Here is a 57,671-nt window from a genome sequence, read left to right as displayed (position 1 = left end):
CGCATGTTATTTAAAAATAATATAACATTTTCGAAATATTTTGTAAACTTTCATTTCCTATGGACACTGATTTTTCACAAATCGTATTGCCGTCTGAAGAATAAAAAATCCTCTGCATGCTGCACCATACAGCATAAGCAGAGGATTCTGAAATTTCAATATTCTATCAAACCAATCCCTGTTATCTTTCCTCTCGGAAGTAGGAAAGTCCCAGACTTTCCGGAGGCTGATTTTCTTTTTTCTTTCGGAAGCTTACTACAACCAGAACGATAATGGTAACCACATAAGGAACCATCTGGATCAGGTCTGTGACATAGCTTGCAACCTTGATTCCAAGAATACTTGGAAGGAACTGATACAGCCAGTAGAGCATACCGAAAAGATACGCGCCCCAGATACAGTTCAGAGGTTTCCATGTGGTAAATATAACCAGTGCAACTGCCAGCCAGCCAAGAGCCTCGATCTGTCCCGTTGTCGCCCAGATGCCCTGATTATAATCCAGAACGTAATATAATCCGCCGATTCCGGAAAGACCGGCACCAATACAGGTTGCCAGATATTTATATTTGGTTACATTGATTCCGGCTGCGTCTGCAGTTCCCGGATTTTCACCTACAGCCCGAAGATTCAGACCTACTCTTGTTTTGTTCAGCACGTAATGCAGCACAACAGCAATGATGATTGCCGCATATACCAGAAAACCATAGGCAAAAACAGTTTTACTTACAATTCCCAGCTTACTGGACAGGAGTGGAATCTTCTTTGAAAAAGAAGCGTATGCCAGCGGTGCTGCAGTGTAGCTTGCACCATTTAAAATAAATACACCAAAGAAATTAGCAACGCCCATACCGAATGTGGTAAGTGCAAGACCGGTTACATTCTGGTTTGCACGAAGGGTAATGGTAAGGAAGCTGAAAATCAGCCCTCCCAGCATGGAGGCTGCAATTGCTGCCACAAGCGCCAGGATCACACATATCCAACCCTTTGGATCTGCTGAATTTTTCTCGTAAAAATAGGAGCTGGCGAAGCCAGCAAAGCCGCCAAGATACATAATTCCCGGAACACCAAGATTCAGGTTTCCGGATTTCTCAGTGGTAATCTCACCCATGGAACCAAACATGATAATTGTTCCAAATGGAATTGCCCTGATGATCCACGCAATCAGATTACTCATTTAGTGCACCTCCTTTTTGGAACCACGGAAAATCATCTTATAGTTGATAAAGAATTCACTTCCAAGGATAAAGAACAGGATCACACCTTCAATAATACTTGCTGCATAATCGTTCAGGCTGTATGCTGAAGCAATCTCTGCTGCACCTTTGGAAAGGAAGATCAGCAGGAAGGAGATCAAAGCCATATAAAAAGTATTAAACTTTGCAAGCCAGGCTACGATAATGGCGGTAAATCCGTTTCCACCTGCAGATGTGGTGGAAATGGTCTGGTCTCTTCCTGCTACGATCAGGAAACCAACCAGACCGCAGATAGCACCGGAAATGATCATGGTACGGATGGTTACCCATTTTACATTGATACCAGCATATCTTGCAGTGTTCTCAGATTCTCCGACAACGGTAATCTCATATCCCTGTTTGGAATATTTCAAATAGAAGAACATGACAAACATCAGGATCACAACAATCAGAATGTTAATATTATATCTCTGTCCCAAAAACTGCGGAAACCATCCAACCTGTGTAGACATGTTCAGTTTACCAAGGCTGGAGGCTTTTCCACGAAGAATATTAGTCATGCATGCCACAATGCTGGTTGCCACATAGTTCATCATCAGGGTAAACAGTGTTTCGTTTGTGTTCCAGTATGCCTTAAACACAGCCGGGATAAAGCCCCACAGACCGCCTGCGATCACGCTGGTAAGGAACATTACCAAGAAAAGCACCGGTGTAGGAAGGCTGGCTCCGCATTTTACCATAACCATGGCAGTGGCAAGACCACCCACCAATACCTGTCCCTCTGCACCAATGTTCCAGAAATGCATTTTAAACGCAGGGGCAAGAGCAATACCGATGCAGAGCAGGGTTACCAGATCTCGCATTGCCCAGGAAAAACGGATGCTTGTCATAAAGGTACCATTTAACATAACACCATATACAGATAATGGATTCAGGCCTGTTACACTATAAATAAAAATCGCGTCTACTACAAGCGCCAGAATAATGGCAGCCGCACGAACCCATACCTTGTACCCGAAGCTGCTTCTGTCACGCTTAATAATTCGGATCAAGGGTTCTTTAGTTTTTGTGTCACTCATTTATTTTCCCTCCTTCCGAAGATTTGTCATAAGAAGTCCAACTTCTTCTTTCGTAGTCGTTCTGGCATCCAGAATACCATTCTCTTTACCGCCGCAAAGTACCAGAATACGGTCACACAGATCAATGAGAACGTCCAGATCCTCACCTACATAGACTACGGCAACCCCCTCTTTCTTCTCTTCATCCAGAAGATTATAGATGGTATAAGAGGTATTGATATCAAGGCCTCGCACTGCATAGGCAGTCATCAGTACAGTAGGTGCTTCTGCAATCTCACGGCCTACCAGAACCTTCTGTACATTTCCTCCGGAAAGACGGGATACCGGAGTATTCAGGCTTGGAGTCACAACTTCAAGCTCTTCCTTAACCTTCTCTGCCATTTTCTTCGGGGTACGCATATCTGTAAGCGGGGATGCACCTTTTCCATAGCTTTTCAGAAGCATATTTCCGGTCATACCCATAGAACCTACAAGGCCCATTCCCAGACGGTCTTCCGGCACAAATGCAAGGTGAACACCTGCATCACGGATTTTCTTCGGTGTTTTTCCAACCAACTGAAGGGGCTGATTTTCTTTTCCTCTTTCGTAAAACTCAATACTGCTGCCCTGGCCTGTAATCTGAAGTCCTGCAATGGCTTCCAGAAGCTCTTTCTGTCCATTTCCGGAAATTCCGGCAATTCCCAGGATTTCACCTCCATAAACGTCAAAGCTTACATCATCCAGCACCTTAATGTCCTCCCGGTTATAGACGGTCAGATGGGAAACAGAAAGTCGTTTCACCGGATTTACAGGTGCGGAACGGGCAATATTCAGTTCCACCTTCTTGCCTACCATCATCTCTGTGAGAGAATTTTCAGTGGCCTCGCAGGTATCTACGGTACCTATGTACTCTCCTTTTCTCAGAATGGCAACGCGGTCGGAAATCTCCAGAACCTCGTGAAGCTTATGGGTAATAATGATAACGGATTTATTATCTGCCTTCATATTTCGGATAACCTCAAACAGACGGGCTGTCTCCTGAGGTGTCAGTACTGCTGTCGGCTCATCCAGGATCAGAATGTTTGCACCTCTGTAAAGAACCTTTACAATTTCCAGAGTCTGTTTCTGGGATACGCTCATCTCGTAAACCTTCTGATTCAGGTCCAGATCAAAGTGGTACCTGTCACAGATAGCCTGTGCTTTTTTACGAACCTCTTTCAGATCAAATTTCTGTTTTTTATCAAGACCAAGCGCAATATTCTCAGTGGCACTGAAGACGTCGATCAGTTTAAAGTGCTGGTGAATCATACCGATTCCCAGATCGTAGGCATCTTTTGGAGAGCGGATTTCCACTTTCCTGCCGTCTATCATGATCTCGCCGGAATCTGGAAAATAAATACCGGAGATCATATTCATAAGAGTGGTCTTACCACTTCCGTTTTCTCCCAGAAGGGAGAGGATCTCACCTTTTTTTACATCAAGGTTGACATTTTTGTTGGCAACAACTTTTCCAAATGTTTTGGTAACATTTTTTAATTGAATGGCATATTCCAAAGTGTTGTGCCTCCCTTCCCGTTTTATAATCAAGGCAAAACAAGCTCTTCTGGTTTTGCCTATCTTTGAAGCGTTCGCCAAAATCCCACATCCGCGTGGATTTTAACTTTCCCGCTTACGAAACAAAAGGGAAGCCTTTTTACAGCTCCCCTTTTGGATTTCATGTAATTCGATAACTGTTCAGGTTTCTTCCCAGCTACCTGCTCCGCGATGCACAGAAATCATGCTTCGCAGGATTTCGCATTACTGCTTATTCAACAGCGTCTGCGTCCTCTGTGATTCCATCAATACGAAGTGTAAAGTATGGAGCGCTTCTGAATGTGGACTCTGCAAAGTGTCCATCCTCGATAGCCTCAACAGTCTCGCCCTGATATACAACAGTTGCAGGATCAGTTGTGTAATCCATGAAGGAAAGGTCAACCGGTGCAGAAGTAACTTCCTCGCCGCCTACAGTAAATGTAGAGGTATCAAACACCTGAAGAGAACCGTCTTTCAGTTTGCCCTCGATGTCAGCAACGTAATCTGCAGTTCCTTCTGCACAGGACTCACCAAGTTCTGTGATTCCTACTGCATCGTCATTATATCCTGCGGACCAGTCCTGCTCAAGGTCACCACCGCCCATTACGGTTGCAATTGCATGTTTGTAGTATACTGCCCAGTTATTGGTAGCAGAGGTAAGTGCTGCTGTAGGAGCAGTCTCAAGCATATCAATATTGTAGCCTACAGAGTAGCAGATCTTGCCATCATCGTGAAGCTTCTGTGTAGCTGCAGGAGCACCTGTAGAGTCTGCATGCTGTCCGATGATCACACAGCCGTTTGCAATAAGTGCCTCAGCTGCTGCACCCTCTTTGTCAATATCAAACCAGGAGTTTGTGTACTTAACTTCCATTACAGCGTTCGGAACAACGCTCTTAATACCAAGGTAGAATGCAGTATAACCAGAAACAACCTCAGCGTAGCTGAATGCTCCAACATAGCCAACCTTTACATTACCGTCTGCATCAAAGCTGTCTGGCTGTGTTTCTGTAGTAAGAGTACCATCCTCAAGAATCTCTTTCAGCTTCAGACCAGCTACAACACCGGATACATAGCGGGATTCATAGATGTTGGTGAATGCATTCTTGAAATTCTCGCATCCGCTGATTGCTGCAAAATCACCTGTCATGGAAACGAATGTTACATCCGGGTATTCCTGAGCAGCCTGTACCAGATAAGTCTGATGTCCATAGCTGTTACCGATTACCAGGGAGCATCCCTGTCCAACAAGGTCGATTGCTGCATCGTAGCAGCTGGAGTCTTCCGGAACTTTGTATTTCCAGATGATCTGGCTGTCGTCAAGGCCCAGCTCTTTAGCTGCTTCCTTAACACCGGCGATATGAGCTGCAGAATATCCTTCTGTCTCATCACCTACAAGAATAACTCCCATCTTGAAGTTCGGATCAGCTTCAACGCTGTCCTCGTCAGCGGCATAAACAACAGAAGCGAAGGCGGTCATTGTAAGCACCATCACTGCTGCAAGAAGAAGGCTGACTACTTTTCTACACATTTTTTTCATTTTACTTCCTCCTTGATATTTTTATTTGCCTGAGACTTTCCCCCTCTATGTAAGAAAAATCTTAAACGTTACAATTATTTTATTTTTTTTCTAATTAAATGTCAACCATTTATATATAATTCAAAAAATATTTTTGAACAAATGATAATTTTTTTGTAAAAATATTTTTACGCGTTCTTCATAATCTTACTTTATCATTTTTCTTATTAGCCACGCGGAAAGCTCTTGGCGTTACCCCATATCTTTCCTTGAATACACGGTGAAAATAACTGTTGTTCTCATATCCCACTGCTGCAATGATATCGCTGATGGGAAGGTCTGTATCACACATCAGTTCCACAGCTTTACTAAGACGTTTCCGCTGAAGCAGCTCCTTAAAATTAAAGCATGTTGTTTTTTTTATCATTTTGCTTAATACATGCATGGGAAGGTGAAGCATGTCGCATAGCTCAGTCAAGGTGGCCGTACGGTATTTCTGCTCAATATAATCCAGAGTCGTCATGGATATCATGTTCTCGTACTGATTTGGAAGGCGCATTTCCACATACTGTACAGAGTCCATAAGGTAAAGAAAAATAAGTCCCATGGTAGTCTGATTGATTTTATTCTGGTTGCCCCTTCCTGTTACAAGGGAATAAATAATATTTTCCAGAAGATTCTGAATCTGCAGCACCTCAGATACCTTAAAATGAAGATATTCTCCCTGCTGGTTATCCCGGCGCAGTACATTCACCAGAAAATCTGCCAGAACATTATTATTTCCTGCCATTGAATATGCCACATCAAAAAACTCCGGCAATACCATAAAATTTATGGCAATGTCACTCCTGCCAGCTGCAAGAATCTCATGATGGGTAAACTGATTCAGAAAAAGCAGTTCCCCTTTTCGCACAATAACCTGTTTGCCATCTATAATATTCGTAAGAGTTCCCTCGCATACGTAGAGTACTTCCACATAATTATGGCGGTGAAGGGGAAAATGAACAAACCTGGTATGGGTGCGGATTGCGATCAGCTTTCCTTCCTCCAGCATCTTATTGCTGTCAATGGTAAAATCGCTTCCAGACGTGTAAAGATCCCTGTCCACTTCTGCTTCTCCGTTCAGGATCCTTCTCTCTTCTTCTGTAATTTCACGAAGCTGCTCCAAGAGTTCTCTCTGCACTGCACATACCTCCTGCTGCATGATTTCTGTTTTTCTAATTATATACACAAAAAGAAGTTAGTGTCAAAACCTCTTTTCACACTAACTTCTTCCGCTATTTTTAATCTCTATTTTTTCTTTTTCAGGACCCTTGTTGCCAGCGGCTGCATAATCTCATCCGCCGCGCCGTAGATCACTTCATATTCTGCTGGAACCGGAACTGCCTTGGTTTCTCTTGCATAGTTCTGGATAAACAGATATTCATTTTCCTGATTTTCACGTAAGGTGACAGAAACCTCTGCCGGTACGAATCCCAGCGGTGCCTGAATGCCAGCTTCCTTTGCTGCCTTTCCGTAGAAATCACTGTAGAAAGCCTGTTCCATATCTGCGCCAACGTAATATACGTGACCTTTTCCATATGCTTTATGTGTCACTACAGGAGCTCCCGCATAGAAGTCATCGCCATAGCGCATAAGCACTTCTGCATCAGAAACCTTTACCAGCTCACAAAGGTTCTTGCAAGTGTAGGTGCCGCTGATTCCCAGATGATTGCCCGGTTCTGAAATTCCATGGTTCTCTTCCCAGTCATAAAGAGCATCGATCTCCGTAGTACGAAGACCGGCTGCCTCCATAAGCCCGTATGGTGTTCCTCCAAGGAAGCACTTGTCTGTACCATCCACAAGGCCGGTCCAGTAAGTGATCACCAGGGTTCCGCCATTTTCTGCATATGCTCTTAATTTTTCTTCGTAACCATCTTTGAACATATAAGCCATTGGCGCTGCCACGATCTTATAGCTGGAAAGCTCATGCTCCATAGAGATCACATCCACATTCAGTCCCTGTTCCCGCAGGGCGCGGTACTGCTTCTGTACCGCTTCTGTGTAGAACATGTTCTCATTCCGCGGTCCCTGTGCATCCTGGATTGCCCAGTTATTTTCTCTGTCATAAAGGACTGCTGCCGGAGACTTCATCTGGCTGCCGCAGACTTCCTTCAGTGTCTCCAGAGCCTCTCCAACCTCTGTCACTTCTTTAAACACGCGGGTATCCTCTCCGCCATAGTGGTCGATCACTGCGCCGTGGAATTTTTCAGAAGCCCCCTGGCTCTGATGCAGCTGGAAGTATAAAACGCTGTCGGAGCCGTGAGCTACTGCCTGAAGAGAGGCAGCCAGCATCATTCCCGGCTTTTTCAGCTTATTGATGGGCTTCCAGTTTGTGGCAGATGGGCAGGACTCCATGAGAAGAAATGGCTGATTCTTAATGCTCCTCATCAGATCATGCTGCATACCTGCATCAATGGCAGTGAAAAATTCCTCTTTCTTATGCCAGCTTGGATAGTTGTCCCAGGATACCACATCCAGAACATCGCGGAACTTCTTGTAATCAAGACCGTTGTAATCATACATCAGATTGGCTGTTACCGGCAGTTCAGAACCACCTTCACGGATTGCAGCAACCTCTCCTTTGATGAAATCAATGGTGCGGTCTGTAACGAACCGGTTCCAGTCAAGCTTCAATGCATGAAGCTCGTTCTCCCCCTTTGGGGAAGGGGCTTCAATCTGATCGAAGCTATTGTAAATATGGCTCCAGAATGTGGTGCACCAGCTGGAATTCAGCTTCTCAATGGTTCCATATTTTTCTTTCAGCCATTCCCGGAATTTCTGCTGACAAAAAGGGCAATAGCATTCTCCGCCAAACTCATTGGAAATGTGCCACAGAATCACACCAGGATGACTGCCCAGTCTCTGGGAAAGCAGCTTGTCCATATCGTGAACTTTCTGACGATATACCGGAGATGTATAGCAATGATTATGTCTGCCTCCGAAAAATCTTCTGGTGCGGTCCGGATCCATGCGAAGGACCTCCGGATACTTATCGGCCATCCACTTTGGCCTTGCGCCTGACGGTGTTGCCAGGATCGTGGAAATTCCCTCTTTATATAAGTTGTCAATAATCTCTTCCAGCCAGCCCAGATTGTACTTTCCTTCTTCTGGTTCCAGTACTGCCCAGGAAAAGATTCCTACAGATACTGTATTAATGTGTGCTTTTTTGAAATATTCAATGTCTTTTTTCAGAATGTCCGGGCGGTCAAGCCACTGCTCCGGATTGTAATCACCACCATGCAGCATACGGCCATATTCTATTTTTTTTGCCATCTCAATCTCCTTTTTGTTGCCATGATAAGAATATTTTTGTTACTGGTCACGGAGTGAACAGTAATGTATTTTTTCTCAAACTCCCTTAAATGCAAATGAAAATTCCATCGGCTTACTTGTATCCAGCAGGTATTCTTCCTGGGTTCTTGCTCCCCAGCTGTCGTCTCCGGCAATTCCCATCTGGCCTTTTGCCACGCGCACTACTGTGTAATGAATCTGGGGCAGCTCATATGGATGCATTGCATTTTCCATCTCATGAGGTGTGTATGGCAGGGCAGAGAACATCATTGGACCGTTTTCTTTATCCATCTCAAAAAGCATTCCTCTGCCTTTCCGATCTGTGATCTTCGCCCATCTGACCTCTTCCTTGGCACCGCATTCCTGTGGAACCATATATCTTGCCACATTATCTTTTACCATATTGTCGTAGATTCCGAGCTTTGCACCTTTCTTACGGTCTGCATAGGTCTCAGATTCTCCAAGTCCATACCAGGATACATGGTCATAATCTGCATTAAACTTGAAAATCACACCAAATTCCGGCATATCGCCAAGCTCCTTCACCGGATCATAGGAAAGTGTGGTACGAACTCTTCCATCTCCGAAAACTTCATAAGCAAGTGTACACTCAGCTGCCGGAATAGTGGGAAGAAAATAGGTATAGGATACCTTTACGGAATGCTCTTTTTCCTCTACCTTTGGTGCATTTCCAGGTCCATATGCCGCTCCGCGGTAATCCTTATGGTTTACATACATGCTGGCAAGCTTCCACTGTCCGTAGCGCATTGCCATCAGATTTCCACAGTCATTGTCTGTTGGTGCACGCCAGAAATTAGGCTTCGGAATTGCCTCGATCATTTCTTTTCCTGCGTATTTATAGGAAGCAAGACCACCGTTCAATACGGAGAAAAGCACCTCAAATTCCGCTCCGCGCACGCCAATATTATGGGTACTGTGAATTACCTCCAGATGCTCTGTGCAAGGTTTCACAGCTGCTTCCACCTGGTAAACATACTGTCCAAAGGCAACCTCATGACCTGCTTTCGCCCATGGCATATCCTCTTTCAAATGGAAAGAAACAGTTACCGTGTACTCGCCGGCTTTTTCCTCCTTCTTAAATGGAAGAGCATATTCCACCTGGCTCAAAGGAGCCACTGCTGTATCCAGTACTTCTGTACGAATTACGTTTCCATCCTTCTGAAGGGTTACTCTGCATTCAAATGTGTCCGTATTTACAAACAGATTTTTGTTGATCACATTCACGGAATCAGCACTTACCTGTGCGGTAATATTCTGATAATTAAATTTCACTTCCTGCATCTTCGGAGACGCATCACGATTTCCGCCATATGCAATACCATTTCCACTGAAATTATAATCAGTAGGACGCTCGCCAAAATCTCCGCCATATGCCTGGAACTCTTTTCCATAACGGTCTTTTTTGTAAATAGACTGATCGATATAATCCCAGATAAAACCACCCTGATATTTCGGCTCTGTATCTGTCAGATCTGTATATTTATGCATGGCACCGCAGGAATTTCCCATGGCATGGGTATACTCACAGCAGATAAAGGGCTTGGAATCATCTTTTGCAAGAAACTCTTTAATTGCTTCCACGGATGGATACATCTGGCTTTCCATATCGCTGGTAGCGTTATATCTGCGGTCATGGCAGACACCTTCATAATGTACCAGACGGGTAGGATCTGCATTTCTAAAGAGCTGGGACATTTCAAAAATATCCTTACCACCGAAGGACTCATTTCCACAGGACCAGATCAGGATTGCCGGATGGTTCTTATCTCTCTGATACATGGAATTGGCGCGGTCTAACATCATAGACTGCCATTCCGGCTTATCATGGGGAACCACATAAGTATAGTCCTTCGTAAATTCCGCTGTATCCCAGGAGCCGTGACTTTCCAGGTTGGTCTCATCGATCATGTAAATTCCAAACTCATCACAAAGCTGGTAGATCAGAGAAGCATCCGGATAATGACAGGTGCGGATGGCATTGATGTTATTCTGCTTCATGATGGTCAGATCCTTGCGTAGCTCTGCTTCGGATACACATCTTCCTGTTATGGAACTGAATTCATGACGGTTCACACCTTTAAATACAATTCGTTTTCCATTTAAAGTCATAATTCCGTCTTTCATTTCAAATCGGCGGAAGCCGACTTTCTGAGGGATCACTTCCTGAAGAATACCATTCTCATCGAAAACCTCCATGATCAAATCGTAGAGCTGAGGATCTTCTGCACTCCAGAGAATCGGATTCTCCACTGTCCAGCTAAATGTATCAGCAACACCTTTCTGAACGGTTCTGCCAGCAGCTTCAGTGGCTGCATCTTTTCCGTTCCGGTCACTTCCTGTACTTGCTGCATTTTCGCCTAAGCTCTTATTTTCCTCCAATATGGTCTGTCCTTTTTGGGACAGAACAATATGTACGTTTCCCTTTCCCCAGGTGCTGGTCTTGACTTCAAACCGGGCTTTGTTAAGGCTCTCATCCGGGATTGCGCGGATCTGGAGATCATACACATGCACATCCGGTACTGTATAAAGATAAACCTCCCGGTAAATTCCGGAGAAGCGATAGAAATCCTGATCCTCGCACCAGCTGCTGGCTGTCCACTTGAACACCTGAGCTGCCAGCTTATTTTCCCCTTCTTTCACATAATCGGTGAGTTCAAATTCTGACGGGGTAAAAGAATCTTCACTATATCCTACAAACTGGCCATTCAGCCAGAGAGCGATTCCACTTTCTGCACCCTGGAAGGAAATAAAAAGACGTTTTCCTTTCATCTGTTCCGGCACTGTGAAATATTTCACATAGCTTGCCACAGGATTAAAATGCTCCGGAATCTCCCCTGGGTGAATATCCTCGTGTCCTTCCCATGGATACTGCACATTGGCATACTGAGGTGCATCGTAGCCCTCCATCTGGATATGGGCCGGCACACGGATGTCATCCCAGTCTTTGCAGGAATAATCTTCTCTCTCGAAGCCTTTTATGGTATTTCCGTAATTGCGGGCATAATGGAATTTCCAGATTCCATTTAAACTGTGGCGGTAAGAAGTCTCACCTGCGGAAGCCTCTTCCACGTTTGCATAAGTGATATGATCGGAGTGAGCCTCCATTCTTCCGTCTTTAAAATACTCGGGATTCTTAACTAATGAATAATCAAATTCCTTCATATGTAGTCCTTTCTCGATACTGTTCACTAGTAACAACAGTAACCCTCTCTCTAAACGTTGCGGGCAATATTTTCCAGATGCCCTGTACTGGTTTTACTATAGTAATATAAACTTTCTATTTCCATGGAATTTTTACAGAACAATATATAAAAATCGTCCATAGATTGCGTATCCATGTTCAGAAAAAAGGGCGCCGCAAATAAATCGCAGCACCCTTAGATTTTCAAACTTATTTCACCGCACCGGTGATACCTTCTGCAAACTGCTTCTGCAGAACGAAGAATACAACCATGGTCGGAATGGAACAGAATAATACGCCGCACATTAGCATACCGTAATCGGTTACATAGCCTGTGATCAGGTTGGCGATCAGCATTGGCATTGTGATGGCTTTGTTATCTGTCATAATTACCTTCGGCCACAGGTATGCATTCCAGGCATTCATAAAGGTAATAACAGCGGCTGCCGCGTAGGTGGATTTCATGGTTGGAATAAACATCTGGAAAAAGATTCTCACTTCGCTTAAGCCGTCAATTCGTGCTGCTTCGATAATGTCTACTGGAAAAGCTCTTGCATTCTGTCGGAACATCATGATCATAAATGGTGTGGAAATGATCGGAAGGATAAATCCGATGGATGTATTCAGAAGCTTCGCTTTTGAGAACATCTTAAACAACGGAACCATAGTAGCAACCTGAGGAACCATCATGGCAAGAAGGAGAATGGAAAACAATTTGTCTTTTCCTTTGTCATGATATACTTCGAATCCGTATCCGGCGATGGAACAGATCAGAAGGCAGATCACTGTAGTCAGGATTGCATAGAAGAAGGAGTTTCCAAGTGCTCTCCAAAGTGGCTGCTGGGATGTCAGGTTCTTAAAGTTCTCCATGAAATAGCTTCCCGGAATAATACGTCCGCGTGATACATCCGTGGAAGTATTCGTAGCTGCTGAAATCATCCAGTATAGCGGAAAAACGGAGAAAAATGATACAATGATCAGAAAAATGTATGTAGGAATCAATCTTCTCTGGATTGCGGATTTGTTTTTCTTAGTCACGAGTATCACCTACTTTCAAGTTGATAAATGCCAGAACCGCTACCATAATAAAGATAATAAAGGACATTGCTGCTGCATATCCGAAGTTCGGCACGTTGACAAAACAGGTATTATAAACATAATGTGACATTGTGATGGTTGAGTTTGCAGGACCACCCTTTGTCAGGTTCATGGACTCATCAAACAGCTGTAAGGTACCGTTGATGGACATGATGAAGGTCATGATAATAGTGGGCTTCAGAAGCGGTACTGTGATCTTCCAGAAGGTTTTCCATCCGTTTGCACCATCGATCTTCGCTGCCTCATAAACAGAATATTCGATGTTCTGAAGTCCTGCCAGATAGAATACCATGTTGTATCCGGTCCATCTCCAGATCAGGGCGATGATAATAACAATCTTTGCGCTGGTGGAGTTTCCAAGGAAATTATATCCTGTGGAGAGAATTCCCATTTTCATCAGAACACTGTTGATCAGACCGTCTGTTGCAAACATGGAACGGAAGATCAGTGAATAGGAAACCAGGGAAGTTGCACATGGAAGAAATACACATGTACGGAAAAAGCCTTTGAACTTCAGGTCTTTGTTGTTCAGAAGCTGTGCAAGCAGAATCGCAAGAATCAGCATGATCGGAACCTGAATGATCAGATACAGGAATGTGTTGCCAATGGACTGCTGGAACACTTTATCTGCAAGGATACGTTTGTAGTTACTGAAGATTGGATCTGCAAAACGCATATTTGCGCCGGCACCTGTCTGCAGGGAAATGATAAATGCCCGAATCATTGGATAAAAGCTCATGATGGCGATCATGATAGAAGCTGGTGCCAGGAATATCCATCCGGCAGCTTTCTGCTTCGTAGCCAGTGTCATACCTTTTTTCTTGGAATTCACAGGAACTCCTCCTTTCAAGCCTATATATACTGCAACTTTTCCATCCAACAGCTGTACCAGTGAGCAAAATATTTTTATGTGACTTCCTTTTGCTCAGCCGTACAACTGTTAGATAGGCGCCTGTATGGAGTAACAGGCATTTTCTTTGAACAGAAAACGGAGGACTACTTAGCAGTCCCCCGCCTCCTAATAATTAATTCCTATTTAATTTCAATTACTTGCCCCGGAAAGGATTACTCAGTCATCTTGAATGCCAGTGTATCCTGTGCTTCCTGAAGAGCGTCTTCCTTAGCTGTTCCGTTTACGATATTAACAACAGCTGTGTTTACGCACTCTCTTGCCTCATAGTGATATGGAGTCTTTGTGAACTCCGGAATATGAGAAGAGTACTCTACGATTGTTGAGAAAATCGGCTGTCCGCCAAAGAACTCGTTTGGCTCGTTGTAAACATCAGACTCACCAGCTGGCAGATAGCAGGAAATAGCACCTGTCTCAGGAAGAATTGCATCATAGAAGTCTGTGCTGGAGCCAAATGTGCTTGCAAGGAAGTCCTCAGCAAGCTCTACGTTCTTGCAGTTAGAGGTAATATACCAGGAAGATCCACCGTTGTTTGCATAATTTGTAGCTGTGTCAACACCGTCAACCTTAGGCATTGTGGTGATTCCCCATAAGCCTTTCTGATCCTCAGTGGACATCAGAGTAGCTGTGATCCAGTTACCATTTACAATACCAACAGCCTCACCGCTTGTGATGGTTGCAATGTACTCATCCCAGTTGTTTACAAGCTTCACAACGTCGTTCTGAACCAGCTCTGTGTAAAGATCGATACATTTCTCAGCGGTCTCATTGCCAACAATGTAAGCTTCGCCGTCTTCGTTAACGAAGTTCGCACCACAGGACTGGATCATCATCATAAGGGTATCTCCGCCTGTTGCTTCGCTTGTAAGAAGGTATTTGCCGGTCTTCTCGTGAATATCTTTACCGATTTCTTCGAATTTGGACCATGTGATGTCTGTAAGGTCATCCAGTGTATATCCTGCTTCTTCAAGGATATCGGTACGGTAGCAGGCGATAACAGCACCGTTATCAAATGGAACACCGTAATGTGTATCATCTACCATGGAATAGGACTGTTTCAGAGCTCCGAAATCATCCCAGTTAATATTCATATCTTTCAGATCTGTGAAAGCATCCGGATAAGCTTTCAGGAATTTCTGATAGCTGTTATCCTGCATAAGAACGATATCCGGAAGTGTGCTGTAATCACCAGCATTAGCTGCTGTAGTAAGCTTGGTCTGGCAGTCATCAGAAGATGTCTCGATGATATCTACTGAAAAGCCTTCATGATCTGCTGCATACTGGTCAGCTGCGATCTGCATGGACTTGATATTGAAGTTCTGGTCCCATGCCCATACGGTTAATGTGTTGTCGTTGTCCTCTGCTGATACAACTGTTGCTCCTGCTGCCATGGAAGCTACCATTGCACCTGTAAGTAATACGGTAAGTACTTTTTTCTTCATAGAAATATCCTCCCTTAAAATTGTTTCTCTGTATTTCTTATGAATGTATTATACCATCCGCATATGGGGTGATGTATGCAATACCGCCCATATAATGTGCATTTTCAACCATTATGCTCGTTTTTTTCTTTTTCATGTTTCGTTCATTTTTTCACAATTTTTCGTCATGTTCACGAAGCGTGTGTTTTTTTTCACTAATGTACACATGTTTTATTTGATTTTCTGTACTTTTTCACAAACTTTATATGTATATTTTGTGAACTATTCACATTCTTTTATTTTACTTCTATGCAAAAAAGACTTTCTGAGGATACCTGGTTTTCAGGGTATGTAGCATTTCTTCTGTAAGATCCAGAAGTAATTTGATCTTACGTCCGTCTTCCTTAATGATCATTGTGTAATAGGGAGTATCTTCTTCATAGGAAGTATAATCGTACTTCTTTAAGTGCTCTGTTCCACCGTTCTTTTTGTACTTGGCCACTGAATCATGCCAGTGAGGGGCTACCACCTCCAGCTGCCGGAGATCCAGCTCATGGGCTGTCTTACGGTATTTGTTTCCATAAATCACATCTATGGTAAGCTGTTCATTTTCCATTATGTATTCATAATCCCGCTGGCAAAAGATCCCGTAAATAAAATAAAGACCTGCCAGGCAAAAACCAGCCAGCATAAAGGCCTGGGATATGGTAATTCCCATAACCACAAACACTACGGCAAAAAATACCATGGTCTTTTTTAATGCTCCGGAAAGCTTTTTTTTCTTTCTGGTCACCTGTTCTACTATTTTATAATCGTACATTCTACCATCCCTCCTCTGAATGAATATCAAATTTCAAGAGCTGCTGTTCGTAATTTTCCGGGCGTTTCCGCCACTCTGCCGGCGACATTCCCATCAGCTGGCGAAAGTTCCGGTTAAATGTGGAATTGGTTGTAAAACCGCATTTGTAGGCAATATCTGCGATAGACTCATCTGTCTTTTTCAGGATCTCGCAGGCAGTCTGAATCCTTACTTTGTTAATATATTCCAGAGGGCTCATGTGCATATAGGAGGTAAACACCCTGCGAAAATGAGTCTCACTGATATGACAGGCTTTTGCCAGATCACCAATTCGGATATCCTCCATATAACATTGTGAAATATAGTCGATGGCCCTGGAGATCATATTGGTGATCTTTCCTTTTTCCTCAATATTTTCTTCAGCAGAGGAACGGTTCATTCTTGCCACTTCCGCAAGCAGTGCCAATAATATCCCATTTGCTTCTTCCAGGTAAAACTCATCACTGGCACGCATGATTTCCAGTATCTTGATTATTTTGTTGGAAAGGCTTTTATATTCTGATTCTTTCAGGCAAAGTGCTTTTGAATAAATACGCTGGATCATTTTTTCTGCCCTGAGGGGCGTTCCTGCTGCCACCTGGAGAAAACCTTCCACATCGATAAACAGATATTCCCATTTGCTGATATTTCCCACATCGCTGGTGGTCGTATGGGGAAAGTTTGGTGGAATAATGGTAAATTCCCGCCCTGCAAAACGTACAGGCTCTTCTCCTAACACCAGCTCTCCTTCGCCACTGTAGCAGAAACCGATCTCCAGATAGTTATGAAAGTGAAGGTAATCCACATCCCTTCCATAATTCTGCACCCACTTTTCACCAAGAAGTGCCAGAATGGGGATTCCATCCTGCATCTGGTAATAGCGGAATTCCATTTTCATTTTTCGTTTTTTCGCCATGTAGTCTCCTATAACAAAATTAAAAATATAGTTTTTTTTATCATACCACACTTTCCTTGTAAAAAGGGAATTTTTCTGCTATTCTCTTTTTAGATAAACGCAAAAAGGAGGATACTTATGTCCCAAACCCAGATTTTATTATATAATTTTAAAGATGAGGATCGTCTTCACCAGATCCGTAGATATTTGAACCGACACAGAATCTCTGTCCGCATGGTACAGCAGCCAGAGTACCTGGAAAGTCTCGGATTTCTCTTCGAGATTCCTGGGTTTTCTAAGAATCCGGTATTTAACCTTGGAAAAAATTTTCAGGAAGAAATGATGGTGCTGAAGGATTTTTCCAGTGAGCAGCTGGATGAATTTCTGGCTTTCTTTAAGGAAAATGGCCTGCTGCCAGTGAACTTAAAAGCTATGCTTACACCGGTTACGGTTCACTGGGATTCTTTGAAGCTGCATGATGAGCTTATGAAAGAACATACGGAGATGTATTCACACAAATAAGCCAAATCAAGATCTGCTTCCTTGTCTGGATGAAGGCGCCGCAGCGGGCTACGGCAACCGAATTCGGGCAAAATGTACCGCAAAGTGTGCGTGCAGATTGTGGGAATAATTTTTCAGACACACTTTAGAGCGTATCTGAAAATCCAGGACGCGAAAAGGCCCTGCACTCGGCAGGGCCTTTTCTTTATTAACATCTAATCTTAAACGGTCTGATTAGTACAGTTTAGCCATCTCTTCGATGTTGTCTGGGTTGAACTCAAGCGGAGCGCCAAGAACTACTTCTGTACCACCGTCATCAGCTGCTGTGATTGTGTAGTCACCAAGGTCACCAGCTGTGAAGGTTTCATCAACAGCACCTGTGATCTCGTCGTTGATCAGAGCGATTGTTGTCAGAGCGGAAAGTTTTCCAAGGCCCTGCATATCCCACAGATAGAAGTATGGGCAGGAATGCTCATCATCAGCACCTGTGTACTCAAGCATCTCAGATGGAAGTCCAAGACCTGTCAGTTTGCAAGCAGATCCGTTGTCCTGAAGGTATTTAGCAGCTGCAGCGATACCAACTGTTGTAGGTGCGCAGATAACTTTCAGATCCGGATATTTCTCAAGAAGAGCTGCTGTCTGGTCTGTGGATTTCTGTGGCTCGTCATCGCCATATGCAACTTCTACAAGCTCAAGCTTGGAATATTTGTCATCCTCTTCCATAATCTTCTTCATAGCGTCGATCCATGCGTTCTGGTTTGCAGCCTGAGAAGTAGCGGAAAGAATTGCGAACTGTCCCTCTCCACCGGAGATATCAAGGCAAGCATCAAGAAGAGCCTGTCCTACAGCAACAGTACCAGCCTGGTTGACGAAGATCTGACGGCTGTCTGGGTTTGTAGCAGAGTCGAAGCAGGAGATCTTGATTCCTTCATCCATAGCTTCCTGTAATTTAGCCTGAAGAGCGTTTACGTCGTTTGCGGAGATGCAAATTGCATCGTAGTCCTGAGAGATCAGGTTGTCAAGAACTTTGATCTGAGCATCTGCTGTAGCTGCCTCTGGGTAAACAGTATCAACGGTAGCGCCCTCTGCCTCAGCTGTCTCTACGAAAGATTTTGCAGCGATTTCGAAGAATGCGTTACCAGCGGATTTACCAACCAGTGCGATTTTCTTTCCGTCAGCGGAACCAGCCATAGCCGGAACTGCGGATCCAAGGATCATTGCTCCACAAAGAAGTGCGCTTACGATTTTTTTGTTCATGTTTTTTTCCTCCCATGGAATAATATAGTTTTTGGTAACGGTTCAGCATTCCACCATCAGTGAAACAGCCGACAGTTACAGTTTTTATTTGCAACTGCTCCGCCTTCTGCGAAGCAGTTTACAAGCTTATAAAAAATATGAGTTAGTTGTTAAGGAATTTTATTTTGCTGTTTTTGCTTTTTTCTGAATTTCTTTAATGATATTTGGAAGTGCAACTGCACCGATCAGAAGAACACCAATGATCAGCAGGATAACCTGCGGATGGATATTTCTCTGTCCAAGACCAACACGAAGGCAGACGATGATAAATGCGGAAATCAGACCGCCTGCGATATTACCTTTACCACCTGTGGAGGAGATTCCTCCGAATACTGCCATTGCAATGGCATCCATCTCAAATCCGTTACCAGTTGTGGTATTTGCACCGAATGAGGAAGACATCAGGAACAGTGCACACAGTCCAGAGATGGTTCCCATCAGAGTGTAGATCACGAAACGGATCTTCTGTACATGGATTCCGGAGTAGTAAGCTGCAAGACGGTTGGTACCGATTGCATATACTCTGCGTCCGAAGGTACATTTTCCAAGGATAACTGCTGCGATGATTCCAAGGATCAGAACCAGGAAAAGAATGTAAGGAACACGTCCTACTTTTCCGCCAAGTGCAGCAAAGCCTTCTGTGTTTGTTACGGAAATACTTCCACCACTTCCAAGAACGATCTCTGCAATACCTCTGAAAATGATCTGTGTTGCAAGTGTTACGATCATTGGAGGCAGTTCTTCAAATCTGGTAAGGACAAATGCGTTTACAGCGCCGCAAAGGGATCCAACCAGAAGTGTGGCAAGGATTACCACGATGAATGGAGCTCCTGTGTTTGCCACGATACAAGCCATTGTTGCGGAGAGACACACGATAGATCCAACGGAAATATCAATCTCACCAAGTACCAGAATGTATGCCATCGGCAGCATTAAGAAGATTTCTGCCAGATAAACAGGCATCTGACGGAGCAGACTCTTCAGATTATAGAACTCGGAAAAGTTTGCACAGAAAATATTTACTGCAATAAACAGGAGTACCAGAATGCCTTCCCAGCTGAAGATCATCTGTTTCACAGGGCTTTTCGGCACGTTGTTAATACTTCTTCCAGATTTTCCAGCCATGATTACATCTCCCTTCCCTTTAATGCATTTTTGTCAGCTGTACGCTGTAAAACAATGTTTACAACAACTACTACAAGAATGATAACACCCTTGATGGTATTCAGCCACAGCTGATCGAAGAATGGGATCAGCGGAAGTGCTTTTGCGATGGTTGCAAGGATCAGAGATCCTAGAAGAGCACCAAGTACTGTACCACGTCCACCACTCATGCTTACACCACCGATAACGCAGGCCGCGATAACGTCCATCTCACCGCCCTGCTGCATATCAGGCATTGCAGAAGCGTAAATAGAAACCTGAAGGGCTCCGCCAAGACCGGCAAGAAGACCCATGATAGTGTAAACAAGAAGCTTAATATTCTTTACATTAATACCGGAAACTTCAGCAGCACTTGGGTTACTTCCTACTGCATAGATTCTTCTTCCGATGGTAGTCCATTTCATGAATACGAAGAAGATCACATAGCAAAGGATGATCACCCAGATTACAAGGCTCATTCCCAGGAATTTTGTTGTTGCAAAATTTTTAAATTCACCAAGGGCTGCTGCACTTGCCCACTCACCATTGTGGGAAACCAGATATCCCATTGCACGGTAGATGTACATGAAGCCCATTGTTGCAATGATCGGAGGTACATCTGCTCTGGAGATTACAAGACCTACCAGGAAACCACATGCGATTCCGATTGCCAGCGCGATCACAAATGCCAGGAAAGTACTGGAAATGTGTTCATATTTCAGAAGCATACCAATTGACATACCAGTCAGTGCCAGAGTAGACATGATGGAAATATCAATTCCACCTACCAGCATAACACACAGCATACCAAGTGACATTACCATTGTTACAGCATTGTTTTTCAGCATATCCGTCAGAGACTTGAATGTAAGGAATGACGGGCTGATGATTGTGATTACTACGAAAAGCAAAACCAGGATCACTGCAAGCAGTGCTTCACGGGAACCTGTCAGCTTTTTCATGAAAGATTTCTTTTCCATTATTTAGCTGCCCCCTTTCCGGTTGTACCTTTCTCCATTGCCAGCTCAAGGATCATCTCCTGAGTTGCTTCGCCTCTTCCCAGCTCACCAGTCTTACGTCCGTTGCACATTACAACGATTCGGTCAGACATTCCAAGGATTTCAGGCATTTCAGAGGAAATCAGGATAATTGCGTAACCCTTCTTTGCGAGATCACCCATGATCGCATAAATCTCAGCCTTGGCACCAACGTCAACACCTTTCGTCGGCTCATCCATGATAACAACCTTCATCTCCTGGCTAAGAGCCTTGGCAACTACAACCTTCTGCTGGTTACCACCGGACAGAGAGCTTGCAGGCTGGAAAATATCAACCGCCTTTGTATCAACCTCTTCCAGAAGTCTCTTGGAAAGATCTCTTTCTGTCTTCTCGTCATTGAAGCCGTTCTTCGCATATTTGCTGATAGTCGGAAGTGTTACGTTTCTTCCAAGTCCCCAGCTCATGATCAGACCTTCCTTCTGACGATCCTCCGGAAGAAGGATAATTCCTTCTTTCATTGCGTCAGATGGCTGTTTGATATGTACTTCTTTTCCCTCCAGATAAACCTTACCTTCATCTGGATTTGTGATTCCACAGACGCTCTCTACAACTTCTGTACGTCCTGCACCAACCAGACCTGTAAGACCTACGATCTCGCCAGCGCGTACATTGAAGGAAACATCTTTGAAATATCCGGTACGGGATAAGTGCTCGATACGAAGCATCTCATCACCAATCTTAACCTCCGGTTTCGGGAACAGATCCTTGATCTCACGGCCAACCATGGCTTTAATCAGGTCTGCATTGGTGATTCCGTCTACATCATAGGTACCAATATACTGAGAGTCACGGAAAACAGTAACTCTGCTTGCCAGGCGGTACATATCCTCAAAACGATGGGAAATGAAGATAATGGAAACGCCTTTTTCTTTCAACTGATCTACGATTCTGTAAAGCTCCTCGGATTCTCTCTTTGTAAGAGAAGCGGTAGGCTCATCCAGGATAACAATCTTTGCATTTGTGGACAATGCCTTTGCGATCTCAACCATCTGCTGCTGGGCAACACTTAAGGTTCCCATTTCTGCTGTGGAATCGAAATCTGCATTCAGCTGCTTCAGAAGCTTGTTTGCCTCCTCGTTCATGGCCTTCCACTGGATCATGTGATTCTTCTTGATCTCATGTCCCATAAAAATATTTTCAGCCACTGTTAAATGTGGATAGGATGTGGGGTGCTGGTAAACAGCTGCAATTCCTGCTTCCTGTGCATCCTTCGGACCTTTGAAATCCACTTTTTCTCCAAACAGGTACATTTCGCCTTCTTCTGCTTTATGTACACCGGTAATTACTTTAATGAAGGTAGATTTACCTGCACCGTTTTCGCCCATCAGTGCGTGAACTTCGCCAGGTTTTAACTGGAACTGTACATTGTTCAGTGCTTTAACGCCGGGGAAAATTTTCGTAATGCCTTTTAATTCAAGAACATATTCAGACACGGCTTTTTCTCCTCCCTTTCTTGATCTGTTATTATTCTACCACCTGTGCACTTTGTTTGAAAATGGGAAAATATTTTGAAACAGGGTAAAATATTTTCCACTTAATGGGTAAAATTTTCCACTGATCTTAAAATATTCCACAAAGCAAGGTGCTTTTACTCTCGTATTTTAGATATAATTGTGGTATGATGAGTGTGGCACTTTTTATCAATTTGTTTTTATAAACTTACAGCAAACTGTTCATTTTTTCACAGTTACTGTTATTTCACTAAGCATGGGACTCCTGTAGTTTCCAGAGTCCCTATAACGGAGATTCATTATGAAATTACTGATCGTAGACGACGAAGAGCTTACCCGCACCGGTGTAATTTCTTCCATCGACTGGCAATCCATCGGAATCCGGGAGGTGCTTCAGGCAGATGATGGAATAAACGGAATTGAAGTGGCCAGAGTACACAGACCGGACATTGTGCTATGCGATGTACGTATGCCCCGTCTGGATGGAATCGCAATGCTGGAGCAGCTGGAAGAAATCCTTCCTGATATTGTTCCTGTTTTTATGAGCGGATATTCGGATAAAGAATATCTAAAGGCTGCCATCAAGCTAAAAGCCGTCAATTATATAGAAAAGCCTCTGAACCCTGTGGAAATCCGGGATGCCATTGTGGAAGCCCGTGATCTTTGCCTGGAAAAAAAACGTACCCGGCAAAATGCGTCCATCCATTCCATGGAAAGCGCTTCCCGCCTGGCTCTTCTTCTCACCCAGCCTTTCGCCCATGCGAAGGAAAGTATTGACCAGCTCATAGATGAGCTGTCTCTATCCATCAGCAATACCACTCCCTTTACTGCAATCGTGCTTAAGACCGATACCGAGGAGGAGTTTCCTCTTTCAGAAGCAAACGCCATATTTCTGTCCGTCCGGGAATTTTTAAAAACCTTCCATATAGATTGTATTTTTGCAGAAAAGCGTGTACAGTATATGGTTTACTTTTTGTTTGGTTCCTCTCCTGGAGCAGCCGTTCGAAAAAGCATTGAAGAATTTTTCTGTAGTCTGTATTCCCGCTGCACCAGATTCTGCATCGCAGCCGGAGATACTGTTACAGGCATTTCCAAAGCTTATCAGTCCTATACTTCTGCTGTTATTTCCCTGCAGAGCAGCTTCTTTTTCCCCACAGGTACCTTTCTGTCTCCTTTTTATCAGGCACCTGTTTCTGAAACAGCAGCAGAGCTTTCTGCCAGTCCGGAGAATGAATTTCTCACTCTTCTCACTGAAAAAAATAAGGAAAAAGCAAAAGCTTTCCTTGACAATCTGTTCCTGTATTATAACCAGAATCAGAATGTTCTGCCTAACCAGGCCAAGGATCTCTATTACAAATTATTCCGTGCTTTGGATAATGCTGCACGTCAGCTGAAGCTAACCTTATCCGATACCCAGGAAAATTTAATAGACACATTGGAGAAGATTTTTTCCTATAATGAGATGCACCAGAAGCTGGTAAAAAAGACAGAAATTTTTTTCCAGACAGCAGCCAGCACAGAAGAAGAAAATTCTACTATTTTTCTGATCAAGGATTACATTGGACAGAAATATATGAACGAGACCTTATCTGTGAAAGATATCAGTGATCATGTATTTTTATCAACCTCGTATGTGTGTACCTTCTTCAAAAATGAGACCGGTCAGACTTTAAATCAGTACCTCACAGAGTACAGAATGGAAAAGGCCAAGCAGCTGCTGTCTGACCCCAGGTATAAAATTACGGATATTTCCTCGCGAGTGGGATACAGTGACGGAAATTATTTCGGTAAAAGTTTTAAGAAGTATACAGGTTTTTCACCTTCTGAATATCGGGAGAAAATGAGTTAGTTTCCTGTACACATAAAAAATTCTATATATCTCAAAACACCTATATATTTTTGAGGAGTGTGAAATAATTTGCATAAGCTTAAGCAATGGTACCAGGATCTGAACCTGCAGTCCAAGTTTACCCTGGTACTTCTTTTGATTGTGTCAATTCCTGCGATTGCCATTATCTTCTTTTTTTATGGAAGAGCCTACGACATGGTAGTTTCCTATACGATCCGCCAGGAACAGGACCGGTCTGCAGAAACGGCGCCGTTGATAGAAGAATCCATTCAGAAAGTCCTGGATGTAAGCGAAGAGATTTCTTCCCTTGATTTTTACCAGACACTTTTTAAAAATGCCATAACCGACTCCTTCACGAATCTGGCAGATTCCCCGGATGCGGCATCTTTTTCCCAAAAGGTAGATCAGCTGATCACTGGTACACCTGTTACCAATGTCAAAATTTATATGGAGGTGCCAAAAGGCTCTCCTTCAGACATAAATGCACTTTTAGATAAGGAAGACCTGAAAGATACTTTTCTATCTCTCGATCAGATCCGTGGAACCTACTGGTATGGTATTTTCCGCGGAAGCCGCGTTTCCCAGCTTTTTTGTCCCTCCTTCTATCTTGGTACAAAGGAACAAAAGGCATATGGAGATCAGGCATATATCACCCATGCTTCTGTAATCTATAACAACGGAACTTATGATGCTTATATGGCGGTCTATTATTCCGGTCATGATTTTCAGCAGATCCTGTCTGAAAATCTTACTCTGGACGGCAGTGTTTCTTATATTATGAATGAGCGTAACAACCTGGTCTCTGCTTCCAGTGATTCTCTCGCCGGAATTTACTGGCTGGATTACGACAAGATCATGGAGTCCTACATGTCCTCCAACAGTTTCGTGGAGCAGGATATTCTGGGGAAAACCGTTTACGTTGGTTTCTACCGTATCAAACAGCCAGGCTGGTTTATGGTGACGGTACTTTCCTCCCAGCCCCTGATCAATCAGAGTAATATCCTGGTTCTGCAGTTTTTGTCCATTTATATTGCGGTACTGGCGCTTGCCTTTTTGCTCGCAAGTACCTTGTCCAAATCCATTACAGGGCGAATTTCCTCAGTTATCAGTCAGATGCGAACAGTCCGTCACGGTCCTCCGGTCCCTATGGACAGCCCAAGTGCGCACGATGAAATTGGTGATCTTATTGATACTTACAACTATATGACACGCAAAATGAACCAGCTTATGGAAAAACAGGCCCAGGCTGCTGAGGATCTGCGAATTGCCGAGTTTAATTCCCTGCAGGCTCAGATCAATCCCCATTTTCTTTATAATACCATGGATATGATCAACTGGATGGCCCAGCAGGGACGTACCTCTGAGGTCTGTAACGCAGTGCAAAGTCTTTCCAGATTCTACAAGCTGACACTTAGTCGTAAAAAGGGAATCAGTACTATCGCCAAGGAAGAAGAACATGTTTCCATCTATGTGCACCTGCAGAATATGCGCTATCATGACAGCATTTCCTTCATTTCCGATATTCCGGATGAACTGATGGAATACCAGATTCCAAAGCTGACCCTGCAGCCTGTTATAGAAAATTCCATACTTCACGGAATTCTGGAAAAACCTTCCAAGTCTGGAACTATTGTACTTACCGGATGGATGGAGGATGGGGATATTGTACTTCTGATTTCTGATGACGGAGTTGGAATCGCGCCGGATAAACTGCCCATGATTCTTTCCGGGGAGGGAACCAGTATTTCAGGTGGAACCAATATTGCGATCTATAATACTCACAGACGGCTTCAAGTGCTTTATGGCGCAGATTATGGATTGACCTATTCCAGCGATGTAGGAAAAGGAACCGAAGTACAAATCCGAATTCCGGCGAAGAAGGATGCGGAAAACAAATAGCAGTTTCATCTTATCATCTACAGTAAAAGAGAGAGTCTGACGACTCTCTCTTTTACTGAATATGAATATGTGTACAAACCATATAGATGGTCTTATTCTTGCTATTTTTGCACAACTTTGAAAATTATCTTGTTACGATATCAACCGGTACATTGAAGATCTTTGCAACCTTCAGAATGGTATCAATATGTCTGCCTGTTGCAGCTGCCATATGATGTGTCGGGCCAGCTTCGCTCCAGCGGTTTACAAACTCTCTTGCACCACATGTAAAACGGGTTCTCATGTTCGTATCGCCAAAGGAAAGGATTGGTCCTTCCTCGTTGATTCCCTCAGCAACAACGAATTTGAAGCGTCCGTCGCCATCCTGTGTGATTGCAAGATAAGTAACCGGACCGGTGTATGGATAGAACTGTGTCAGATATCCACCGCCTGTTTTGCCATGGAACACTGGTACGATCTTCATGGTAGGTTTCTTATCAGAAATATCAGCATCACCACTTCCGGAATGACCGATAATGCAGATGTCATCATTGAAATCAATGGAATACATCTCGGAAAGCTGGCCTGTGCCGGAAATTGTCTTCAGAATACTCATTGCCATGGCAACCTTCATATCACCCTCAACAGCACATGCAGTACCCTGTTTGATCAGCATAGAGAATGCCGGAATCAGCATACTGTCAAGGACACCAGCCTTGCCCTGTGCAAATCCGTCATAATGGGAAGCGATCATTCCAAGATGCTCATCCTTTACCCATTTCTCAAATGCTACAACATATTTTGCCATATCCCATACTTTCTCAATTGTTCCGCCGCCCTCAATATCAAAGGTGTCCAGAATATCCTGAGCTTTTGCACGAATTGCATCCTCATCTGTGATATCATCCGCAATTGCCCACATTTTTTCCCAGTCAAACTGTTTGGTATAAAGGAACATTCTGTTGTACAGGTTGGTCTCATCAATGTAAAGATCCATCATACCTGGGTAAGGTCTTCCAATCTGGGCAATATTTGTGTCACGGAATCTTCTTCTTACCTGAGCAGCTTTACACCAGTCTTCAATCTCAGCCTGAACGCCTGGATCTCCGCCTTCGACAACACCAGTGATAACAGCATGTCTCTTTCCGGCTCTCTCAAGGTCAGCAACAGCTTCTCCAACAGCACCGCATGCATATCCTTCGCCGAGCCATGTAGCAATGTCTGTGTGATCGTAATCCAGAGCTTTCAGCTTCTGAACATTTACCAGAACAACCGGAACATTCAGGTCACGGATTGCAGGAAGCATGTTGTAGGATGTAGCGTAGGTTAACATCTGAAGGAAAACGAGATCAACGTCTGCTGCACGGAATTTATCCCCAGCAGCCATAGACTGCTCTTTTGTTGTTACCATTCCTCCATCGATGATCTCTACGGTATCCGGAATTGTTTTCTTAAATGCCTCGTACTGAGCCTCAAACTCTGGTACCAGTGAAGGGAACTGAGGCAGATATGCGCCTAAAGCAATAGAAAATACACCAACTTTTGCTTTTGTGTTTACTAACATAGTAGTACCTCCTGTTTAATTTGATATATTATGCATCTGTGATTCAGGCTGCAGACATAACGCTTATTGCTCATAGGTTCAGAAACAATCTGTCTGCCCATATGCTACAGCTTCATAACCACAAATGGTTACTGTTCACTCCGTTCACAGTAACGCGCTTCACGATGCACAGAAATCATGCATTCGCATGATTTCGCGCTGAGATTCTCGGGTTTTCTGTGAACTTTGTTCACAAAAAACACCTCGCGGAACGTTACCAGTGAACAGTAACCACAAATACCATTATACAAACGATCGTATATCCCGGCTGTTTTAACTTTTCATTAAGCCTGATATACTTTAATTCCAAAAGACTCATGAATGGTAGTACGAGCCTCTTCGATTGATTTAAACTCTTCTGCTTTTAACATCTGAGCAGTAATATTACCGATTGCAGTTGCCTCTCCAGGACCTGCATGAACCTCTTTTCCTGTTGCTCTCGCAGTCAGCTCATTAAGATAGCCTGCGTTGGAACCTCCGCCAACTACATGGATACGGCTGAAGGTTCTTCCTGTCATCTCTTCCAGTTCCTTTGCTGTCTTTGCATAGCACTCAGCAAGACTGGTATAAATAACAGTAGCAATTTCTCCTAAAGTTTCCGGAACCTTCTGTCCGGTTCTTCTGCAGTAATCTTTAACCTCTTCGATCATGCTTTCCGGAGAAAGGAAGCACTCATCATTTGCATCTACTCTGGATGGGAAATCTTTCGCTTCCTCTGCCATCTGACAGATTTCTGCAAATCCATATTTATCATCATATTCATGACGAACAGACTGGATCATCCAAAGTCCCATGATATTCTTCAGATAACGGAATCTTCCTGCATAGCCGCCCTCATTCGTAAAGTTCATCTCGCAACTCTTCTTGGAGCAGTCAGCTTTTTCTCTTTCAATTCCCATCAATGACCATGTTCCGGAGCTGATATAAATAAAATCGTCGTCGTTTGCAGGAACTGCAAGAACTGCGGATCCGGTATCATGTGTAGCCGGTGCTACAACTTCCACATCAAACCCAACTTCTGCTTTTACCTCTTCTGTAAAGTGTCCAACACTGGTACCAGGCATGATCAATTTCTGGAACATTTTTCTTGGATATCCAAGTTTATCAATCAGTTCGTAATCCCAGTCCTTTGTCTCTGCATTTACGAGCTGACCTGTTGTTGCCTCTGTATACTCACAGGTTTTCTTGCCTGTAAGAAGATAATGGAAGTAATCCGGTACATGAAGCATAGTTTCAGCCTGTTCCAGATATTCCGGATGTTTTGTCTTCACAGCCATCAGCTGATATACCGTGTTGAAAATTGCTTTCTGAATACCGGTACGTGCATAAAGATCCTCAAGAGAAATCGTCTTATATACTTCCTCATCCATACCTTCATTTCTGTGATCACGATATCCAACTGTATTTCCAAGAACCTTGTCGTCCTTATCCATCAGTACAAAGTCAACGCCCCAGGTATCAACACCCATGCTTACCGGAATCTTGCCGATCTCTTTACATTTCTTAAGACCATTCTTAATTTCCTGGAAAAGTCTGTCAAACTCCCAGCAAAGCTCGCCGTCTTTCTTTACCATTCCATTCTCAAAACGATGAACTTCCTCAAGCTCCATTTTTCCATTCTCAAGATGTCCAAGGATCAGACGTCCGCTGGAAGCACCGATATCTACTGCTAAATAATACTTTGTCATTTTATGAAACCTCCTCAATTGTAAAATTACGCTGTATATATCAAGGTTCCTGTCTTATTGTCCTACACAAATGTCTCATCAAACATTTTCCATAAACAATAACGTTACTGTTCACTCCGTTCACAGTAACGCGCTTCGCGATGCACAGAAATCATGCATTCGCATGATTTCGCACCGCAATTCTCGGGTTTTCTGTGAACTTTGTTCACAAAAAACGCCTCGCGGAACGTTACCAGTGAACAGTAACACAATAACGTACCAATCCTGATATTCCTCATACAGCGGCTTTTCTAATTGATGATATCATAGTACTATAATATTCATCAATAAATAAGAACCTTGTTTGTCTAAAAAAGTGTCCTTATTTGCAAACAGAATGTTCTGTCCACTATATTCACAAAAATCCTCTCACATAAAGTATCTGGAAGATAGTGACAATATTTTCCGTGCTGCAATAATTCCTCTTTCACCCAGAAAACCCCCGGGGCAATGCCCCAGGGGTCTGTTTCATTCACAGTTTATAAACCTGCAAACATTGGACGTTGTGTCGTCTCTTTACTTTTTAATTAGTCGTAAAGGTTTGGAGCGATGTTTTCATCGTCGATGTTTGTAGAATCATACCAGTAACCAGCTGTAGGAACATCCTCAAGCTCAGCTCCGTTAGCAGCTGCTGTCAGAGCGTAGATTGCATAATATCCCATCATCAGAGGAGACTGTGTAACTGCACCAAGGAATGTGCCATCTGTTACAGCTGCTTTAATGATAGAACCAGCGTCGAAACCAACACCGATAACATCACCGTTAGCTGCGTCAGAACCAAGAACGTTCAGGTTAGCGTTAGCTGCAAGAACACCCTCTGCTGCAACCTGGTTGGAACCGAAGATTGCGATACAGTTTTCCTGGGAAAGGATAGCCTGAGCCTCTGTGGAGCAAAGCTCTACAGTTGTCTGTGCCGGAACTGCAACCTGGATAACAACGTCTGCGTCAGCTTCTTCAGCGTCAGCACCTTCTGCTGCGTTTACATAGAACTCATTACCTTTAACTGCTACTGTTTTTCCATCAGCTTTAATCAGCTCGATCATCTTATTGATGAATCCTGTACCACGCTGCTGGATGTTAAGACCTGTAGCATCCTGGTTAACCTCACCGATGATAACCTGTCCGTCAGCATTAGCGATAACGTCTTTGATTGCCGGATACATGTTCTCAGCTGCTACAGAACCAGCCTGATTGTTGTCTGTGCAGACTTCGCAAACTACAGATCCTTCCGGAGCATCAGCGATACCTGTATCAAATGTAACAACCGGGATTCCTTTGTCAACACATGTCTGAAGAGCTGCCTGAACAGAAGATGTATCACAAGCTGCAAGTCCTAATCCAACAGGATTAGCTGCGATAGCTGTATTGATCAGGTTAACCTGGTCAGCGATATCGGACTCACTGTTTGGTCCCTGTGCTGTATAGGTAACCCCTAATTCTTCAGCTGCTTTGTCCATACCTTTCATAGCTGCTTCCCAGTATGTAGCCTGGAAAGATTTAACCATCATAGGGAATTCATAAGCTTCGTTAGCTGTAAGTCCTTCAAACTGATCTTCCGGAGCTGCCATAACAGTTGTTGCTGCTAAACCAGATACCATTGCTGCACAGAGTACTAATGCCATAACTTTCTTTGCTTTCATTTACTACTTCCTCCTTGAAATAAAAATTATATAGTTTTTTATGATGATACGTCGCTACACTCTCCGACGCTTCACATCCGTTATGAAATTGTTGCTGTTTACCAGCTGTTCTGCTTATAAACAGAATTCTGCTTTTCTTCAGGCTGACTGTCTGTAAGCCAGCCTGTATGTTTCAGTTATTAGTGTGCACTTTTTTTCTCTTTCAGGATATCGATCAATACTGCAACGATCAATACAACACCTGTGATGATCTGCTGCCAGTTTGCCTGCAGACCGACATATGGAAGACCGGTCTTTAACAGCATGATTACGAAAATACCTACCAGAGTTCCTACTACAGATCCATAACCACCGGAAGCTGCAACACCACCAACGAATACACCGCCGATTGCGTCCATCTCAAGTCCGGCACCAGTACCAGGCTGTACAGTAGGAGTTACTGCTGCGTATGCGATAGCTGCAAGTCCGGTAAACAGACCGCAAACTACGTATACCATTACATGGTAAAACTTAACATTGATTCCGGAAAGAGCTGCTGCTTCTTTGTTGGAACCGATTGCGATGGTGTAACGTCCGAATTTTGTATGATTCAGAACGAACTCCATCAGGATTACCAGAAGGATCATCCAAAGGAAACCGAGCGGGTAACGGGAAGCGCTTCTTCCCTGTCCGATTGTCAGTTTAAAGATGGAATGGAACCATCCGCCTGGCTGATTCAGTGTTGGCCATGGTGTAGCACTGCAAAGAGAACCAGCACCACGGGTAATCATACAGGTACAAAGAGTAGCAAGGAATGGCGGCAGATTCATGATACCAATGAGAACACCGTTCAATGCGCCGATTGCAATTCCAAGCACTACACAGAGCAGCATTGCTACTACTACTGGAACATTGTTGCTTCTTACAAGTGTTCCGCCGATCAATGCGTAACATACCATACCAGTTCCGATTGACAGGTCTACACCGCCTGTGATAAGCGGGAATGTAACACCGATTGCCATCAGAAGGTCATAATATGAGAAATCCAGCATACTCAGGATTGTGGTGTACTGTCTGAACTCCTTACTCATAAAGGAGAAAACAGCAGCCAGTGCAATGATAACCAGCAAAACAATAAATCTCTGATCACTTAAAATACTTTTTTTCTTCTTAGTCATGACGTCCTCCTTAATCGATATTCCGTGTCGCCTTATTCATGATGTGTTCCTGTGTAGCTTCAGAAATATCAATATTTCCTGTTACCTTACCTTCACACATAACGATGATTCGGTCACTCATTCGGAGAATCTCGGTCATTTCAGAGGAAATCATAATAATAGATTTTCCTTCTGCTGCAAGCTTGCTCATTAACTTGTAGATCTCGTTCTTCGCACCAACGTCGATACCTCTTGTAGGCTCATCGAAAATCAGGATCTCACTGTCACGGGTAAGCCATTTTGCAATAACTACCTTCTGCTGGTTACCACCGGAAAGATTCACTACCAGCTGGTCTGTAGAAGGAGTCTTGGTTGCAAGCTCTTTCACATATCTCTCTGTAACTTTTTTCTCTTTGGCTTTGTTGATGAATAAACCGTTGCAATATTCTTCCATGGTAGCCAGAGTTGTGTTCTCTGTTACAGATTTCTGAACAACAACTCCATATCTTCTTCTGTCCTCAGACAGATAACCGATACCATATTTAACAGCATCCTGTGGGCTGTTGATGGTTACTTCATGGAGCTGTCCATCTTTACCCATAATGGAAATCTTACCGCTCTGTTTCGGATCTGCCCCAAACAGTGCTCTGGCTGTCTCGGTACGTCCTGCTCCCATCAGTCCTGAGAAGCCAAGGATTTCACCTTTACGAAGCTCGAAGCTTACATCCTGAACCATCTTGCCTGCATTCAGATGCTCTACCTTCAAAACAACCGGGGCATCTGGGGCAACCATGCTATGATCCTTCGGATCTTCGTAAATAACACGACCAACCATCATGTTGATAATATCTTCTTTTGTACTGTCTGCTGTGATCAGGGTTCCAACATAGCCACCATCTCGCATGACAGTTACACGGTCTGTGATGACCTTGATCTCATCCATACGGTGTGAGATGTATACAATACCAAGATTCTTCTTACGAAGGTCTTTGATGATTTCAAATAAATCCGCAATCTCCTTCTCAGTAAGAGCAGCTGACGGCTCATCAAAAATGATCACCTCAGCTTTGTGGGAAATAGCCTTTGCAATCTCACACATCTGCTGCTTACCAACAGTAAGATTACTCATTTTTTCTCTCGGATCGATCTCAATATTCAGATCCTGAAATAATTTTCTGGAATCTTCGATCATCTTCTTATCATCTACACGGATTCCCTTCTTCGGTTCACGTCCGATAAAGATATTCTGTGCAACAGTCAGATCTCCGATCATATTTAATTCCTGATGTACGATTACCACTCCGGCATCCTGAGCTTCACGGGTATTGTGAAATTCTGTCTCTTTGCCTTTATATGTAATTGTTCCGGAATCCTTCTGGTAAATACCGGTAAGCACCTTCATCAGTGTGGACTTTCCGGCTCCGTTCTCTCCCATAAGTGCATGTACTTCACCGCGTTTCACTTCGAAATTAACATGATCCAGGGCATGAACTCCAGGAAAGGACTTATCAATATCCTTCATAGTTAAAATAACTTCACCCATTGTCGAATCCTCCCTTATGATCAGTTCTTTCTGCGTCTTGCAGAAACGTCAGCGTAAACTGCTACAATAACAATGATACCTGTAATAATCATCTGCTGTCCTTTGCCAAGACCAAATGCCATGATTCCCTGCTGAAGAAGAGAGATGATAAATACACCGATTACAGTACCGCCGATGGAAGCAAGTCCACCAACCATGGATGTACCACCCATTACACAGCCTGCAATTGCCTCGTTGTTATACTGATCGCCATATCCTGGCTGAACGGTTGTATAAGTAGCTACAAAGAACAGTGCTCCGATTCCTACCAGGAATCCACAGATCACATATGCAAGCATTCTCCATTTTCTGGTATTGACACCAGAAAGACGAACTGCCTCGCTGTTAGATCCAAGACAAAGGATATAACGTCCTGGCTTTGTATTGTAAAGAACAATACCGCAAACCACTGCCATTCCAAGGAAGATCACAAGACCAACCGGGAATCCATTATAAGATGCGATATTACGGAACCATCCGTTTACCGGATCAGAACTCTGCGGCCAGCTGACTGACTGTGTCTTGGTAAATACAGAAGCAATACCTTTTGCAATGTTCATGGAAGCCATGGATACGATAAATGGCGGAACTGACATATAAGAAACCAGCCATCCATTAAATATACCAAATGCAAGACCAATGAGCACACACAGAACCATGGCAGCTGCACAAGGAACTCCATAAGAAGTCATGCAGTAACCGGAAACCAGTGCACAGCAGAACATAACCGGTCCGATGGAGAAATCAATTCCTCCCGTAGCAATTACAAATGTTACTCCAAGTGATAAAAAGCCCAGGAAGTATACATAGTTCAAAGTAGATTTGATACTGTCGCCAACAGGGAATTTACTTCCGAGTACTACCTTGAAAACTACGAACATAAGAACAAGAATACAAACAAGCATGATTCTGTTCAGGCCGAGCTTTTTCACAATTGGATTTTGTTTTAACTTTTCCAACTTTTCACCCTCCTTGATTTTTTGTTATTGTCCAGGTTTTCCTCACTCTTCCTGAGCAATAACTTTTTGCACTCTCTGCGTTTTCTATATAATACCTTTAATTCTGCACAATTGTAATAGAATATTTTCCAGAAAAAGGTTAAATATTTACGGTATGGTCATAAATTTTTAACCTTTTATGTGAAATATGCACTAACACTTTACCATGTAAAATCAAAAAACCTCAAATTCAATCCTTTTCATACGTAAGAAACGCAAAAGGATCGAACCTGAGGTCTCATTTTATCTGACAAAGTATATTAAAAAGATCTGGTACAGCATAAATCGGGTAACTCTTCCGCAAAACGTGCAGCTGTGAAGATACAGAACAACTACAAAGTCTGTTTTATGGTATTAAATGGGAAGATCAGCTTTTCGATTTCGCTGGAATACATATTCTCCGGAGTTACAAGCTGACAGCCGGAATTTACATTCTCATCGTAAGGTTTGCCCTGCAGCATACGCACAGTCTCCGTTACACCCAGATAGCCCATCTTAAACGCTTTCTGCACAACAATTCCCTTGAAGACACCCTTTTCCATAAGCTGAACTGCTTCCTGGGAGCTGTCTACCCCCACTACCTGGATTTGGCCTTCCATATCATGCTTCTGTACCGCCCGTGCTGCGCCTACAGAGGAATATTCATTCATTCCTGCAATCATTTCAAGATTCGGATATTTCTCCATCAGTTCTTCTGTAAGCTGGGAAGCCTTATCAAACTGGGAATTACAATATACTACGTCTACAACATTCTTATTATAATCCCCCAGACCTTCCCGAAAGCCCTGTTCTCTTTCGATTGCAGTGGAAACACCTTTTACATGGCTTACAATTGCAATCTGGGAATCCTTATTTAAAAAAGTTCTGGCATATTCCCCCAGTTGCTTTCCTGCTTCCAGATTATCTGTGGCAACTGTCATATCCTGAATATTGCTTTCTGTATAGGAATCTATAAATGTGATCTTGATTCCCTTATCTTTTGCCTCCTGCAATAATTCATCGGAAACATCAAAGCTGGAAGGGGAAAATAGTATTGCATCCGGATTTTTCTCAATGGCCTCTTCCAGAAGTTTATTCTGTACCTCCACATCCTGTTCTCTCTCCGGTGCCAGCACTTCCAGTTCTGCACCGCATTCCTGCGCCGCCATTCTTGTCCCTGAAATCAGGGAGGTCCAGAAGTTATTGGTTCCATCCTCTGTTTTCGGTATGTAAATTAATGACCACTTTTTGTTATTATTTTTTTGACGAATATAAAGCATTCCTCCGGAAACCAGACACACCGCCAGCGCTATGCATACAAGCATAAGCCATTGTTTACGCTTTTTCATGATGTTCCTCCTGCTCGATCGGAATTACCACTGTAACAGTCGTACCTTTTCCTTTTTCACTTTTATAGCTCAGACCATATTCCTTTCCATAGTACATACAGAGACGTCTTTGAACATTGTATACACCGACACCATTAGAACGATAATTGACTTTATGCTTCTCAAAAATCCGGTTCAGGGTCTCCTCATCCATTCCCACACCGTCATCTGCTATTTCGATAACTGCATTTCCATCTTTCTGGTATCCGTTAACAGTAAGCATCCCTTTTGATTCCTTATATTTAAGACCATGATAAATTGCATTTTCCACAATTGGCTGAAGTACAAGCTTCACTATATGCACACTATTAATAGATGGATCCACATTGATCTCAAATTCCAGTTTATCCTTATAACGCATTTTCTGAATGGTGAGATAACTCTTTACATACTGGATTTCCTGGCCGATGAGGACCGTTTCATCTTCGTTGCTGATACTTTGCCGCAAAAGCCGTGCCAAAGAAGCGGTCATCAGTACTACATCTTCATATTTCTTTCCTTCTGCCATCCAGATAATGGAATCCAGCGTATTATAAAGAAAGTGGGGATTGATCTGGGACTGAAGAGCTTTCAGTTCGCTCTTTCGCTTCAGTTCCTGTTCATGGACATTCTGTGCCATCAGATCTTCAATCTTATGGGTCATCACATTGAATGATGTGGTAAGACTTCCAATTTCATTCTGGGAAGGTATAACCAGATCATCTGCTGCCTTGAAATCTCCTTCCTGAACCCTTTCCATAGAATCACGAAGCTTCTGAATCGGAAGAGTTATGCTTCTGGCAATAAAGCTGGAAATAAGCATGGCGATCACAACCAGTACAATGGCCGTCATTACATATATGTTATTGGCCTCTTTGCTACTCTTTAAAAGCTCTGCCATATTCATGCAGCCAACAATCGTCCAGCCAGTTATCTCAGAGCGGGCAAGTGTATAGATTTTTTCGTCATCTCCCTCTCCTGTTACTACCGTATCTGTGTCGGCATTCATAACAATATCAATGTTCTCCGTCTGAAGCTCATTATACAGTTGCTGCTGGCTTGGATGATAAACGATGTTCCCATCCTGATCCAGAATAAATACATATCCCTTATCCCCAATGCTGTTCTGGTCGCATAGCTCACTGATGGCGCTATAATTCAAGTCAATAAATACAACACCGTCACTGTTTCCCGTGCCATAGAAATTATGGACTTCGCGGCTTAATGTAATCACCCACGGACGCTGGTCCTTAATCACATGCTGGACATGGGAAGAACTGAGACAATACTGATTATAATTATCTACTGCATTGGTGTACCACTCCTGAGTGGAAAGATCCAGATCCGGATTGGTGGCCTGATATCCGCTGTTTATAAGCATAACCCCATCTTTTTGCACGATTCCAATGTTGTAGATGTCATCACGTCCTTTCAATATCGTACTGAATTGTTCCTGGAGACGCTTCCTGTGCCCTTCTTTTACAGCCTCATCCTCACCGATACGCTGGTACAAAAGCTGATACGCATCCTGGCTTTTTGCAATAACTGAGGCAATATTATCCATATATGTAATATACGAATCAACATTCTGATTCAGCTGATGTATAATGGTCTGGGTATAAATGGCAGAGTTCTCATAAACTGTAGAATTCGTATATCTTACTGATACTGCAGTCGCTGCAAGCACCGCACAGAGAACCAGAACAGAAACAGCCGCAAATATAGTGCTTTGAATACTTTTAAAGCCTTTAAGAAATTTTCGTTCTCTTTTGTTTTTATTCATAGGCTGCTCTCCCTTGCGTTTTCTCATTCATTTAACTTTTTATTTTTCATATCTTTCATCACTGATTTCTGTAGAAATAATCCACCTGCTGGCAGCAAATCTTTTTATAGCTGCAATTATTCACTTCCGGATTCAATCATTTCCAGCTCCCACTCTGTCTGAAAATTTCCCTTAAGATTCTCTGAAATATGAATCTTCCCATCATCTGTCACCAGGATCACATTGAATCCTTCTCTGTGCTGCCGCCAGAATTGACAAGCCTTCTCATAGCCCATAATATAAAGAGCCGTGGACATTCCATCCGCAAGTGTACCGTCCTTTGATACGATTGTCACAGACAGCAGATCTCCATCTGCCGGATATCCTGTCCTGGGATTGATGATATGAATATAGGTCTCCCCATCTTCTTCAAAATACCGCTCATAACCGCCAGAAGTAACTACGGCTTGATTTTCCACAGATAAAACACCAATATAATCCTGCTGTCCGCCTTTTGGATCACGTATTCCCACTTTCCAGCTACTGCCGTCTGGCTTCGTCCCTATCGCCTGAATGTTTCCTCCAAGAGAAACCAATGCGGAAGAAACGCCATATTCTTGAAAAAGCTCTGCCAGCTTCTGCCCTGTATATCCTTTTGCAATTCCTCCAAAATCAATCTGCTGATCTGCTCCAAGAGTTACAAAATTTGCTTTTTCTTTGCTGTCCCTACCCTTTTCATCAGAGTCCCGGGTCTGTATTTCTACTTTATTTCCATCCACCAGTGCCAGTTTTTTTTGTACTTCTGCAGCTGTAGGCACATGATAATTGCCTGTAGGGAATCCCCATAGCTTCATCACCGGATAAATAGTATCGTCAAAAAGTCCGTCTGTCTCCTGATAAATCTCTTTTCCCCGGAGGATCAGCTCTGCCAGATCATCTGTTGCCTGCAGATTTCCCTGTTCGTTTAAAGCATATACTTCACTTTTACTGTTTTCTGCTGATAACATCGCATCCAGTTTCTGTACTTCTTCTATAGCTGCATCTACAGCTTTTTCGCTGTTTTTACCATATGCGGTAAACTCCATATAGGTGTCCATCGCAAACAGCTGCTTCTGGCATTTCTGATTCTGAACAAAATACCTGCTGCCTTCTGTAAGAATCAAAATTCCAATACATATGCCGGCTGCCGTCAGTACTTTTCTTTTCATATGGATCTTTTTTCCCTTGCATACTCGGTAGGAGTCTTACCTGTCATTTTCTTAAAAGAAATCCCAAAATAATGGGGATCTGAAAAGCCCACCTTCTCCGCAATCTCATAGTTCTTAAGTGCAGTCTGTTCCAGGAGTTCCTTTGCCTTTTCCATACGGGTCTTACTGAGGAATTCCAGGAAAGTGCCTCCTGTGGCTTCCTTAAAAATAGTACTGAAATAGCTTGTACCAATATTCAGATAGGAGCAGATATCATTCAATCCTAATTCCGGCTCATTGTAATGCTGGCGAATATATTCCATAGCAAGTACCGCCTGCTTCTGACCGCTGGAGCTGTTCAGGGAAGAGCACCTTTCGAATACCTCGTGAACATAGTCCTCTGCCATTTTAAAAGCTTCCTTAAAAGTTTTCTGTTCGGTTACCCGTCCCATGAGAATTTCTCTTTTGTGGAACAGATCTTCATTCTCAGAAGAAAGAGCTTCCCAGCAGCTTCCTGCATGGCGCAGAATCATCTGAAGGCAGACACAGGCCTGACTTTTATCCACTCTGGCCTTTTTGATCTCAGATTTCATAACAGAAAGAGCCTGATTCATCTCAGCTTCATTGCCTTTCTTGATTCCATCTACCATATCGCTTAATGGCTGCTGCAAAGAAATACTTCTCTCCGGATTCAGTGTTTCTGTATCAATGAGCAGATTTCCGCCCAGTAAATAGCGCAGTTCAATAGCCTTCTCAGCCTGGTTATGAGACTGGATCGTATCTCCGGGATTCCTTACCCAGCCCCCAATTCCTGCTGAAGCTTCAATGCCGATCACTTCTTTTACTTTTTTCTGGATTTCCTGACAGATTTCCTGTATTTCTCTGGAAAACTCCCTGCTGCGGTTTCCCATAAAGAGGATACACACCCGGTTATTTCCTTCCTGATAGGCAATTCCTGCATTACGATCTGTCACGATCTCATCTGCAACATTAAATAAAACAAAAGCCATTAATGCGCTCTCCTGGCGTTTTTCCATATCAATCTGATGAATATCGGAAAACAGATCCATGTCAAATAACGCAACCCGATAAGATGCTGCCTCCAGATTAATTCCCATTCCAGACAATTCCTCCAGGCTCTCCTGCACATCCCGAGTACAGCTTACCAGAGATTCAATCGCTTTCGAACGAATCACCAGAGCATTTTTGTGATAATCCTGAGATGTCTTTGTGAGGGATTCTATTTTCTTCTTTTCTTTTCTCTGCAGATCTACTTTTTCTTTCATTTTGCCAATAACTTCTCTGAGCTCCATAGCAGTTACCGGCTTCAGCATGTATTCGCTTACATTATACTGAATTGCTTTCTTTGCATATTCAAATTCCCCGAAGCCACTGAAGATCACAATTACGATCTCCGGGTAATTATCATGCAGAAAATGGCTCAGTTCCATTCCATCCATATACGGCATCAAAATATCTGTGAGAACAATATCTACCGGATGGCTCTTCACAAAATCTGCTGCCTGCTTTCCGTTTTCGCAGTCTCCTACAAGCTGGCAATCCATGGACTTCCAGTCAATATTCTCCTTTATGGCGTCACGTACCAGGATCTCATCATCTACAAGTAAAATTCGATACATAGTTTTCGCTTTCCCTTTCTATACACAGCATGTACCTCATCGGCTCCCCCCCCGATGCCTGTTTGCACATGGTATTCTATTAATTTCAGCTAAATATTATATTATCACATACCATAAAATCATGCAAACTAAACAAACAATTCCAGAGTTTGTTTGGTGTGTGTTACTATTACTGTTTACTGGTAACAAAAAAGCTGCAAAGTTATAAGAATTATAAACCCTGCAGCTTTTCTGCTGTGTAAGATATTTAAAGAAGCTTTGAAATTATAACCATTATTTTACAATCACTCCATCCTCATCCCAGAGATCGTGCCAGTCCTTTGCACCTTCCCACAGGAATACATGGCCTTTGATCAGACGGTTATTCTTATCAAGGGAACGGATGGTTTCCATCTCTTCTTCTGTCAGAGGATCTTCCGTGACACATTTCAGGTTCATGGTGTAATTCTTCTCTTTCAAAGAGAATGGAATTGGGGAAGCACCTCTCTGTACAGCCCATTTAATGCAGATAACTGCTGGATGTACACCATGTGCCGCTGCAATTGCTTTCAGCTCTGGCAGTTCAATATCCGCAATATCTTCTGGCATTTTATCACGTTCCGGACGTTCAGGAGAACCAATTGGGCAGAATCCTACCACTTCAATACCATGCGCTCTGCAATAATCAAACAGCTCCGGCTGCTGGAAGCATGGATGAAGCTCCATCTCGATCGCAGCTGGTTTAATTCTGCAAAGTGGAAGTACTGCCTCCAGTTTCGGGATTGTCATATTAGACATACCGATATGTTTCGTCAGACCCATATCTACCAGGCGCTCCATCTGGCGCCAGGTTTTCATAAAGCGCTCTACTGTAAACGGTTTGGAATCAGGATTTCTGGAATCCACATCACAATGTGGTGCATGATAGTTCGGGAATGGCCAGTGAACATAATACATATCCAGATAGTCAAGCTTCAGATCCTTTAAGGTCTTCGCACAGGCAATCAGTACATCTCCGTCACCATGCATATCGTTCCATACTTTGGAGGCAATAAAAAGTTCTTCTCTTTTTACAATACCTTCTGCAAATGCATCTGCGAAAATCTTTCCGATCATATCTTCATTTCCGTAACATGCAGCACAATCAAAAGAACGGTAACCTACGCGAAGTGCACCTGCAACAGAAGCAGAAACTGCGTCTGCATCTGCATGGTCACTTCCAAAAGTACCCATTCCAACAGCTGGCATCTTAGCGCCAGTATAAAGTGTTCTCTGCGGAACAATTGCCGGATCAATCATTGTCATTTTCTTATCCTCCTTAACATTTCTTTTGCACTATGGCTTTCAATTACAACGCAATTTACTTTCGCTTAATATCTTTTACTACATTTTCTTATAATTTAGTAACCTCAATCTGTGGAAGCAGTTTTTCCATATCTTCCATCACAAAAAATCCAGTCTCCTCGCGCATGGCTGCTGCCGCTGAAATAGCACTTGCCAGTTTCATTGTCTCAGGAAGTGAAAGTCCCCTGGATAAACCCAGTGCGAATCCTGCGATCATAGAATCTCCACACCCAACTGTGTTCACTGCATTTATTCTCGGAACCAGTGCACGGAAAATTCCTTCATTACCTACTGCAAGAGAACCGTCAGCTCCCAGGGAAACAGCTACGATTTCCACACCTTTTGCATGAATCTCTTTCGCCGCATCTATAATATCCTGAATATTATCACATTTCTTGCCTGTGAGCATGCGGATTTCATCAATATTGGGTTTGATCATAGTAGGTGCTGCTTCAATTCCCATTTCAAGAAGTTTGCCACTGGTATCCAGAATAACCGGAATTCCTGCCTCTTTTACAATCTTTATAAGTCGCTGATAAGCAGTTCCATCAAGTCCTTTCGGAACACTTCCTGACATTGCAACTACTTTCGCTTCTTTTACAAGATTACGGAATTTTTCCTCAAATCCGGCAAAATCCTCTTCTGTAAGGGTAAACCCAGGTTCCAGAAATTCTGTCTGAACTTTATTAACTTCATCCCAGATATTAATACAGGATCTGCTTTCTGCAGCTACATGATAAAAAGCACTTTTAATACCAAACGGCTTCAGTGCATTCTCAATATAAGCTCCTACATAACCACCTACAAAACCTGTGGCAATCACCTCTGCTCCGTAAATTGAAGCCGGCTTGGATACATTCAGACCTTTTCCACCAGGAACATAAGTACATTCCTTTACACGATTCACTTCTCCAGTCTTAAAGTTATTTACCACATACCGCTTATCAATGGCTGCATTTAATGTTACTGTCAGTATCATATGCTCAATCCTCATTCGTCAGAAGAATCTTCCCCTTTACAAGACCAGGTGTCTTATAGAGCTGGAATGCTTCCTGAGCCTGACTCATTGGCATTTTACGATAAATAAATCCCGGATCAAATTTCAGCTGACCGGTTGCAAAATAATGAGCTGTAAGATCCCACTCTTTGCCTGGGAACGGGGAACTATAGGACATCCAGGAGCCTGTAAGTTTAAATTCTTTACGATTCATATTCTCCCACTGCTTTGGTGTAAATGTAAGATCTGCATGAGGTGTTCCAATGAAGCATACGTGTGCCTTATTCGCAGCAAGTTCAAATGCCATATGCATAGTGGGAACCTGTCCGGCTGTTTCAAACACATATTCATAGCCCTTACCACCGGTAATTGCCATAGCCTCTTCCATATAATTCTCTTTGGTTGTATTGATAACTGCATCTGCGCCCATTCTCATGGCAAGATCCAGGCGTTCCTCACTAATATCAAATACGACAACCTTCTTGGAACCAAAGATCTTTGCCCACTGCATTGTGAATATGCCAATTGTTCCACATCCTAAAATTGCTACGCAGCGACCGCCCTGATAATCATTCTGAAGGAGTCCATGAAGAGCAACTGTGGATGGCTCGAACATTGCACCCTGTTCATAGGAAATAGACGGATCAAAAGGAATCGCATTCTGCTCTGGAATTACTACATAATCCGCATTACTTCCCTGCTGCCTGGAACCGATAAAACTGTAATGCTTACATAAGGAGAAGTTTCCATTCTGACAATCATCACACTTCATGCACGGAAGAAGCGGAGCCCCGGAAACGCGGTCGCCAACTTTCACCTTGGTGACCCCTTCTCCAACTTCTACTACATCACCAGAAAACTCATGTCCAAGAACGATAGGATAAAAATGAACACCATGATTCAATACTCGCGGAACATCAGAGCCACAAATGCCGGAAGCTTTTACTTTAATCTTTACCCAGCCTGGTTTTGCCTGTGGTTCTTCGATTTCCTGGTACTGTACATCCTCGTTTGCAACTACAACTGCTGCTTTCATCTTGAAATACCTCCTTACTTCCGTACCATCATAGCTTTCAGAGATTCATATAAATCCCTATATGTACGGTATGTCTTATTATAAACTTCTTTATTCTCAGGATTGGGCTCATGGCGTCTTGTCTCTTTCACTGTCATGGAAACCGCTTCCTCGTAATCTTTATAAAATCCAACTCCTACGCCAGCCAGGATTGCAGCACCTAATGTGGTTGCTGTATCGGAAGCAGGGACCACCACTGCCTTGCCTGTCACATCAGCCTTAATCTGAGTCCAGAGAAGGGAATTGGCTGAACCTCCCATAGCACGAAGAACTTCTGCTTTAGCACCTGCCGCTTCAGCCACCTCCAGATTATGGCGCAGGGAAAATGCTACGCCCTCCATACAGGCTCTTACCATGTGTCCCTTGGTCTTAGCAAAATCAAGTCCATAGAAAACGCCTTTGGCGTATGGATTCCAGACAGGGGATCTCTCCCCGGACATATATGGAAGGAACACAACGCCTTCACTTCCGGCTGGTACTGCCTCGGCAATTTCATTCAGTTGTTCCAGAGAGGATTTCCCGGTATCCGCCTTGCGGCTCCTCTCATAAGCTGCAAATTCTCTCTCAAACCAGCGCATGACACCGCCGCCTCCGGTAGTTCCTCCCTGAAGAAGCCACTTGCCTGGCACTACGTGATAGCCTAAGATCAGACTTGGATCTGCTTTGTATGTATCTGTGCAGATGCTCATGCCACCAGCCTGTCCACCCTGCTCCTGGGTCTCCCCCGGATGGATCACACCTGCACCAAGTGTTCCACAGGCTGCATCCAGACCGCCGGCCACTACAGGAGTTCCGACAGTCAGTCCACTCTGGGCTGCCGCCTCTTCCGTCACAGTTCCCACTACCTTATCGCACGCAACAATCTCCGGAAGAAAATCCACAGGAATTCCCATTTTCTCACACATCACTTCATCCCAGGTACCAGTACGCATATCAAAGCAATGCAGGCCATATCCCTGTGAAAGATCCTGTGTGATGGCACCAGTCAGTCTGTAAGCAATAAAGCTGTTTGATTGAAGGATCTTGTAAATCTTATTATATACTTCAGGCATATTCTCCTTATACCAGAGAATCTTCGCTGTGGTATATGAAGGCTGAAGAGAATTACCTGCAACATTGAAAATATTCTCACTGCCGATTTCATTATTGAGTCTGTCGCAGATTTCCTGGGCTCTTGTATCCATCCAGATAGGTGTATCTGTCAGAACATTTCCCTCATGGTCAATGGCAATAGCCGACCAGCTCTGCCCATCAATTCCCACTCCGGCAATCTGCTCTCCTGAAATATTACCTGTCTCCAGGCATTCGCAAATAGCGCCGCAAACCGCATGCCACCATTCATCCGGCTTCTGCTGCGCCCATCCCTCATGAGGATAATAAACAGGGTAATCCCCATTGGCGGAAGCCATCACCTTTCCGTTCTTGTTAAATATGGCAACCTTGCACGCGCTGGTTCCAATATCAATTCCTAATAAATAGTCTTTGCTCATCCTTGTCTCCTTATGGATTTCCCCATAAAAATATCAGTCTGAAGTTTCCGTACAATATGGTCAGGAAGCTCATCTCTTCCTTCAAGCCGTTCCAGCATGATCTGTGCTGTTTCCCTTGCAATTTTCTCTGTGGGCTGTGAAACAATGGTAAGTGCAGGTCTGCATGCACGGGCAAAAGGCAGATTGTCAAATCCCACCAGGGAAATCTCCTCTGGCATGGATACCCCCATCTCGTTAAGCCCGATCACTGCCCCCATAGTCATCTCATAGTTCGTCACAAAAACAGCTGTCATATCCGGATTCTCTTTCACCAGCTCTTCTACTGCCTGAACCCCTCCCTGGATCGTGTAATCACCATGACAGATCAGCTTTTCATCAACCGCAATTCCATGAGCCTTAAGTGCTTTCATATATCCTAACATACGCTGTCTGGCAGTGAATACCTCATCCGGTCCACCGATCAGACCAATCTTCTGATGCTGTTCTTCTACCAGCATGCCAACAGCCTTCTCAGCTGCATTTACATTATCCACCAGCACACAGTCGCAGGATATTCCCTGGATCATACGGTCGATAAGCACAATGGGTTTACCTGTTTTCTGAAATTCATTCAGATGGGCTCCAGTCATATCTACCGGCATATTGATAATTCCATCCACACGTTTCCGGGTAAGGAAATCCACTGCTTCTTTTTCAAGCTTCTTATCTGTTCTGCAGTCACAGACAATCGCTGCATATCCATGGCTTCGGAGGATATCCTCCATTCCACTGATGATTTCTGCGCAGAAAACATTGTTCAGCTCTGGAATCACAACCCCCACTGTCTTGGTCGCATTGGTCTTCAGACCGCGGGCAACTTCATTTACTTCGTAATGTAATTCTTCGATGGCTTCTTCGATCTTGATACGGTTCTTCTCTCTTACATTCCCCCCATTGAAATAAGAGGAAATCGTTGCCAGACCAAGTCCTGTCCGTCTGGCAATATCTTTCATCGTCGCTGCCATAAATCAGCCTCTTACTCAGCCTTTCCGTCACAGCCGCAAACTTTCATACGGGCCATTACAAGCTCTTTCACAGCTGCAATTCCAGCCTTGCCATATGCCTTAGGATCAAATACCTTCTCATCCTCAAGTGTCTCTCTGACAGCCTTGGAGTATGCTGCACGAAGCTCGGTGGCAAAATTAACCTTACAGATTCCTCTCTTTACGCAATCCATAACATCCTCATCGCTAAGGCCGGAAGCGCCATGAAGAACCAGAGGAATATCTACAACTTCACGAATTTCACTTAAACGCTCCTTATCAAGAACAGGAGTTCCCACATAGAAGCCATGTGCTGTGCCGATTGCTACCGCAAGAGAAGTAACGCCGGTGCGCTCTACAAATTCTCTGGCTTCCTGTGGATCGGTATTGGTATCTGCAACTGCAACCAGGTCGTCTTCCTTACCACCTACCTTACCAAGTTCTGCCTCGCATGGGATTCCCATAGAAGCTGCTACGTCAGCCACCTTCTTGCTCACCTCAATGTTTCCTTCATAATCCAGCTTAGAACCGTCAATCATCACGGAAGTATATCCAGCCTTCAGAGCCTTCATGGCGAGATCAAAGCTACTGCCGTGATCAAGGTGCAGGCAAACCGGAACGGAAGCCTTTGCAGCTTCTGCTGCAACGATTGCCTGATAGGTCTCAAGAGTGCCATATTTAATAGTAGATGGAGTAGTCTGGATCATAACAGGTGCTTTCAACTCCTCAGCTGCCTGAATGATCGCTTTCACCATCTCCATATTCTCTGCATTAAATGCACCCACTGCGTAACCGCCCTGCTGAGCTTTCAACAACATTTCCTTAGATGTAACAAGTGGCATATTCTCCTCCTTCTGCCTGCTGATACAGGCCGTGAAGCTTCTGTTTTTCGAGAAACCGAAACGTTTCTGTTTTAATTCATATTAACTCTTTTCCAAATTTCTGTCAACAGTAAATATTTCATCTTTTTGCGTAAAATTTTACCTTGAAAAATCCAGCAAAGAAAGGTAACTTATAGAGTAGAATACTTTCGGAACCGGTATCAGTTTTTATAGATTACTGTGCCAGATTTCTGAGAAAGAACGAAGGGAGAATATATTATGTTAAAAGGAATTCCAGAAATACTTTCACCACAGCTTTTAAAAGTTTTATGCGAGATGGGACACAGCGACCGCATCGTTATCGCGGACGGCAACTTCCCAGTAGAATCAATGGGTAAAGATGCAATTGTTGTTCGCTGCGACGGACATGGAGTTCCAGAACTTCTGGACGCTATCCTTACTGTTATCCCTCTTGATTCTTATGTAGAGAAACCAGTTACCCTGATGGAAGTTATGCCTGGCGATCCGGTAAAAACTCCAATCTGGGATACATACAAAGAGATTGTTTCCAAACATGATGAACGTGGCGCCGAGGCAGTTGGAAATATCGAGCGTTTCGCATTTTATGAAGAGGCAAAGAAAGCATATTGTATTATCGCTACAGGTGAGAAAGCTGTTTACGCAAACGTTATGCTTCAGAAAGGTGTTGTTATCAACAAATAATTTTTTATTTCAGCTAAAAAGCTCCGTCGGATTCCCGGCGGAGCTTTTATTATTCATGTTTATTATGATTCACTATTTTTTCCTTTTTTCTTAAGGAGCCAGATTACCACTGCGATGCCAATGATAATAACTACAACCAGAATCCAGATAACAGAATTCATTCCCTTATCTGTGCTCTCCACATTTTTGCTGGATGCTTCCTGTTCTGCACTTTCTGAAGGAGCAACTGTTACTGTTGCCTCTTCTGTAGGCGCAATAGTCTCACTTGGCTCCGGGGTGGGAGTACTTGTCTCTGTTGGTTCCGGAGTAGGAGTACTTGTCTCAGTCGGCTCCGGGGTAGGAGTGCTCGCCTCAGTTGGTTCCGGGGCAGGAGTGCTCGCTTCAGTCGGCTCAGGGGCAGGAGTACTCGTCTCAGTTGGCTTCGGAGCAGGAGTACTTGTCTTCTCAGGCTTCGGGGTAGGAGTGCCTGTTGGCTCTGCCTCCGCATCACCGATATCTTTGCCTTCGGTACCTGCTTTTCCAACTTCAGAAGTATTCTCTCCAGCCTGAACAGATTGGGAACCGTCTTCCGCTTCTTTCTCAGTTTCAGGAACAAGTTCTACTGTACTCTCTTCCGTATTGGTGGCTTCTGCAATATTTACCCAGCCAGAAACATCACCAGCCTCTGTGTGTCCCCAGATACCATCTTTACCAGTATCTACTTCTGTATCAATATATAACTTCTCACCATTCGCTATATTACAGCCTCCGGAAACTGTGCCGTACTTTTTTCCAGGTCCTTTATACAGGCAAACGGAACCGTCTTCCTTAGCATTGACTGTAATACTGTAATTCGCATCCTTGCTTCCGTATAAGGCAAGCTCTGATGCCACTGCCTCGGCAAGAGTGGCCGGCTTCAGATAATTCTCTTCCAGGAAACCAAACATGCCATGAAGCTGAGCATATACCCATACCTTTCCAGCTTCATCTGTGACCTCTCCTTCTACATGGATCGCAGTTCCATTAGGAATCAGCTCATCATTCAGCTTCGGGCTGGAAGCATCTGCCTCTGAATACATGTCAACACCGCCATCAGGCGATTCTACAATCATATAGTAATCTGTTTTATAATCAACCTGCTGTGTCTTTCCTGCATCTGCAAAAACTCCCACAGTCATGCAAAAAGTAAGAAGCACAGCCAGCAACATTCCCAGCTTTTTCTTCATATATATCCTCTTTTCCCTCTTGTATACATTTTTCGTTACTGTTTACTGATAACATTCCGCGAGGTATTTTGTGAACGGAATGAGCAGTAACCATTTTTCTGCTTTTCATTGTAACACACCAGGAAAAACTTGCAACCATTTTTCTCATATTTTCCCATTATTTTACAGCAACAGTTACTATTCACCGGTAATGTTCCGCGAGGTGTTTTTATAAACAATTTCACAGAAAAATCGGGAATCCGGGCGTGAAATCATGCGGATGTATGTCCGATAAAGAGCCCCAGACAATAAAAGAGCGAGACAAAAGTCCCGCTCTCTCAGCTTTCCTTCATTGTCCTGGGGGAGTGAAAGAAAGCAGTTAAATTATAAAAAGCTAATTATTTATAAAGAGGTCCATAGTTCTTGCAAGCTCTGAAATCTGCACCTTCTTTATCCATTCCAAATGCATTCCAAGCTGCCGGACGATAGATATCTTTCTCCGGAACGTTATGCATGGATACCGGGATACGAAGCATAGAGCACATTGTGATCAGGTCAGCTCCGATATGTCCGTAGGAGATAGCACCGTGGTTAGCTCCCCAGTTGTTCATTACATCATAAGCTGTCTTGAACGGTCCCTCTTTGCCATCGCATCTTGGAGCAAACCATGTACATGGCCATGTGTAGTCTGTACGTTTCCAAAGTTTGTCAGATACTTCTGCTGGAAGAGCAACTGTCCATCCTTCAGCAATCTGCAGAACCGGTCCAAGTCCTTTAACAAGGTTCAAACGGATCATTGTTGCAGGCATCTGAGCTTTTGTTTCATAACGGCTGGAGTATCCGCCTCCACGGAAGTATCCGTTGTCAGCCATACACCATTCAGTGTTTTCCATGATAGCTTTCTGGTCTTCTTCTGTGATATCCCACCACTGTTTCATAACAGCATTGCCGTTTTCATCTTTAGCTTCGCCGTTAGCGTCAAGGCAAGCAGCACCGGAGTTGATCAGGTGAAGGAATCCGCCAGCTTCTTTAGCTACGCCTTCAAGGTCATATCCTGTAGCTTTCTTAACAGCCTCTGGGCTCCAGTATGTACGAACATCAGCGAAGATCTGAGCTCTGTTTGTAAGAAGTTTCATGAACATCATTCCAAGTCCGTTGAGAACGTCATTCTCTGTAGCGAGGATGTATGGCTCACGAGCTCCGTTCCAGTCGAAGGATGTGTTCAGCATAGCTTCTGCAAAGTCACCGTTTGGATAGAAATCTGTCCACTGTCTCTGTCCCTGGAAACCAGCTGCCAGAGCGTTGTGTCCGATTGCTTCCTCGGAGAATGCAGGATCAAGGTTATCGCAGCCGTTCATCAACTCTTTGATGATAACTGCCATTTTAACTACGAACTCAAACTGCTCTTCTTTCTTCTCTGGGGAGAACTGCAGTTCTTCAGGGTTCTTGTCCCAACCAATCTTACAGGTCTCTTTCGCCCATTTGAGAGCTTTCTCAAATTCTGCGTGATCGTAGATGCCTTCTGTCATACGACGGATGATTTCTACCTCATCAACGGATTCAACACGCATTCCAAGATAGGATTCGATGAAATCGGAATCAATGATAGATCCGCCGATACCCATTGTAACGGAACCGATCTGCAGATAGGATTTGCCTCTCATGGAAGCAGCTGCAACTGCTGCACGTCCGAATCTGAGTAATTTCTCTTCAACGTCTGCCGGGATAGACGTGTCATCAGCTTCCTGAACATCATGTCCATAGATACCGAATGCCGGAAGACCTTTCTGTGCATGTGTAGCAAGAACGGATGCAAGGTAAACTGCTCCTGGTCTTTCTGTTCCGTTGAAGCCCCATACAGCTTTGATTGTCTGAGGATCCATATCCATTGTCTCTGCGCCATAGCACCAGCACGGTGTAACAGTAAGTGTGATGTCTACGCCTTCTTTACGGAATTTGTCAGCACATGCAGCACTTTCACCTACACGTCCGATTGTTGTATCAGCGATAACAACTTTAACAGGCTCACCGTTGGAATATCTCAGGTTTTCTTCAAAAAGTTTCGCAGCGGATTTAGCCATATTCATTGTCTGCTCTTCAAGAGATCCTCTGACATCGAGTGCTCCTCTACGTCCGTCGATTGTTGGTCTGATACCGATAACCGGATAGCTGCCTACTAATCTGCTCTTTGCCATGATTCATTACCTCCATAATAAATATATTCTTTTTTAAGAGGTTTCACTAAAAAACCTCCCTGTTTCCTATAGTTCATAGTATACAATTGCCAAACCGTAATTACTTGTGATATAATGGCAAAAAATAGTACAATATTCACTTTTTTGATCATTTTGTAAAAAATCCATCAAATTAACTTAAGGAGGAATTTATTTTGCAGGATCTGGACCATAATGAAGACCGTTTAAGGGGAACATATGATTTTCCTTTTGAATTTCATCATATTGATCAGGCTCATCCGCGCTATGTAATGTCCTATCACTGGCATGTAGAATATGAAATCATTCGTATTCTTGAGGGCTCTCTCACTGTCACTTTAGACGAAAAAAGTTTCATTGCAACAGCTGGAGACATCATTTTTGTACATAGTGGAATTCTTCACAGTGGAATTCCTGATAATTGTCTTTATCAGTGCATTGTTTTCGACGGAAATGTTTTCCTCAAAAATAATTCTGTTTGTGCAGGATATATGCAGAAGATTATTCATCAGGAAATTCTGATCTATCATCATTTTACACCAAAGCATATAGAAATCTGCAATACAATAAACAGTCTTTTTGATTCTCTTTGGAAAAGAGAACCTGGCTACGAGCTCACTGTAATTGGACAATTTTACCACTTTTTCGGCATTATTTTTAGTAATCATTACTATCTTGAAAGTATAACACGCGCAAGACGTGATTATAAGAGAATTTTACAGCTGAAACAGGTACTTGATTTCATTGAGCACAACTATACGGGGGCTCTGACACTAAAACAGCTTTCGGCCTCCGTATCCATGTCACCCAAATACTTTTGCCGTTTTTTCTCCGAAATGACCCATCAGACTCCCATGGATTATCTGAACAGGCAGCGCATTGAGAGAGCCTGCTATGAAATCTCCACAACCGATGATTCTATTACAGATATTGCATATCGAAATGGATTTAATGATCTGAGCTATTTTATACGTACATTTAAAAAATACAAAGGAACTACACCAGGAAAATATAAGAAAAGCTGATTAGGAGGGCGAGCATTGGCCGGATGCCCGCCCACAAAAAAAGAATTGACTTCTTTTTCTCTTATTTCTCAGATATGCTAAAGATGTGATTTTTTTCGTCGTAAGAAAAACGACAGAGAATCATTCCTGTATTTTTTACAGGCTACGTTGACGCATTTTATGCGTTTTCTTTTGCTGTTAAGACTCGAAAAAAACCATAGCTTATTCTTGTTTTCGCTATATATGCCATTTTTCCAGAATGGTCTCTTATTCCAGGACCCTTATGTAGCAGGTTTTCAAGTAACCGGATGATGGAATTGCTGCTGATCAGGCAGATTAGCCCATGGCAGAAAACTGTCCGCACATACTGCTGCAGAACGCCGCAGAAAATCAGAAATTGTTTTTCTCTTTCGTTTCTTTTATTCTAACAAAAGCCGGTTGCTATTACAACGAAATTCGGTCGTAAAATTCTCACATAATTCGACACTTAAATGATAAATTTTATCTGTAACTGAAGTTTTCTTTTTTCTGAAACGTGCTATAATATTTTCAATTAGAAGCAACTAACATAAGTATGACGAAAGGAAGCTGTTGAATCATGGGAAGATGTTATCATTTATCAAAAACTGTTACGGAAGACCTGGCAAATGAAATCATAAAAGAACTGACAGAGCGAGGCGATGTGAAACACGCCAGAATCTCCGCTGACGGACGTTATCTTCATGTGGATACTATTGACGGAGAATTTTCCGTGGTAATGTATTCAGCAGTAAATATCTGCAGCCGTATTGCAAACTGCGAGCTGTCCTTTGTGAAATTTGATTACACAGCTTAGAGCGTGTTTGAAAACATACCGCCAGGACATTTATGGCAAATCTATTAAAAAAGGGAGATTAAATTATGCAGCAGATTACATTAAAAATAGACGGAATGATGTGTGGAATGTGTGAATCCCACATTAACGAAAGTATTCGTAATAACTTTTCTGTAAAAAAAGTCACCTCGTCCCATACAAAAGGAGAGACGGTTATCCTTACAGAAAATGATCTTGATGAAGCAAAACTGAAAGAGACTATTGATAAAACGGGTTATAAACTGCTTTCTGTCTCAAAAGCTCCATACGAAAAAAAGAAAGGCTTTTTCTCTTTCCTAAAGAAATAGCCTTTCCCTGTCATAATCTTTGTACTATATTCCAACTACAATATTTCCGGTAATACGGACAATGCATATTCTGCCAGGCTGTGATCTTCCTCTCCTGTGCCTCCGCTTATACCAAGACCTCCGATAATCGTATCTCCGGATTTCAGCGGCACGCCGCCTCCGAAAATCACGATTTTTCCACCATCCATCTTATCTACGCCATAAAAGGTTCCGCCTGGCTGAGCCAGTTTAGATAATTCCATGGTGGACATCTTCACCGCAACAGAAGTATAAGCTTTTTTCAAAGCGACATCAAAGCTTACCAGAAATGCTCCGTCCATTACATGAACGGCAATTGGATTTCCTTCCGGACCACAAACTGCAATCACCGCTTTCTTACCGCGGCGAAGGGCTTCCTGTTCGATTTTCCCGATCAGCTTCTTCGCTCCATCCAGTGTAATCTTATTCTGCATACCCATGCGGCGCAGTACTGCCTGAATTACAGCTTCGTCTACAGAATCAGAGATACCAGATATGAGAGAATTTTCAACTTTCGTATCCACGCTCACGCTTCCTCCTGCCACTTTCTCAGTTCCACTTGCATGTAGTTCCGTATTTTCAGAAGATGCGTCAGTTTCTACAAGCTTTGACGTTCCCGTCTTCTGACCTGCTGCCTCCGCTTCTTCGTAGCGTGCAAGCACATACAGATAGTCGGCCAGACGGTTCATATATTTCTTGCTTCCTGTGTCAGAACCAAACTTTACACTTACAGCGGCAAGATCACGCTCCGCTCTTCTGGCCACAGCCCAAGTCACATCAATCTCAGCAGACAAGCGACAAGCCCCAGGTAATGAGGACTCCTTCGGCATATGAAAAAGCCCCGTCAAACGGTCAATCTCTTCCTCTAAAAGCTCTGTCTTGTCATCATTGATCTTATACTCTCTATTATATGGATCTGCCACTCCTGCATCAATTCTGGTCAGATTTTCCTGGATCTTCTCCAGAAAACGGATGGTATCTCCATCTCTGATCATGGTTTTCAACACTCCAATATGGCAGGAAAGTTCATCTATGGTTCCCTCCAGCTGGATTCGGTCATCCGCTTTGGAAACGTTTTTCGTATGGACAAGATTGGTAGTTCCCTTGTCACCATTCTTTGTATAAATACTCATACGACTTTCTCCTGACATTTTACCCATCCGGCAAAATGGATTTTATTATGCACCAATACACTGAATATAAGACAATATCTGTGCAAAAACAGAAAATAATCCACATTATCTTACATTCACTACATTAGTTATAAACAGACTCTGGACAAATAACCGCAATTCCACAGTATCTGTCCAAAGCCTCTTATATGTTGCTAGACAGCAACTCTTAAATTCATTAAAATGACCACAATTTCTTGTAAATCTTCACAATATCCTCTTTTGTTGGGACTCTTGGGTTGGCAGTTGTGCAGGCATCAGCAAGCGCCAGGTTTGCCATTTTGTCAATTGCTGCAAAATACTCATCCTCAGAAATAGTTCCCATTTCTTTAATCGTAAGCGGAATATTCATTTCCTTCTGCATAAACTGAATCCAGTTTACAAGAGATCTTACAGACATTACTTTGTTGTAGTTACTCAGTCCAAGAATATGTGAAATATTGGCATATCGCTTTACTGCCGGAAGATATTCCTGCTGGCTTCTGCTATGTTTGTTGATATTTGCATTAAATTCTACAATATGCGGAAGCAGCATTGCATTGGCACGTCCATGCGGAATATGGAAAATAGCTCCCAGCTGATGTGCCATACTATGTGTGATTCCAAGTCCTGCAGCATTAAAAGACAGTCCGGCAAGACAGGAAGCTACATGCATTTTCTGACGGGCATGCATATCGCCGCCGTCAAGGTATGCTCTTAACAGAAAGACTCCGCAGATTTCAATTGACTTTTCAGCAAGAGCAGATGAAAATTCATTGTGATTGATACTTACATAAGACTCAATTGCATGAGTCAGTACGTCCATACCTGTATCTGCTGTGATAGAGGGCGGAACGCTCTTTACCAGTTCTGCATCCAGGATTGCCTCATCAGCTGTAAGGCTGTCTGAGATCAGCGGATACTTCACATGATTATCTGTATCATTTACAACTGCAAAAGAGGTAACCTCAGATCCGGTACCACTGGTAGTAGGAATTGCAATAAGACCTACTTTGCCGTAATTGTTGATCTTCAGGGCAAACTCACGGATTGCCTTGGATGAGTCAATTGCAGAGCCACCTCCGACAGCTACTACAACCTCCGGCTGATACTCCAGGAACTTCTTTACACCTTCTGCGATTTTTCCTACCGGTGCATCCGGCACAACATCACTGAATACTTCAAACTCCTTGCCACCGCGTCTCAATGGGTCTGTGATCAGCTCGATCATTTTCCCTTTTGCGATGAATGGATCTGTGATCACCAGAACTTTTTTGTATGGCAGTTCTGCCAGTCTATCCAGGGCATTGTCACCAAAATGGATGACTGTTTTCATTTCAAAAGTTTTCATAATTCAATGCTCCTTTATTGCAGCTTTCTTTTGTAAGCAGAAAGCTTCTATCGGACAGATTCCGGATATCTGCACTCCACGCCCTCTTCTTTAAAAAGCTTCAGCCATTTTTCAGAAGGCTTCGCATCTGTCACGACGATATCAACATCCCGCAATCTTCCGGCAACGGAAAATGCGGTCTGGTCAAATTTCGTATTGTCCACAACCAGGATTTTCTTACGTCCTGAATCCAGCATTGCTCTCTTTGCTGTTCCAAAAGCTTCCTGTGATTCCATTACTCCCCAGTTCTCATCAAGAGCCTTACAGGAAAAAATAACGGTATCTACAAAATAAGAGCGAATGACTTCTTCTGTCCGGGATCCAAGGAAAGCCAGATAGCCTTCCTTCATCATCCCACCTGTGGAAATAATATTCCATCCTGACACATCTACCAGTTCCAGAAGGATCTCCATGGAATTGGTGATCACAGTCAGACGCTCCTTCTCTTTTAATGCCTTTGCCACAAACACTGCAGTAGTGCTGGCGTCCAGAAGCAGATGTTCCCCGTCATGCACAAGAGAGGCTACAATTTCCGCCATCTTCTGTTTCCCAACTACATTCTGATTCTTGCGCACATTAAAAGGGAGATCAATGCTCACATCTTCATTGATCACAGCTCCGCCATAGCTTTTAATGGCAAGCCCTTCCTTCTCCAGCTTGTCCAGATCCCGTCGGATGGTTTCCTCAGAGACTCCGTATAACTGGCTCAGTTCACTTACTACTACGCGCTTCTCATTCTGTAATTTCTCAAGGATCAGATTCCGTCTCTCTAACGCAAGCATGTTCAGGTCCCCTCCGCGTTCATTTTATTGGTCAGACCAGAATTACAGAAGGCTGTCGATCATTCTCTTATCCGGATGTGCAATAACAGAGGAATCCAGATACATGCCTTTTTCAGCAACAAGCTCTTTCGCTCTGTCGATTGATGCGGATACAGCAGAAACCTCACCAGTGATCATCATGTAAGATTTTCCGCACATACCTTTTGCAATACGAAGCTCGATAAGATCTACAATTGCAGTCTTTGCAGCCTGATCTGCAGCCTCAATAATGGAAGCTGCATCATATGTTTCAAGAATTCCCAGCGCACTGATCTCCTCAACCTGAGTAGTTCCATAAATAGCCGGGAAAAGAGACTCGTGCGGATTACCCAGTACAAAACTGTCAATGCACTTGTCCTCATATGTTGTTACAGCTGTATCTACGGCAGCTTTTACCGCACTGAGATCACCGGTAATAATTGCAATATATTTACCCGGACACACG

General features: G+C 43.4%; 46 protein-coding genes (1 of these 46 cut by a window edge). 7 read left to right on the top strand and 39 right to left on the bottom strand.

Going from position 1 to position 57,671, the window contains the following annotated elements:
- Nucleotides 1-181: 181 nt before the first annotated feature.
- The 12 genes from ACESTK_RS10930 to ACESTK_RS10875 all read right to left on the bottom strand — a co-directional run bounded on the left by ACESTK_RS10930 (nt 182) and on the right by ACESTK_RS10875 (nt 17,057).
- Entirely contained in the window at nt 182-1,174 is a 993-nt protein-coding gene (locus ACESTK_RS10930) for an ABC transporter permease (protein WP_195379227.1), read from the bottom strand.
- A complete protein-coding gene (locus tag ACESTK_RS10925) occupies nt 1,175-2,272 on the bottom strand; it encodes an ABC transporter permease (protein WP_195409372.1) in 1,098 nt (365 codons plus the stop codon). It abuts the gene before it with no gap.
- Nucleotides 2,273-3,805, bottom strand: coding sequence for an ABC transporter ATP-binding protein (locus tag ACESTK_RS10920; RefSeq protein WP_173770676.1), 1,533 nt, complete (start codon nt 3,803-3,805; stop codon nt 2,273-2,275). It abuts the gene before it with no gap.
- Between the two features lie 250 nt (nt 3,806-4,055).
- Nucleotides 4,056-5,360 (bottom strand): BMP family ABC transporter substrate-binding protein, encoded by a 1,305-nt coding sequence (locus tag ACESTK_RS10915; protein WP_178733702.1) that lies wholly within the window; start codon nt 5,358-5,360, stop codon nt 4,056-4,058.
- Nucleotides 5,361-5,538: 178 nt separating this feature from the next.
- Nucleotides 5,539-6,522, bottom strand: a complete 984-nt coding sequence (locus ACESTK_RS10910; RefSeq protein ID WP_178733541.1) for an AraC family transcriptional regulator — start codon at nt 6,520-6,522, stop codon at nt 5,539-5,541.
- A 107-nt stretch (nt 6,523-6,629) separates the two neighbouring features.
- Nucleotides 6,630-8,654 carry a beta-galactosidase gene (locus ACESTK_RS10905; RefSeq protein ID WP_373119722.1) on the bottom strand — a complete coding sequence of 675 codons (2,025 nt, stop codon included), beginning with the start codon at nt 8,652-8,654 and terminating at the stop codon, nt 6,630-6,632.
- A 75-nt stretch (nt 8,655-8,729) separates the two neighbouring features.
- A complete protein-coding gene (locus ACESTK_RS10900) occupies nt 8,730-11,855 on the bottom strand; it encodes a glycoside hydrolase family 2 TIM barrel-domain containing protein (RefSeq protein ID WP_373119720.1) in 3,126 nt (1,041 codons plus the stop codon).
- Between the two features lie 229 nt (nt 11,856-12,084).
- Nucleotides 12,085-12,912, bottom strand: a complete 828-nt coding sequence (locus ACESTK_RS10895; RefSeq protein WP_178733537.1) for a carbohydrate ABC transporter permease — start codon at nt 12,910-12,912, stop codon at nt 12,085-12,087.
- Entirely contained in the window at nt 12,905-13,804 is a 900-nt protein-coding gene (locus tag ACESTK_RS10890; protein WP_178733535.1) for a carbohydrate ABC transporter permease, read from the bottom strand. Before ACESTK_RS10890 ends, ACESTK_RS10895 begins: the two co-directional genes overlap by 8 nt.
- Nucleotides 13,805-14,037: 233 nt before the next feature.
- Entirely contained in the window at nt 14,038-15,324 is a 1,287-nt protein-coding gene (locus ACESTK_RS10885; RefSeq protein ID WP_178733532.1) for an ABC transporter substrate-binding protein, read from the bottom strand.
- Between the two features lie 286 nt (nt 15,325-15,610).
- Entirely contained in the window at nt 15,611-16,123 is a 513-nt protein-coding gene (locus tag ACESTK_RS10880) for a hypothetical protein (RefSeq protein ID WP_178733530.1), read from the bottom strand.
- Between the two features lies 1 nt (nt 16,124).
- Complete coding sequence (locus ACESTK_RS10875; RefSeq protein ID WP_118577738.1) at nt 16,125-17,057, bottom strand: AraC family transcriptional regulator; 933 nt, start codon at nt 17,055-17,057, stop codon at nt 16,125-16,127.
- A gap of 117 nt (nt 17,058-17,174) precedes the next feature.
- Here ACESTK_RS10875 and ACESTK_RS10870 point away from each other — a divergent pair, with 117 nt between their 5' ends.
- Complete coding sequence (locus ACESTK_RS10870; protein ID WP_118577739.1) at nt 17,175-17,558, top strand: DUF3783 domain-containing protein; 384 nt, start codon at nt 17,175-17,177, stop codon at nt 17,556-17,558.
- Here the strand turns inward: ACESTK_RS10870 and ACESTK_RS10865 are convergent.
- The 5 genes from ACESTK_RS10865 to ACESTK_RS10845 form a co-directional block, all read right to left on the bottom strand.
- Nucleotides 17,521-17,679 (bottom strand): DUF6783 domain-containing protein, encoded by a 159-nt coding sequence (locus ACESTK_RS10865; RefSeq protein ID WP_368356779.1) that lies wholly within the window; start codon nt 17,677-17,679, stop codon nt 17,521-17,523. The two genes, ACESTK_RS10870 and ACESTK_RS10865, sit on opposite strands and share 38 nt — an antisense overlap.
- Nucleotides 17,680-17,771: 92 nt before the next feature.
- Nucleotides 17,772-18,794, bottom strand: coding sequence for a substrate-binding domain-containing protein (locus tag ACESTK_RS10860; protein WP_118577740.1), 1,023 nt, complete (start codon nt 18,792-18,794; stop codon nt 17,772-17,774).
- A 159-nt stretch (nt 18,795-18,953) separates the two neighbouring features.
- Nucleotides 18,954-19,958, bottom strand: a complete 1,005-nt coding sequence (locus tag ACESTK_RS10855) for an ABC transporter permease (protein WP_118577741.1) — start codon at nt 19,956-19,958, stop codon at nt 18,954-18,956.
- A gap of 2 nt (nt 19,959-19,960) precedes the next feature.
- Complete coding sequence (locus tag ACESTK_RS10850; protein ID WP_118577742.1) at nt 19,961-20,956, bottom strand: ABC transporter permease; 996 nt, start codon at nt 20,954-20,956, stop codon at nt 19,961-19,963.
- Nucleotides 20,956-22,467: a sugar ABC transporter ATP-binding protein gene (locus tag ACESTK_RS10845; protein ID WP_118577743.1), complete on the bottom strand. Its 1,512-nt coding sequence runs from the start codon at nt 22,465-22,467 to the stop codon at nt 20,956-20,958. Before ACESTK_RS10845 ends, ACESTK_RS10850 begins: the two co-directional genes overlap by 1 nt.
- A 319-nt stretch (nt 22,468-22,786) precedes the next feature.
- Here ACESTK_RS10845 and ACESTK_RS10840 point away from each other — a divergent pair, with 319 nt between their 5' ends.
- Both ACESTK_RS10840 and ACESTK_RS10835 read left to right on the top strand, forming a co-directional pair.
- A complete protein-coding gene (locus tag ACESTK_RS10840; RefSeq protein WP_187565036.1) occupies nt 22,787-24,334 on the top strand; it encodes a response regulator in 1,548 nt (515 codons plus the stop codon).
- Nucleotides 24,335-24,403: 69 nt separating this feature from the next.
- The gene (locus ACESTK_RS10835; protein ID WP_373119718.1) at nt 24,404-26,233 is read left to right on the top strand and encodes a sensor histidine kinase; all 1,830 of its coding nucleotides are present in this window, start codon (nt 24,404-24,406) and stop codon (nt 26,231-26,233) included.
- A gap of 124 nt (nt 26,234-26,357) precedes the next feature.
- Here the strand turns inward: ACESTK_RS10835 and ACESTK_RS10830 are convergent, their stop codons facing one another.
- The 16 genes from ACESTK_RS10830 to ACESTK_RS10755 all read right to left on the bottom strand — a co-directional run bounded on the left by ACESTK_RS10830 (nt 26,358) and on the right by ACESTK_RS10755 (nt 47,582).
- Nucleotides 26,358-27,776: an arabinose isomerase gene (locus ACESTK_RS10830; protein ID WP_148461189.1), complete on the bottom strand. Its 1,419-nt coding sequence runs from the start codon at nt 27,774-27,776 to the stop codon at nt 26,358-26,360.
- Between the two features lie 323 nt (nt 27,777-28,099).
- Nucleotides 28,100-29,503 carry a rhamnulokinase gene (rhaB, locus tag ACESTK_RS10825; protein ID WP_118577746.1) on the bottom strand — a complete coding sequence of 468 codons (1,404 nt, stop codon included), beginning with the start codon at nt 29,501-29,503 and terminating at the stop codon, nt 28,100-28,102.
- Between the two features lie 566 nt (nt 29,504-30,069).
- A complete protein-coding gene (locus ACESTK_RS10820; protein ID WP_226854726.1) occupies nt 30,070-31,182 on the bottom strand; it encodes a substrate-binding domain-containing protein in 1,113 nt (370 codons plus the stop codon).
- A gap of 179 nt (nt 31,183-31,361) precedes the next feature.
- Entirely contained in the window at nt 31,362-32,339 is a 978-nt protein-coding gene (locus ACESTK_RS10815) for an ABC transporter permease (protein WP_173770686.1), read from the bottom strand.
- 10 nt (nt 32,340-32,349) lie between these two features.
- Nucleotides 32,350-33,861, bottom strand: coding sequence for a sugar ABC transporter ATP-binding protein (locus ACESTK_RS10810; protein WP_148461187.1), 1,512 nt, complete (start codon nt 33,859-33,861; stop codon nt 32,350-32,352).
- 20 nt (nt 33,862-33,881) lie between these two features.
- A complete protein-coding gene (locus tag ACESTK_RS10805) occupies nt 33,882-34,859 on the bottom strand; it encodes an ABC transporter permease (protein ID WP_118577750.1) in 978 nt (325 codons plus the stop codon).
- Between the two features lie 371 nt (nt 34,860-35,230).
- Nucleotides 35,231-36,226, bottom strand: coding sequence for a substrate-binding domain-containing protein (locus ACESTK_RS10800; RefSeq protein WP_226854724.1), 996 nt, complete (start codon nt 36,224-36,226; stop codon nt 35,231-35,233).
- Entirely contained in the window at nt 36,213-38,027 is a 1,815-nt protein-coding gene (locus tag ACESTK_RS10795) for a sensor histidine kinase (RefSeq protein WP_226854722.1), read from the bottom strand. The genes ACESTK_RS10800 and ACESTK_RS10795 overlap by 14 nt, the downstream gene beginning before the upstream one ends.
- Before the next feature lie 116 nt (nt 38,028-38,143).
- Nucleotides 38,144-39,214 carry an FAD:protein FMN transferase gene (locus ACESTK_RS10790; RefSeq protein ID WP_173770687.1) on the bottom strand — a complete coding sequence of 357 codons (1,071 nt, stop codon included), beginning with the start codon at nt 39,212-39,214 and terminating at the stop codon, nt 38,144-38,146.
- Nucleotides 39,211-40,833, bottom strand: coding sequence for a response regulator (locus ACESTK_RS10785; protein ID WP_173770688.1), 1,623 nt, complete (start codon nt 40,831-40,833; stop codon nt 39,211-39,213). The genes ACESTK_RS10790 and ACESTK_RS10785 overlap by 4 nt, the downstream gene beginning before the upstream one ends.
- Nucleotides 40,834-41,106: 273 nt before the next feature.
- Nucleotides 41,107-42,117: an aldo/keto reductase gene (locus ACESTK_RS10780; RefSeq protein WP_118577756.1), complete on the bottom strand. Its 1,011-nt coding sequence runs from the start codon at nt 42,115-42,117 to the stop codon at nt 41,107-41,109.
- Nucleotides 42,118-42,205: 88 nt separating this feature from the next.
- Nucleotides 42,206-43,135 (bottom strand): 1-phosphofructokinase, encoded by a 930-nt coding sequence (gene pfkB, locus ACESTK_RS10775; RefSeq protein WP_195983156.1) that lies wholly within the window; start codon nt 43,133-43,135, stop codon nt 42,206-42,208.
- 4 nt (nt 43,136-43,139) lie between these two features.
- Complete coding sequence (locus ACESTK_RS10770) at nt 43,140-44,189, bottom strand: galactitol-1-phosphate 5-dehydrogenase (RefSeq protein ID WP_148461180.1); 1,050 nt, start codon at nt 44,187-44,189, stop codon at nt 43,140-43,142.
- A 14-nt stretch (nt 44,190-44,203) separates the two neighbouring features.
- The gene (xylB, locus tag ACESTK_RS10765; protein ID WP_227200977.1) at nt 44,204-45,718 is read right to left on the bottom strand and encodes a xylulokinase; all 1,515 of its coding nucleotides are present in this window, start codon (nt 45,716-45,718) and stop codon (nt 44,204-44,206) included.
- Complete coding sequence (locus ACESTK_RS10760) at nt 45,715-46,722, bottom strand: LacI family DNA-binding transcriptional regulator (protein ID WP_173734870.1); 1,008 nt, start codon at nt 46,720-46,722, stop codon at nt 45,715-45,717. Before ACESTK_RS10760 ends, xylB begins: the two co-directional genes overlap by 4 nt.
- Nucleotides 46,723-46,733: 11 nt before the next feature.
- On the bottom strand, nt 46,734-47,582 hold the full coding sequence (locus ACESTK_RS10755) for a class II fructose-bisphosphate aldolase (RefSeq protein ID WP_173717930.1): 849 nt from the start codon (nt 47,580-47,582) through the stop codon (nt 46,734-46,736).
- 258 nt (nt 47,583-47,840) lie between these two features.
- Here ACESTK_RS10755 and ACESTK_RS10750 point away from each other — a divergent pair, with 258 nt between their 5' ends.
- Nucleotides 47,841-48,284 carry an RbsD/FucU family protein gene (locus tag ACESTK_RS10750; RefSeq protein WP_118577760.1) on the top strand — a complete coding sequence of 148 codons (444 nt, stop codon included), beginning with the start codon at nt 47,841-47,843 and terminating at the stop codon, nt 48,282-48,284.
- 62 nt (nt 48,285-48,346) lie between these two features.
- Here ACESTK_RS10750 and ACESTK_RS10745 read toward each other — a convergent pair whose 3' ends face one another.
- Complete coding sequence (locus ACESTK_RS10745) at nt 48,347-49,489, bottom strand: hypothetical protein (protein WP_373119715.1); 1,143 nt, start codon at nt 49,487-49,489, stop codon at nt 48,347-48,349.
- 377 nt (nt 49,490-49,866) lie between these two features.
- A complete protein-coding gene (locus ACESTK_RS10740) occupies nt 49,867-51,663 on the bottom strand; it encodes an L-fucose isomerase (protein WP_118577763.1) in 1,797 nt (598 codons plus the stop codon).
- A 194-nt stretch (nt 51,664-51,857) separates the two neighbouring features.
- On the opposite strand from ACESTK_RS10740, the gene ACESTK_RS10735 reads away from it, so the two are divergent.
- The 3 genes from ACESTK_RS10735 to ACESTK_RS10725 all read left to right on the top strand — a co-directional run bounded on the left by ACESTK_RS10735 (nt 51,858) and on the right by ACESTK_RS10725 (nt 53,846).
- Nucleotides 51,858-52,706, top strand: coding sequence for an AraC family transcriptional regulator (locus tag ACESTK_RS10735; RefSeq protein WP_173734868.1), 849 nt, complete (start codon nt 51,858-51,860; stop codon nt 52,704-52,706).
- 577 nt (nt 52,707-53,283) lie between these two features.
- Nucleotides 53,284-53,520 (top strand): hypothetical protein, encoded by a 237-nt coding sequence (locus ACESTK_RS10730; protein WP_118577765.1) that lies wholly within the window; start codon nt 53,284-53,286, stop codon nt 53,518-53,520.
- Between the two features lie 65 nt (nt 53,521-53,585).
- The gene (locus tag ACESTK_RS10725) at nt 53,586-53,846 is read left to right on the top strand and encodes a heavy-metal-associated domain-containing protein (protein ID WP_148461172.1); all 261 of its coding nucleotides are present in this window, start codon (nt 53,586-53,588) and stop codon (nt 53,844-53,846) included.
- Nucleotides 53,847-53,881: 35 nt separating this feature from the next.
- On the opposite strand, the gene ACESTK_RS10720 is transcribed toward ACESTK_RS10725, so the two are convergent.
- The 4 genes from ACESTK_RS10720 to ACESTK_RS10705 form a co-directional block, all read right to left on the bottom strand.
- Nucleotides 53,882-54,997: a cob(I)yrinic acid a,c-diamide adenosyltransferase gene (locus ACESTK_RS10720; protein ID WP_187565042.1), complete on the bottom strand. Its 1,116-nt coding sequence runs from the start codon at nt 54,995-54,997 to the stop codon at nt 53,882-53,884.
- A 217-nt stretch (nt 54,998-55,214) separates the two neighbouring features.
- Nucleotides 55,215-56,366, bottom strand: coding sequence for a 1-propanol dehydrogenase PduQ (locus ACESTK_RS10715; protein ID WP_148461170.1), 1,152 nt, complete (start codon nt 56,364-56,366; stop codon nt 55,215-55,217).
- Between the two features lie 47 nt (nt 56,367-56,413).
- A complete protein-coding gene (locus ACESTK_RS10710) occupies nt 56,414-57,187 on the bottom strand; it encodes a DeoR/GlpR family DNA-binding transcription regulator (protein WP_226854716.1) in 774 nt (257 codons plus the stop codon).
- A 42-nt stretch (nt 57,188-57,229) separates the two neighbouring features.
- Nucleotides 57,230-57,671, bottom strand: the 3' portion of a protein-coding gene (locus ACESTK_RS10705) for a BMC domain-containing protein (protein ID WP_118577770.1). 107 nt of this gene lie beyond the right edge of the window; the window shows 442 of its 549 coding nt (coding positions 108-549); the start codon falls outside the window, past its right edge; it ends in the stop codon at nt 57,230-57,232.

Origin of the sequence: Ruminococcus sp. Marseille-P328 (assembly GCF_964249465.1) — a bacterium.
Taxonomy (GTDB): Bacteria; Bacillota; Clostridia; order Lachnospirales; family Lachnospiraceae; genus Blautia_A; species Blautia_A faecis.
Note: the sequence above shows the minus strand (reverse complement) of the source record. Positions and strands in the feature narration are given on the sequence as shown.

Coding starts and splice junctions, on each gene's coding strand:
- ACESTK_RS10710 (WP_226854716.1), bottom strand. CDS start 57,187: ATGCTTGCGTTAGAGAGACGGAATCTGATCCTTGAGAAATTACAGAAT.
- rhaB (WP_118577746.1), bottom strand. CDS start 29,503: ATGACAAAGTATTATTTAGCAGTAGATATCGGTGCTTCCAGCGGACGT.
- xylB (WP_227200977.1), bottom strand. CDS start 45,718: ATGAGCAAAGACTATTTATTAGGAATTGATATTGGAACCAGCGCGTGC.
- ACESTK_RS10900 (WP_373119720.1), bottom strand. CDS start 11,855: ATGAAGGAATTTGATTATTCATTAGTTAAGAATCCCGAGTATTTTAAA.
- ACESTK_RS10750 (WP_118577760.1), top strand. CDS start 47,841: ATGTTAAAAGGAATTCCAGAAATACTTTCACCACAGCTTTTAAAAGTT.
- ACESTK_RS10740 (WP_118577763.1), bottom strand. CDS start 51,663: ATGGCAAAGAGCAGATTAGTAGGCAGCTATCCGGTTATCGGTATCAGA.
- ACESTK_RS10800 (WP_226854724.1), bottom strand. CDS start 36,226: ATGAAAAAGCGTAAACAATGGCTTATGCTTGTATGCATAGCGCTGGCG.
- pfkB (WP_195983156.1), bottom strand. CDS start 43,135: ATGATACTGACAGTAACATTAAATGCAGCCATTGATAAGCGGTATGTG.
- ACESTK_RS10795 (WP_226854722.1), bottom strand. CDS start 38,027: ATGAATAAAAACAAAAGAGAACGAAAATTTCTTAAAGGCTTTAAAAGT.
- ACESTK_RS10755 (WP_173717930.1), bottom strand. CDS start 47,582: ATGCCACTTGTTACATCTAAGGAAATGTTGTTGAAAGCTCAGCAGGGC.
- ACESTK_RS10725 (WP_148461172.1), top strand. CDS start 53,586: ATGCAGCAGATTACATTAAAAATAGACGGAATGATGTGTGGAATGTGT.
- ACESTK_RS10790 (WP_173770687.1), bottom strand. CDS start 39,214: ATGAAAAGAAAAGTACTGACGGCAGCCGGCATATGTATTGGAATTTTG.
- ACESTK_RS10855 (WP_118577741.1), bottom strand. CDS start 19,958: ATGGCTGGAAAATCTGGAAGAAGTATTAACAACGTGCCGAAAAGCCCT.
- ACESTK_RS10815 (WP_173770686.1), bottom strand. CDS start 32,339: ATGACTAAGAAGAAAAAAAGTATTTTAAGTGATCAGAGATTTATTGTT.
- ACESTK_RS10770 (WP_148461180.1), bottom strand. CDS start 44,189: ATGAAAGCAGCAGTTGTAGTTGCAAACGAGGATGTACAGTACCAGGAA.
- ACESTK_RS10880 (WP_178733530.1), bottom strand. CDS start 16,123: ATGTACGATTATAAAATAGTAGAACAGGTGACCAGAAAGAAAAAAAAG.
- ACESTK_RS10875 (WP_118577738.1), bottom strand. CDS start 17,057: ATGGCGAAAAAACGAAAAATGAAAATGGAATTCCGCTATTACCAGATG.
- ACESTK_RS10820 (WP_226854726.1), bottom strand. CDS start 31,182: ATGAAAGCAAAGAAAGTTATGGCATTAGTACTCTGTGCAGCAATGGTA.
- ACESTK_RS10850 (WP_118577742.1), bottom strand. CDS start 20,956: ATGGAAAAGAAATCTTTCATGAAAAAGCTGACAGGTTCCCGTGAAGCA.
- ACESTK_RS10915 (WP_178733702.1), bottom strand. CDS start 5,360: ATGAAAAAAATGTGTAGAAAAGTAGTCAGCCTTCTTCTTGCAGCAGTG.
- ACESTK_RS10715 (WP_148461170.1), bottom strand. CDS start 56,366: ATGAAAACTTTTGAAATGAAAACAGTCATCCATTTTGGTGACAATGCC.
- ACESTK_RS10720 (WP_187565042.1), bottom strand. CDS start 54,997: ATGAGTATTTATACAAAGAATGGTGACAAGGGAACTACCAATCTTGTC.
- ACESTK_RS10810 (WP_148461187.1), bottom strand. CDS start 33,861: ATGGGTGAAGTTATTTTAACTATGAAGGATATTGATAAGTCCTTTCCT.
- ACESTK_RS10930 (WP_195379227.1), bottom strand. CDS start 1,174: ATGAGTAATCTGATTGCGTGGATCATCAGGGCAATTCCATTTGGAACA.
- ACESTK_RS10840 (WP_187565036.1), top strand. CDS start 22,787: ATGAAATTACTGATCGTAGACGACGAAGAGCTTACCCGCACCGGTGTA.
- ACESTK_RS10780 (WP_118577756.1), bottom strand. CDS start 42,117: ATGACAATGATTGATCCGGCAATTGTTCCGCAGAGAACACTTTATACT.
- ACESTK_RS10785 (WP_173770688.1), bottom strand. CDS start 40,833: ATGTATCGAATTTTACTTGTAGATGATGAGATCCTGGTACGTGACGCC.
- ACESTK_RS10730 (WP_118577765.1), top strand. CDS start 53,284: ATGGGAAGATGTTATCATTTATCAAAAACTGTTACGGAAGACCTGGCA.
- ACESTK_RS10760 (WP_173734870.1), bottom strand. CDS start 46,722: ATGGCAGCGACGATGAAAGATATTGCCAGACGGACAGGACTTGGTCTG.
- ACESTK_RS10925 (WP_195409372.1), bottom strand. CDS start 2,272: ATGAGTGACACAAAAACTAAAGAACCCTTGATCCGAATTATTAAGCGT.
- ACESTK_RS10885 (WP_178733532.1), bottom strand. CDS start 15,324: ATGAAGAAAAAAGTACTTACCGTATTACTTACAGGTGCAATGGTAGCT.
- ACESTK_RS10870 (WP_118577739.1), top strand. CDS start 17,175: ATGTCCCAAACCCAGATTTTATTATATAATTTTAAAGATGAGGATCGT.
- ACESTK_RS10830 (WP_148461189.1), bottom strand. CDS start 27,776: ATGTTAGTAAACACAAAAGCAAAAGTTGGTGTATTTTCTATTGCTTTA.
- ACESTK_RS10905 (WP_373119722.1), bottom strand. CDS start 8,654: ATGGCAAAAAAAATAGAATATGGCCGTATGCTGCATGGTGGTGATTAC.
- ACESTK_RS10745 (WP_373119715.1), bottom strand. CDS start 49,489: ATGAAGAAAAAGCTGGGAATGTTGCTGGCTGTGCTTCTTACTTTTTGC.
- ACESTK_RS10860 (WP_118577740.1), bottom strand. CDS start 18,794: ATGAACAAAAAAATCGTAAGCGCACTTCTTTGTGGAGCAATGATCCTT.